The organism is Streptomyces sp. NPDC056161, from assembly GCF_042268025.1.
In the GTDB taxonomy this organism is placed as follows: Bacteria; Actinomycetota; Actinomycetes; order Streptomycetales; family Streptomycetaceae; genus Streptomyces.
In genome coordinates, this window is sequence record NZ_JBHJUV010000059.1 from 1 (window position 1) to 55,216 (window position 55,216).

Consider the following 55,216-nt stretch of genomic DNA (forward strand, 5'->3'; position numbering starts at 1 on the left):
CAAGAACCCGGCCCAGGTCCAAAGCCGCGTCGACGCCTACCAGCGCTTCACCCAGATCCTCGGAGTCACCCCCGGCGGCAACCTCTACTGCTGACACCCACCCGTGGCACGGTGCCCCGCACCCGCCCGAGATCCCCGGCGAAGAGCCGTCCGCGGGCGCACCCCCACAGCCCATCCGTCACGGCCCGATTCCCGTTCGTCACGGCCCGCATTCCGTTCGTCACGGCCGCCGCGTTCCCCGCGGCGGCCGTGACGGCCGTGGCACTCCTCGCCACTCCGTCGCCCGCCGCGGCGGTTGCGGCGGCCGGCTCCTCAAATCCGGCGGAAGCGGGCACGTACTCGCACCGCGGCCTCGGCCGGCAGCCGCCCCGCCGGGCCCGGTGCCGCCCGTTCCCGCCCCGCCCGGAGCTTCCTCCGCGCCGCGGCGGGCGCTCCCGGGCCGTACGTCGGACTTCGCCGACGACTTCCGAATTGATCACCGCGGACGCTGCGGGCGCCTGGACGCTCGGCGACCTCCCCGTCCGCCGTATCGGCCTCGGAGCGACGCGGCTGACGGGCAGCGCGGCCTTCCACCTCGGGGCGCCGAGTGACCGCGCACGCTCCATCTTGACGTCGTGAACCTGAGCCGGATGCGCCAGGACTCGATCTCCGAACACTTCGGGCCCTCGCCGACCCCTGAGTCGGCGTCCGGAGACAGGGGGCCGCGGCCCGGAGTCGGCGTCCGGGGACAGGGGCCGGGGAGAGTTTCCTGAGGTCACCGGTGGGCGGCACCTTTTCAGCCGGGCGATGCCTCCCATAATGGGGTGCGGGCACGGCCGTACGACGGCGGCCCAGGCGACTACAATCGCGTAGACGGTCCACGGACCGTGGACGAAACGGGTGAAGGACGTTCCCATGACCGACTCGAAGGACGAACGCCGGCCGGCCGGCGAGCTCGAAGCGAGCGTCATGGCCGCCCTGTGGGCCGCCGGCGGGCCGCAGACCCCCGGCCAGGTGCAGCTGAGTCTGGGCACCGAGCTGGCGCGCACCACGGTGACGACGATCCTGTCCCGGCTGCACGAGAAGGGGGTCGTGGGCCGGCACCGCCAGGGCCGCGGCTACGCCTACGTGCCGGTCCAGGACGCGCAGGGCCTCACCGCCCGCCGCATGCACACCGAGCTGGACCGCGACAGCGACCGGGAGACGGTGCTGGCCCGGTTCGTCGCCCAGCTCAGTCCCGACGACGAGCGCGTCCTGCGCGACCTGCTCGAACCCGGTGAGTGATGACCGCGCTGCTCCTGCTTCCCCTGCTGCTCCCGCTGGCCATGCCGGCGCTGGCCCGGCGCACCCTCGACCGGCTCGCGCCCGCCGCCGCGCTGTGGGTGATCACCGTCTCGGCGGTCGTCCTCGCGGGCTGCTCGCTGGCCGCGCTCGGCGCGTTCGTCGTCACCGGGCTGCTCAAGCTGCCCGCCTTCGCCGCGCTGGGCGAGCTGATCCATCCGCTGCGCACCGCCTCCGACCTCGTCGTCGTGCCCGCCGCCGCGACCTCGGTCGGCGTGCTCGCCGTGGGCGCCGGCACGCTCGTGCGCTCGGTGCTGCACCAACTGCGCGCCTTCCGGACGGCACGTGACGAGGCCGGACACGGGCCGGCGGCCGGCGATCTGTGCGTGGTGGACTCGCCGCGGCCCGACGCCTACGCGCTGCCCGGACGGCCGCACCGCATCGTCGTCACGACCGCCATGCTGCGCAGCCTGGACCCGGCCGAGCGCGAGGCGCTGTTCGCGCACGAACGGGCGCACAACGACGGCGGGCACCACTTCTTCCTCGCCGCCGCCGAACTCGCCGCGCACTGCCACCCCGCCCTGCGTCCGGTGCGCGAGACCATCCGGCTCGCGGCCGAACGGGCGGCCGACGAGGCCGCGGCCGGCGCCGTCGGGGACCGGCGGCTGACCGCGCGCGCCATCGCCCGGGCCGCCCTCGCCGGACAGAGCGCCCGCTCCGCCCGCCCGGACTTCGCCCCCGCCGCGACGAGCGGCCCCGTACCCCGACGGGTCCAGGCCCTGCTGTCCGCTCCCGCCGCCCCGCGCCGGTCCGTCTCCTGGATCGCCGTCCTGCTGGTCGCCTGGGTGGCCGTCTCCTGCGGCGCGGTGGGGACCGGAATGATCGACTTCCATCACCGGGTGGAAGTCGCGCAGGGCGAGGAGAACCGCTGACCCGGACCCCGGACCCCGGACTCCGGATCCCATCGTCGGTTCCCGGCCACCCCGCGCCGACCACCGATGCCGAAGGGCGGCGCGGGCAACTGGCGGCCGTGCGGTTTTACGTATCCCAGTTTTACGTATAACCTCTGCGCTCGACCACTTCCCCCAGATTTCCGCCTCCGCTGCCGCTGCCGCGTCCGCTTCCGACTCACCATTCACCGACCAGCCACCACGTTCCACCGAGAGGCCACGATGAGACACCTCGCCCTGGTCACCCTTGTCGTCGACGACTACGACGAGGCGATCGGCTTCTACACCCGGGCCCTCGGCTTCCGGCTCGTCGAGGACACCGCGCGGCCCGACGGCGGGCGCTGGGTCGTCGTCGCGCCGGGGCCGGACCGAGCCGGCACCGGCCTGCTGCTGGCCCGTGCCGCCGACGCGGGCCAGCGAGCCCGGATCGGGGACCAGACCGGCGGCCGGGTCGGCTTCTTCCTGCACACCGACGACTTCGCCCGCGACCATGCCCGCATGCGCGCCGCCGGCGTGACCTTCCTGGAGGAGCCGCGGCACGAGCCGTACGGCACCGTCGCCGTCTTCCAGGACCTGTACGGCAACCGCTGGGACCTGCTCCAGCCGGCCGGCTGACCGCACGCGGCCCTGATCCGCCCGGCCGGCGGCTCACCTCGCGATGCCGTGGTCCTGCCGGGTCACCCGGCCGCGCCGAGCACCAGGCCACGCACATACGCGGCCTGCCCGGCGTGCTGGAGGTCGTCGGACAGGACGCTGACCAGCCGCACCCCGAGAGTGACCGGCGGATCCCAGCGCACGTCCACGACACGTTCGAGGTCCCCCGCGGGCAGTCGGCCGAGCACCCCCAGGGTCTGCTCGTGCACGGCGTCGTAGTAGCCGGTCAGCAGGTCGGCCGAGGCGACCCGCACCTTGGCGACCTTCGCGGCGCTGTGGCCGTATCCCGTGTCGTGGCGGGGCAGGTCGAGGCCGAAACGCTTCTCCCAGCCCTGGGCCAGCCACACCTGGTCGAGGCCGAAGGCGTCGGCGACATGGTCGTCCTGGACCCGGGTGAGGTGCCAGACCAGCCAGGCGACCGAGTTGGCGTCCGGCGCCGGACGGGCGCGCAACTCGTCCGGGCCGAGCCCGTCGAGGACGGCATGGACTTCTTCCTGGATGCGGCCGTAGCCGTCGATGAGGACGTCCCGTGCATGCATAGGTACACCATGGCGTATCGCCCGCCGTCACGCGTCCGGAATCCAGCTCCCGTGGAAGCCCAGCGGCACCCGACCCGGCAGGTGGATCCGGGCCACCGGTTCGCCGGTGAAGTCCTGCGCCGCGAGGATCACCAGGTCCGCGGCCCCGCGGTCCGGATCGTGGACGTACGCGATCGCGTACCCGTCGTCCTCCGCCGCCCGCGGGCCGGCCGTGTCCCGTGGCACGAACACCGCCTCGCCCGCCGCCGCGCCCCGTGGCAGCCGGTGCATCTGGGTGGTGCCGCGCAGCAGGTCGTGCTTGATGAGCGCGTTGGAGAAGGAACGGTCGGGCGGGGGGCCGTCCGGGGTGAGGTAGGCCAGTGTCATCTCGGCGGCCGCCGCCGAGTAGCCGTAACGGTGCCGCCGGGAGACCAGTGCCTCGTTCACGCGCGGGAATTCCTGCGGGTGGTCGTCCAGCGTCCGCCGCCGCACCCGGCCCCTGTCCAGGTCGATGCTCCACCGTTCGAGCTTGGCGGTGCCGGGTCCGTAGGGCCCGCCCGAGCCGCGCCCGGCGACCAGGAACGGCGCGGGATAGGTCGTCATGTCGACGACCACGGACGACCCCTCGTCGTACGCGTTCAGCGTGTGCGAGTAGTAGACCGGGTCCACCTCGAACCAGCGGGCCGCACCCCCGGTGCGGGGCAGGACGCCCACCCGGGCGGGGTGGTCGCGGTTCCAGACGTACGGCACCGGCTCGCCGCGCTCGGCCGCCGCCGGGTCGAAGGTGATCGGGATGTCGAAGACGACGACGTGCTTCCCGGTGAGCGCGAAGTCGTGCATCATCGGCGCGTCCGGCACCGGGATCCGGGTCGTCCGCGCGACCCGGCCCGACGGGTCCACCACCAGGTGCCGGACGTGGTCCCAGGTGGGGTAGTAGGCGATGGCGTGCAGCTCACCGGCGTGTGCGTCGTACTTGGTGTGGGCCGCGAACGCGCCGTCCAGCGTGCCGCGGAAGTCATGGGTGCCCACGGTGTTCAGCTCGCCGTCGAGTTCGTACGGCAGCGGCCCGCTCTCCTGTAGGGCGAGGATCTTGCCGCGGTAGGGGATGACATGCGTGTTGCACGGGAAGTCGTCCGGCGGCACCGGGCCCGGGTAGGGCTCGCCGAGCTTCTTGGCCACCTGCGAGGAGCGCACCCAGCGGTTGCGGTACCACTCCGCGCGTCCCTCCCGCAGCCGGACGCCGTGCACCATGCCCTCACCGAGCATCCAGTGGTGGACGCGTGGGTCCTCCAGGCCCAGCACATTGGGGCCGTTGCGCAGGAAGCGGCCGTTCAGTTCGCGCGGGATCCGGCCGGTGACCGGGAGGTCGAAGGCCGTCAGCTCCTCGCTGACGGGCGTGAACGCGCCCTCCAGGAAAGGGTGGTGGCGAGTTGTCGCGTGCCGCGCCGGTGCCGCCGCCGCACGGTGGCCCGCCGCTCCGGTGAGGGCCGCCGCCGCCGCGATCCCCGCCGTGCCGCGCAGCACGCTCCGCCGTGTGTGTTCCGCCATGGTCCGTCCTCCTGGCCGTGGTCGCCGTGGGCAGTGGACAAGAGTCTGCGGTGGCGGACGGGCGGAATCAGGAGGGGTGAACCCCGTCCTGGGGTGGTGCCAGGCCCCCTGTTTCGAGCAGGGTCATCAGCGCACGGGCCGCCGGGCTCGTGGCCCGCTCGGGCGGCAGCAGGGCGATCGTCTCGTACTCCGCCCCGTCCTCGCCCTTCAGCGGGAGCGCGGCGAGCGAGGGCCGCTTGTGCCGGAAGTGGCGGGGCACGACGGCGATCCCCAGGTTCTCGTCGACCAGGTCCAGCAGGCTGTGCACGTCGTTGACCTCCAGCGCGACCGTACGGCGGACGCCGGCCGCGGCGAAGACGGCGTCGGTGGTGCGCCGCGGGCCCCAGTCCGGGTGGAAGTCGACGAAGACCTCGCCGCCGAGGTCGTCCGGCTCCAGCACCGCCCCGGCCGTGGCCAGCCGGTGGCTGGGATGGCACAGCACGGTCATGGGCTCGCTGGTCAGCGCGACCGAGCGCAACTGGTCCGTGTCGTCCTGGGTGCGGTAGGCGAAGGCCAGGTCGAGCCGTCCGGCCGCGACCTCCTCGGCCAGCGCGCCCGAGCCGGTCTGCCGCAGCAGGATCTCCACGTCCGGATGGCGTCGCCGGAAGGCGGCCAGCAGCCCGGCCACGTGCACCCCGGCGATGCACTGCTCGGTGCCCAGCGCCAGCGTCCCGCGCAGCACGCCCTGCACGGCCGCGACCGCCTCGTGCGCGGCCCGTACCTGCGCGAGGATCCGCTCCGCCTCGGCCAGCAGGGCGCGCCCCGCCTCGGTCAGCGTCACCCGGCGGGTGGTGCGCACGAACAGCGGGGCCCGCAGTTCGCGCTCCAGCGACCGGATCGACGCCGACAGGCCCGACTGGGAGACCATCAGCCGCTCCGCGGCCCGGGTGAAGTGCTGGTCCTCGGCGACCGCGACGAAATGCTGAAGGTGACGCAATTCCATGATTGAGAAGCCTAGCCGCTCAATTTCATCTCATTCTCCTGTTGGACCGCTGCCGGTCGGCGGGGGAAGAGTGGGACCGACCGTGTGCCAACCCCTCTGGAGTCGCGTTGTACACCGCACACCCCGACCGTTACGCCGACATGCCCTACCGGCGCACCGGCCGCAGCGGCCTGAAGCTCCCCGCCCTGTCCCTCGGCCTGTGGCAGAACTTCGGTCCCGACCGTCCGGCGGAGACCCAGCGCGCCATCCTGCGCCGGGCCTTCGACCTCGGTGTCACCCACTTCGACCTGGCCAACAACTACGGCCCGCCGGGAGGTGCCGCCGAGTCCGCCCTCGGCGAGGCCCTGAAGACGGACTTCGCGGCGTACCGTGACGAACTCGTCATCTCCACCAAGGCCGGCTACCTGATGTGGCCCGGTCCGTACGGCGAGCAGGGTTCGCGCAAGTACATGCTCGCCTCGCTCGACCAGAGCCTCGGGCGGATGGGCCTGGAGTACGTCGACATCTTCTACTCCCACCGCTACGACCCGGAGACTCCGCTGGAGGAGACGATGGGCGCGCTGCACTCCGCGGTGCAGCAGGGCAAGGCCCTCTACGTGGGCATCTCCAACTACCCGGCGGAGCAGACCCGGGAGGCCGCGCGCATCCTGGCCGCGCTGGGCACCCCCCTGCTCATCCACCAGCCGCGGTACTCGATGCTCGACCGCCGCCCCGAGGACGAGGGCCTGCTGGACGCCCTGGACGAGTTGCAGGTCGGCTCGATCGTCTTCTCCCCGCTGGAGCAGGGCCTGCTCACCGCCCGCTACCTGCACGGCATCCCGGAGGGCTCGCGGGCGGCGAGCGAGAGCCAGTCCCTGAACCGGGACGCGGTGACCGAGGAACTCGTCGGCAAGCTGCGCGCCCTGGACGAGATCGCCAAGGGTCGCGGCCAGACCCTGGCCCAGCTCGCCCTGGCCTGGGTGCTGCGCGGTGGCAGGGTGACGTCCGCGCTGGTCGGCGCGAGCAGCCCGCAGCAGATCGAGGACAGCGTCGCGGCCACCCGCAACCTGGACTTCGACGCGGACGAGCTGGCCCGGATCGACGCGATCATCAAGCCGTAGACAGCTCCGGACGCAGCTCCGGACAGCCCAGGACGGCTCTGGGCAGACAGCCGTGGCCAGATGACGAGGCCGGCGCGGACCCCCCGTACCGCGCCGGCCTCGTCGTCGGCTCCCGCACGCGCGGGGAGGCGGTTCGGGCGGCCCGTCAGGCCCCGGCGGGTACCCGGTCCAGGAATCCCAGGACCTGGGTGATCCGTCCTTCGGCGTCCAGGGTGATGACGTCGCAGCCCGCCACCGGGGCCGAGCCGTCCGCCTCGTTCACCAGCTCCCAGGAGAAGCGCGCCGTGTCGTGGTGTCCGTCCACGGCGCCGAGCGGACGGAAGACGAAGCCGGGGAACTGCTCGTGGGCCGCCGCGATCACGGTCGCGATCCCCTCGTGCCCCCGGACGTCGGCGAGGGGATCGGTGTAACCGCCCTCGGCGGCCCAGGCCGCCGCGACCGCCTTCGCGCGCGCCTCGGGATCGGTGGCGTTCCACGCCTCGAAGTAGCGGGCGGCGGCGGTGTGGTGACGTTCCGTGTTCACGGACATGCTGAATCAGCCTCCATCGAGGTCGTCCTCGCCGGTCAGGAACCGCATCGACGCAGTGCCGATCCGGTGCGACCACCCTGCCCGGCGGCGCGGGACGGGTCGATTACCTCGCGAGTCATGAAGGCGGGACGACGGCGAGGGCGTATTCCGGCCACGCGAGCGGGCGAATATGCCAGGAGACTGGCCGGAAAGACATGGTGACAGTGTTTCAGTAGTGAAGATACTCGAACGACAGGGGCACTTCACCGCACAGGAGCCGCACGGAGAGCGAGGGTCGACCGGCACCCGACAGCAAGGCGACGGGGGAGTGATCGTGCACGACGAATTCCTGTGCCATGTCACGGCGTACGGGACGTGCGGCGGACAGCGCATCGGTGTGCCGCTGGGAACCTACCGCGCGCCCACCCTGGCCCTCGCCCTGTGGTGGCTGCGCGACCGGGCGTCCTGGATCGCCGAACGCCTCGATCCGACCCCCGAGGACCCGAACGTCCCGCCCGGCGCCCTCATCCCCGTGGCGGAGACCATACCCGACGTGCCCGGACTGCTCCGCACCTGGTGCGCCGACGACGTCCAGCAGGAACGCGTCGCGGACGAGCTGGCCGGCGGCCGGCTGGTGCGGATCGCCGTCGCCGACGACACCACGGAGTACGAACTGCTCGCCGAGTCCGTCGACGCCCTGCGCATGCAGCGCACCGTCCCGGCGCTCGTCCTGCCCGTCGCCTGAACGCCGCTCTCCGTCCCGGCGCCGACCGCCGCCGACGGGCGAGGTCCGCTCCCCGGCACCGCGGGTGGGCGTACAGATGAGTGAATCGGTAGAATTCCGGCCAGGGCCTGGTGGCCGACCCCCGCCCCCGGCGGCGCCCGGACACGCCCTGCGGACCGGCACGGCCCACACGGCGAGGTGCGGGGCCACGCGACCCCGGACCGGCCGGCGGCGCCCTCCACGCCCTGCCGTCTCCCGGTCCGCGCCCCCGCACCGGTACCGGCCCGTGGCGAAGCGGAAGGAGACGGTGCGCGATGACGAATCCCGGTTTCCGGCCCACCCACGTCGTCCCCCCGTCCGGGCTCCGCGCCTGGGAGACACCCGACCCCGCCCGGCCCACGGTGTCCCTCGACCCGCTGCTGCCGGTACGGCTCACCGAGTGGTACGGCGACTGGGCGCACATCGTCTGCGCCAACGGCTGGATGGCCTGGGTGGACGGCCGCCGTCTCGTCGCCGTACCCCGCGACCCGCCCGGCGACGGTGGCCCGCCCGGTGACACGGCCGATCCAGGGCCGCTGCTGGACCGCGCCGAACGCGCCCTCGCCCACTACCGGGCGGCCGTCGCGGACCTCATGGCGGGTGGCCTGGACGGGCAGTCCTTCGGCGACCGTACGCGCGGGCTGCGGATCGGGGTGGTGGTCGACGGGGAGTCGATGTGGCTGTACGACGCCGACCAGGGGCGGTGGCTGTACGGCGACGGCCGGCGGCTGAGTACCTACGCCACCGACCGCGAGCACCCGGCCACCCCGCCGTCGGGCCACGCGCCGTCCGGTACGGCGGCACCGGACGGCTAACCGTGACGCCGCGCGCGGGAGGCGCCGCCGCCGGGGCCGTGACCGGCGGCTCGTCTCACCGTCCCCTCGTGCGTCGCTCCGGCCCGGCCCCGCCCCGGCGGTGCAGGGGCCGCGCCAGCAGCCCGCCGAGGAACCCGGTGACCAGCCCCCACAGCGCGGCCAGACCGACCGCCGGCCACACGTCGGGCCGCAGCAGCAGTTCCCCGGACAGCCCGCCGCCCAGATCACCGATGCCCAGCAGGGACAGCCCGTAGTGCGCCGAGATCCGGCCGACGAGACAGATCACGAGCACCGCCACGACGAGTGCGCCGGCGAAGCACAGCGCATGCCGCCAGGCCCGCACTCCGGCCGGTGACCGCGCCACCATCAGCAGCGCGGCGGCCGGAACGAGCACGACCGCCGCCACCAGCAGCCACCACGCCCGCCCGTCGTGCCCGGCGAGCGTGCTCAGGTTGAGCGTGGAGACGTCCGGGGTGCGCAGCACCTCGTCCAGGACGTGCGGCACGGGCAGCCCGAACGGGCCGTCCACCCGGCCGTGCCAGCTCGCGCCGAGACCGACGGTCAGGGCCGGCCAGGCCAGGTTCGGCAGCCCCAGCAGGAGCACCGCGAAGGTGTCCGCGACATGCCCGCGCGTGGCCGCTGTCACCAGCGCGGACACCACACCCAGGACGACGTACCCGAGCAGCAGCGCCACCACGGCCAGCACGGCCGGACGCGCCGACTCCTGGAAAAGGGTCAGCCGGCGCGGCAGCGGCACCCCGGGCGACACCAGCAGCGCCAGCACCAGCACACCGGCGAGCCACAGCAGACCGAACAGCACCGTCCGTGGCACGTCCGCGGCGAACCCGAGTGTCGGCGCCGAGTCGAACAGGCCGGTGAGACCGCCGAGCACGCCGCTGCCGACGTCCACGGCGAAGGTCTGACGGGCGGCCAGGGCCAGGCCGGCCAGCCCGAGCAGCCACAGCACCGCGATCCGCGCGGCCCACCCCGCCAGTTCCCCGCCGCCGGCCGGTGCCCGGCGGCGCAGCGGACGCAGGAACGCCCCGCCCACCATGAACACCCCGACCAGGGTGACCGACAGCGGGACCACCGTGAGGCCCGCCCGGGTCTCGGCGAACACCCCCGCGTTCCCCGACAGCTCGACACTGCCCCCGACGGCGGTCACCACGGTCGCCACGACGACCCGGGCGAACGCCCCGTCCGGAAGCCGGGCGGCCCCGGCCGCCCACAGCCCCAGCGCGGCCACCCCCAGCATGGCGACCAGTGCCGCCAGCACCGCGGCCACGGCCTGGACCCAGCCGTGGCGGCGGCCGGCCCGGTCGGCGGTGGTGACGGCGCTCACGCTGCCACGCTAAGCAGCGTCCGGACGGACCGCCCGCGCAGCGGTCCGTCCGCGGCCTTGCCCGACGCCCGCGCACCCGCCCGGACCGGGCCTTCCGGCCTGTCCGGGCCCCGGTCGGCAGCAGTTTCCCGGTGGGGCGGGTCCGTCCGCTCCGTACCGGCTACGCTCCAGATGTCCCGGAGCGCCGCCACGATGTCCGCCGTGCGCGGTCGGCGAACACGCGACGGGACTGCGGAGTCCTCCTCGGGGTACGAGCACTGGTGCAGCAGTGACCGGCCAGACCGGCCTCCGAGAGAGATACAGATGTTCGAGCACCTGGACGGGGCAGTGATACCGACTGGTTTCGATGTGCCCGTGGAACCGCTTCGGCGGGCGGCGCACTACACGGGCGAGCCCGGATGCATCGCCGCGGCACGATCGTTCGCCGCGATCTTCCTCCAACAGCTCAGGAGCGCGTGGCGCGCCACCATCGACGACCGCGCCGACGAGGAACTGCTGCTGGTGGTCAGCGAATTGGTCACCAACGCCGACCGGCACAGCGACGGCCCGTACATCCTGGAGCTGGAGGGTACCGACGCGGCCGTCACGGTGTCCGTCTACGACAGCAGCGTGGCCCTGCCCAGGCGCTACCCGCGTGATCCCGAACGCGTCGGGCGGCACGGCCTGGAGATCGTGCACGCCCTGGCCGCCGAGGTGACCACCGAGCGCGTACCCGTCGGCAAACGGGTACGCGCCCTCCTCACCCTCGCCCGCTGAGCCGGGTGCGCGCCGCTTCGGGCGCGGGCCCGGCCCCGTCCGTCAGGCGCAGCCGAGTTCACCCAGCATGCCTCGGCGCAGCCGCGCGATGACCCGTTTGATCAGGCGCGAGACATGCATCTGCGAGCAGCCGAGCCGCTCACCGATCTCCGCCTGGGTGGCCTCCTCCACGAACCGCAGATGAAGGATCTGCCGGTCGCGGTCGCTGAGATGGCCGATCAGCGGCGCCAGCGACTGGAAGTCCTCGACGAGCCGCAGCCCCTCCTCCTCGACACCGATGAAGTCGGCGAGAACGGCCTCTCCGTCCTCCGGGCCGTCACCGGTGAGCGCGGCGTCGAGCGACGCGGAGTTGTACCCGTTGGCGGCAAGCTGGCCCTCGACCACCTCGTCCTCGGGGATGTCCATCAGCGCGGCCAGCTCCGCGACCGTCGGCTCGCGGTCCAGCCGGCCGGCCAGTTCCTCGCGGGCCTTGGCCAACTCGACGCGCAGCTCCTGCAACCGCCGGGGTACGTGCACCGCCCAGGTCGTGTCGCGGAAGAACCGCTTGATCTCGCCGACGATGTACGGCACGGCGAACGAGGTGAACTCCACCTCGCGGGACAGCTCGAACCGGTCGATCGCCTTGATCAGACCGATCACCCCGGTCTGGACGACGTCCTCCATGTCGTCGCCGCGGCCCCGGAACCGGCCGGCCGCGAACCGGACCAGCGAGATGTTCATCTCGATGAGCGTGTTGCGTGCGTACTGGTGCTCCGAGGTGCCTTCCTCCAGTTCCGTCAGGCGCTGGAAGAACTGGCGGGACAACTCCCGGGCGTCACGCGGCGCGATCGACGTCGGGTCCTCGATTCCCGGCAGCGACTGCTCGCCTGCTCCGTTCTCTGCGGTCTTCTCGACGACGTCTGCTCCCGGCCGGATCCCGGCGGTGTCCATTGCCTGCTCCCCACGAAGTCACGGTTCGTTGTCCGGACCCGGGTCCGCGGTCCATGTGCCGCGTCCCCGGTCCACCTGCCCTGGCGTGCCGGTTCACGTACCCGCAAGCCGGCGCGCCATGCTTGGTTCGTGGTTCGCCTACCCGGGGTCGGCCGGTGCATGCGCCTCGTGCGGCGACTCGTGCCGGAAATCCGGTGGCGGCAACCTGGCGCACCGCCGTTCCTGTGGACCTTCGACCGACATCACAGGGCCTCAGGGCGGTTTGCCCGACCGGGTGTTCGGCCGGTGGGAGGTGTTGGTGCGGCTCGCGGACGAGCCACGCGGCGAGGGCTGATCCGTGGGGGAGCACCGGGCACACTCGTCGGGCGTCCGGGGGACCAGCGGACCGGGCCGTCAGCCGGACGGCCCGTATCCCGGGGACTGTTCCGGGCGGCGCCGGGTCGTGATCGGCTCGTGCGGATACGGCTGGTGACGCTGTTTCCGTAGGCCGAGCCGATCAACTCGCGCACGTAGCACCGCAGTCCGTGCCGGGCCGCCGGGACGACAGCGGAGGGAGACGGGCAGAGCACTGGCACTGCTCCAGCACCTGGCTGCCGGGTCCGATGCCCGCCCGCCCCGCCAGTGCGGACGTCGAGGACCGCGGACAACGGGGCCGTGCCCGCTCGTACGACTCGGCGTCCTCGTCGAACGTGTCCCGCGGCATGGCCGCCGGCTTTTTCCGGTCCGCGATTCCACCCAGGGCGCAACGCCGGTCCCTTCCCCGCGCGCCCGGGGTCCTTAGGCTGGTCGGATGAGCAGCCGACCAGCCGACGACGCCCGAGTGATCCCCCTGCGCCGGGAGACCGGCCGCGCCGAGACCTCGGCACCGGTTTCGGCACCGGTGCCCAGGGAACCCCTGTGGCGCGACCTGGTCGGTGACGTGCTGCGCAGGGAGCGCCGGGCGCAGCAGCGCACGCTCAAGGACGTCGCCGACGCGGCCAGGATCTCGCTGCCGTACCTCTCGGAGATCGAGCGTGGACGCAAGGAAGCCTCCTCCGAGGTGCTCGCGGCGGCCGCCCAGGCCCTCGGACTTGGCCTCGGCGAACTGCTGACCCGGGTGCACAGCGAACTGCTGACCCGGGTCCAGGGCGAGCGGACCGGGCAGCGCGCCGCGGGCCGGAACCCGTCGGCCGCGCCCGCCCGGGGGATGTGCCTGGCCGCCTGAGCGACCCGGCCCGCCCGCGTCATCCGGCGTCCCTCTCGCGCAGCAGGCGGAAGAACGCCCGGACGTCACCGGTCAGCAGGTCCGGCACCTCCATCGCGGCGAAGTGCCCGCCCCGGTCGAACTCCGTCCACCGCACGATGTTCTCGGTGCGTTCCGCCTTGTGCCGCAGCGGCAACTGGAGTTCCGCGGGGAACACGGCGAGAGCGGTGGGCGCCGTCGACGGCTCGGCCGGTGCGGCACGGCGGCCGGTGGCGTGCGCCCGCTCGTAGTAGATCCGGGCGGACGAACCGGCGGTTCGGGTCAGCCAGTACAGCATCACATCGGTGAGCATCAGGTCCCGGTCGACGGCGTCCTCGGGAGTCTCCGCCGAGTCCGTCCACTCCCGGAACTTCTCCACGATCCAGGCGAGCTGCCCGACCGGCGAGTCGGTCAGCCCGTAGGCCACGGTGTCCGGCCGGGTCGACTGCAGGACGCCGTACCCGGTGCCCTCCCGTGACCACTCGCCCCAACGGCGCCACGAGCGCAGGGTGCGCTCACGCTCCTCGGGGCCGAGCACCGCCAGTTCCTCGGCCGTCGGCTCGCTGGTCGCCTGGGCGCCCGGCAACAGGGTGAGGTGCACGCCGATGACCCGGTCGGGGTGGGCCCGGCCCAGCTCACGGGAGACGGCCGCACCCCAGTCGCCGCCCTGGGCCCCGAAACGGGGATAGCCGAGCCGGTCCATCAGCTCCACCCAGGCGTCCGCGATCCGACCGGGCTCCCAGCCGGGCTGCTCGGCGGGCCCGGACAGCCCGAAGCCGGGGAGGCTCGGCAGCACCAGATGGAAGGCGTCGGCCGGATCCCCGCCGTGCGCCGCCGGGTCGGTGAGCGGACCCACGACATCGAGGAACTCGACGAGTGAACCCGGCCAGCCATGCGTCATGATCAGCGGCGTGGCGTCCGGCTCCGGGGAGCGGACGTGCGCGAAGTGGATGTTCGCCCCGTCGATGGTGGTGGTGAACTGCGCCAGCTCGTTGAGCCGCGCCTCGGCCGCGCGCCAGTCGTAGCTGCCGCGCCAGTAGCCCACGAGATCCCGCAGATACCCCGCCGGCACCCCGTACGCCCAGCCCGCTCCGGGCAGTTCCTCCGGCCAGCGGGTGCGGTCGAGCCGGTCGTGCAGATCGTCGAGGTCGCTCTGCGGGATCGCGAGTCGGAAAGGACGGATGCTCTCGCCGGGCGAAGGTGTCATGAGGCGGATGCTAAGCGCTCGACACGTCTGCCGGTGGCTCACCGTTGTTCGTCCGCCGCGGCATCGTGGCTGGTCACGGGCCTTTTACAGGCGCTGGCGGAGCGTGCCGGATTTCGCCCGACCTGCTCAGCGCCGCCCCGTGGCCGTCCCCGGGGGACCGTTCCCGCCGACCGGCGATGAGTTTCCGGCCGTGCGCCGGTCGGTACTGGCGACAACGCTCCACCCTTCGGGAGGTACCGATGACCGCCGACGGATTCACCACCTGCCTCTGGCTCGACGGGCAGGCCGAGGAAGCCGCCCACTACTACGTCTCGATCTTCAAGAACTCCAGCCTCGGACGGATCGCCCGCTACAACGAGGCGGGCCCGGGCCAGGTCGGATCCGTGCTCAGCGTCGAGTTCACGGCGAACGGCCAGAAGTTCATGGCGCTGAACGGCGGCCCGCAGTTCACCTTCACCGAGGCGATCTCCTTCCAGATCCTCTGCGCGGGCCAGGAAGAGGTCGACTACCACTGGACCAGGCTGACCGAGAACGGCGGCACGCCCGGACCCTGCGGCTGGCTCAAGGACAAGTACGGCGTCTCCTGGCAGGTCCTCCCGGACGGGCTCATCGACCTGCTCGGCGACGCCGACCCGGAGAAGGCGGCCCGCACCACCCGGGCCATGTACACGATGGGCAAACTCGACATCGCCGCGCTGCGGAAGGCGCACGCGGGTGAATAGCCGCGCCCCGGCGGTCCCATGACCGCCCCTGCGACCCGTGCCCGGTCCACAACGGCCTGCGCGTTCGCCCGAGCGGGGCGCCGCGGGATGCCGGGGGAGTGGACCGGGCACGGCTCATCTCTGGCGGACCGGACCGGGGCTCAGACCCGGTCGGCCACGATCAGCAGGTACTGGAAGCTGCCGTTGCGGTACGCGGACAGGAACGAGTCCTCGACGCCCGTGACCAGATGGTCGGCCTGCTTGCGCAGCTCCCAGTAGGGGATCGTGGTCGCGGTGAGGTCCTGCACATGCACCGGCACCAGCCGGTTCGCCGCCATCGCCCGGAAGTACGCCGACCTCGGGTGGATGTCGCAGATGTAGTGCGCGTTGATCAGCGACACCTCCCGCGACGCCCGCCCGTACGTGTCGTTGTAGCAGCCGGTGACCACCACATAGCGTCCGCCGCGGCGCAGCAGCCGGGCGTGCTCGGCGAACAGCAGGTCCAGCTCGACGTACATGGTCGACTCGTTGTTCCAGGAGGCCGCGTAGCCGCCCCGCTCGAAGCCGGTGTCGAGCATGTTGCGGTGGTGGTAGCGCACCTTGTCGGCGATGCCCCGCTTGCGGGCCTGCTCGTTGGCGAAGTCCGCCTGCTTCGCGGAGATCGTGACACCGTCCGCGTGGCAGCCGTACCGCAGGTTGGCCACGACGCTGCCGCCGCCCCGCCCGCAGCCGGCGTCGAAGACACGGTCGGCGGAGGTCAGCGGGCCGAGATGGGAGGCCAGCAGCTCGGCCTGGGCATGCTCCAGGCGGTGCAGTTCGCCGGTGATCCGCTCCCGGCGCAGCTCGGGATCGGGCTCGTCGAGCACCGTCCAGTCGGCCTCACCCACGCCGTAGTGGTGGTGGTACAGGTCGTCGATCTTTCCCAGTTCGAGGTTGACCGGGTTTTCCTCGGCGTTCCAGTAATCCGCGACGCGGTTCTGGTACGTGGACTGGGTCGGCACCGGTGCGGTCGTGGTACGGGCGACGGGGGCGGTGGTCAACGGTGACTCCTTGTGGCGCATCTGGACAGTGGTTCGGAAAGCCTGCGACTGCCTGTGGCAGCGGTTACCAGTAATCGGGCAGGTGGTAGCGGTGGGAGTTGGTGGCGTGCCACTCGTGGTTGCCGGACACCCAGGCGGCGAGGCCCTCGGCGTACCGGGCGACCAGCGGCGATGTGGCGGCGAGCAGGGCGGACTCCTCCTCGAAGGCCGTCATGATCCGGTTGTGGATCTCGACGGACTCCAGATAGGCGGCCTTCAGCCCGCACCGCTCGTTCGCGGCGACGACCTGGGGCAGATTGAGGTGGGTGGGGTCGCTGGCCAGCTCCTTGGTGAAGGAGTACAGGTCATTGACGATCGTGGTGGCGTTGCAGGCCAGCGCGGTGATCCGCTGGATCTCCGGGCGGGCGTAGACCGGTTCGGGCAGCTCGTAGCCGTCCACGGCGTCGACGATCGACAGACACGGACGGAAGTTGTTGAACTGCCGCATCACCAGGTACTCCCAGACCCGTGGCGCGTACCGGGTCTCCGCCCAGGCGGCCTCGGCGAGATAGCCCAGGTGCAGCCGGGCGATGTCGTGCACGAACCGGTCGGTCTGGCTGGGGGTGGCGAGGTCCGCGAAGTCCTTGAGCGCGAAGTGGTACGAACGCAGCGGCCCGTCCGCCCGCATGCCCTCGCGCCATTCCTCCTCCAGCTCCGGGACACCGTGGAAGGGATCGAGCGCGGACTGGGCCAGGATCAGCCGGCCGCCCAGACCGGTGCGCGCTCCGCCGCGGCCCTCGTCCTCCTCGCAGTAGCAGGAGTCGACGACGTTCTCCGCGAGCAGCAGCTTGCCCGCGGAGGTCAGCCGATCCAGGTCGGCCGCCCCCGGATGCTGGAGCGCCACGGCCCGGCCGAACTGGAAGCCGGTGAAGTCGCCCTGCCAGGCGGCGGGGAACAGATCGAGTTCACGCGCCCATGCCTCCAGTCTGCGGTCGACCTCGGCGGCCTTCTCCGGGTCGGCGGGCACGGCCGGCCGGTACCGCAGCCCGGGGATCGCGCCGGTGCGGCGGGTGGACAGCGTGCGCGCGATGTTCGGCGGTCCGGGCAGCGTGAGGGAGGTGGGTGATGTGGTCATGGGAGGCTCCACGCCGTCATTCGGCACTCCGGCCGATCTGCACGTTTTCGAGGATGCCCGCCGCGTCGGGCACCAGGATGGCCAGTGAGTAGTACGCGGTCACGAGGTAGTTGGTGATCGCGGCGGTGTCGATGCCCATGAAGCGGACGTTCAGACCCGGCTGGTACTCCTCCGGGATGCCGGTCTGGTAGAGGCCGACGACACCCTGGTCGGCCTCACCGGTGCGCAACGCGATGATGCTGCTGGTGTGCTCCGGGCCGACCGGGATCTTGCCGCACGGGAAGAGGGGGACCCCGCGCCAGGCGGGGACCTCGTGCCCGTCCACGTTCGCGGTGCCCGGTACCAGGCCGCGCCGGTTGCACTGCCGGAAGAACGCCGCGATCGCCTTCGGATGGGCCAGCAGCAACTTGGTCCCGCGGCGCATCGACAGCAGCTCGTCGAGGTCGTCGGGGGTCGGCGGACCGGTGAAGGTGCTGATGCGCTGGCCGTAGTCGACGTTGTGCAGCAGGCCGAACTCCCGGTTGTTGACCAGCTCCCACTCCTGGCGCTCCCGGATCTCCTCGACGGTCAGCCGCAACTGCTGCCGGGTCTGGTCCATCGGATCGTTGTAGAGGTCGGCGACCCTGGTGTGCACCCGCAGCACGGTCTGCGTCAACGACAACTCGTACTCGCGCGGGGCGAGTTCGTAGTCGACGAAGCCACCGGGCAGCGTCGGCTCGCCCACGTGGCCTGCCTGCACGGGGACGTCCGCCTCGCCCTTGCGGTTCACGGGTTTGCGCTGCCGTTCCACGTACGCCCGCAGGTGCGCCCCGAGGGACGGCGCCCGCTCGGTGACCTCCTCCACCACGGCCCAGGGCAGCGTCAGCACCACGCCCGCGGTCTCCGCCCGCACCGAGGTCAGCCACAGCGGGTCGGGCCGGCCCACCGCCTCGTCACCCATCTGGTCGCCGTCCGAGACGACCCCGATGACCTCCTCCTCGCCGTACTTGCCGGTGGTGAAGCGGGTGAAGCGGCCGTGGACGACCAGATATGCCTCCGTGACCGGCTGCCCGGCCTCGAACAGCAGTTGCCCCGCGCGCACCGCACGGGTCTCGAACCGGGCGGCCAGCTCCCGCAGCACCTCGGTGTCGGAATAGCCGCGCAGGACCGGCAGTTCGGTCAGCGTTTCGGGGATCACCCGGATGTCGTCGGCGCCGTTCTGCTCGAAGTGCACCCGTCCGCGCCCGGTGCGCAACTGGAGCCGGCGGTTGACCCGGTAGGTGCCGCCCTTCACGTCCACCCACGGCAGCCTCTTCAACAGCCACCGCGAGGTGATGGCCTGCATCTGGGGCTCGGACTTGGTGGTCGTGGCGAGCCGGCGGGCCGCCCGGGTGCCGAGGCTGGTGAGCTCCCGCCCGGCCGAAAGGGCCTGGGCGGGCCCGTCTATCTCGGAGCCGGTGGCGCTGTCCGGTGTGGACACTTTCCCTCCCGCTGGGTGAACAGGGGTGACCGGATCGGTCGGTGGTGTGCGAGGTGGCGGTGTGCTTGGTCAAGCCAAACAGCTGGGGTGGCGGCCCGGGATGGCGCGAAAGGGGCGGGTTCGGGCCGTGGATGCGCAAACCCAGGGCTTGTGGCACACGGCGCGCGAGTGATCTCGCCGCGCGCCTCCCGGCTGCCTCCGCACTCGGTGACAAGGCCGCGTTTGATCTCCGGGGAGACCGCCGACCTCGGCAAAGGCTGCCGATGTCACGGAAGTTAGCCGGGCTCAGGAGAGGTCGTTGATCAGTACCGCCGCGCCGTCGAAGCGGCCGGCCTTGAGATCCCTGAGCGCCTGCGGGGCCCGCGACAGCGGATAGCCGTGCGTCGTCGCACGGACACCGTGCCGCGCGGCCAGGTCCAGGAACGCCCGGCCGTCCGCGCGGGTGTTGGAGGTGACGCTGCGCAGTTCCTTCTCGTAGAACAGATCGGTCTCGTAGTGCAGCGGCGGCACGTCGCTGAGGTGGATGCCCGCGACCGACAGCACACCGCCCCGGTCCAACGCCCGCAGCGCGACCGGCACCAGATCGCCGACCGGAGCGAACAGCACCGCGGCGTCCAGGGACTCGGGCGGCGCCTCGTAGGCGTCGCGCGCCGAGGCCGCGCCCAGGTCCAGGGCGAGCCGCCGGGCCTCGGCGCCACGGGTGAGGACGTGCACCCGGGCGCCCTCGGCGAGCGCCACCTGCGCGCACAGATGGGCGCTGCCCCCGAAGCCGTACAGCCCGAGCCGGCCGCCCGGCGGCAGCGAGGCCCGCCGCAGCGCACGGTAGCCGATGATCCCGGCGCACAGCAGCGGCGCCGACGCCGCGTCGTCCACGGCGCCCGGCAGCCGGTAGGCGAACGCGGCCGGCACGGTCGTGTACTCCGCGTATCCGCCGTCGGCGTCCCAGCCGGTGTACTCCGATCGCGGGCACAGGTTCTCCGCGCCCCGCCGGCAGTAGGCGCAGGTGCCGTCGGTGTGCCGCAGCCAGGCCACGCCGACCCGGTCGCCCTCGGCGAAGCCCTCGACGGCCCGGCCCGCCCCGGCGACCACGCCGACCACCTCGTGTCCGGGCGTCACGCCGGGCCGGTGGACCGGCAGGTCCCCCTCGGTGACGTGCAGATCGGTCCGGCACACCCCGCAGGCGCGTACCCGCACCAGCAGTTCGTCGTCCCCGGGGACCGGCACCGGACGCTCCACGAGCCGGAGGGGTTCCCCCTCCACCGGTCCCGGAGTGGTCACCGACCAGGCCCGCATGGTCCCTGCCGCCGTCGAGTCCGTCATGCCGTGCCCCATCCCGTCGCAGCCCGCCGTACCCGCCCGCCGCCTCCAGTCTCGACCAGCTCCGCCGCTTCGGCGCGCGGGTGGCGGCCGGGCTGGCTAGCGTGAGGGTCCGGACAGTCCGACGCACGGGAGGGCCGGACCATGGCCGCACCGCCTGAGGGAACTCCATGCTGGGCCGACGCGATGTTCGACGACGCCGAAGGAGCCAGGACCTTCTACGGCGATGTCCTCGGCTGGACCTTCGGCGAGGCGTCCGCGGAGCACGGCAACTACGCGCAGGCCTATGCGGGCGGCCGGGCGGTGGCGGCCGTCGTACCGTCCGGTTCCGGTCAGGAGGGCCCCTCCCAGTGGTGCCTGTACTTCGCCTCGCCCGACGCCGCGGCGACCGCGGCGAGGATCCGGGACAACGGCGGCGAGATCCTGATGGAGCCGATGCAGGTCGGCGAGTTCGGCACCATGTGCCTGGCCCGCGAACCGGGCGGCGCCCTGTTCGGCGTGTGGCAGCCGGGCAGCCATCAGGGCTTCGAGGCCGTCGCAACCCCCGGCGCCTACAACTGGGCCGAGGTCTTCACCAGGGAGCCCGAGCGGACGGACGCGTTCTTCACGGCGGTCTTCGGATACCGGGCCAAGCAGGTCGCGGACGACGCCGTCGACTTCCGGCTGTTCGACCTGGGCGGCGACCCCGTCCTGGGCCGGATGAAGATGACCGACGACTTCCCGCCCGAGGTGCCCTCGTACGTGAACGTGTACTTCGGGGTGGCCGACTGCGACGAGGCCGTGGCCAAGGCCACCGGGCTCGGGGGCATCCTCCACTTCGGCCCGATGACCAGCCCGTTCGGGCGGTTCGCGGCGCTCAGCGATCCGCAGGGCGCGCAGTTCTCGGTGATCGACACCACGACGACGGCGGGCGAGATGCCCCGGGCCGAGGACGTCTGACCGGGCCCGGACGGACGGCCTGCACGGCCATGGCATGATCGTGCCCATGGGTGAACGTGTGGTGGCCGCGTGCGACGGGGCTTCGAAAGGAAACCCCGGCCCGGCCGGCTGGGCCTGGGTGGTGTCCGACGCGGCGGAGGCACCGGACCGCTGGGCGGCCGGCCCGCTCGGCAGGACCACCAACAACGTCGCCGAACTGACCGCTCTGGAGCGCCTGCTGGTGGCGACGGACCCCGGGGTGCCGCTGGAGGTCCGGATGGACTCGCAGTACGCGATGAAGGCCGTCACCGCCTGGCTGCCCGGCTGGAAGCGCAACGGCTGGCGGACGTCCGCCGGCAAGCCCGTCGCCAACCAGGACCTGGTGGTCCGCATCGACGAACTGCTCGAAGGCCGCTCCGTCGAGTTCCGCTACGTCCCCGCCCATCAGGTCGACGGCGACCCGCTGAACGACTTCGCCGACCGCGCGGCCAGCCAGGCCGCCTCCGCCCAGGAGCCCGCGGGCAGTGCCCTCGGCTCGCCGGAACCACCGCCGTCGTCCGGCGCCCCGACGTCCTCCGGCTCCAAGCGGGGGCCCGCCCGCCGTGCGACCGGCGGTTCCTCGTCCCGCACCCTCAAGGCCAAGTTCCCCGGCCGCTGCGTGTGCGGCCGCGCCTACGCGGCCGGCGAGACCATCGCCAAGAACGCCCAGGGCTGGGGCCATCCGGAGTGCCGTACCGCGGACGTCTGACCGGACTCCCGGACGGCACCCGCCCGGCACCGGTGCGGTACGGCCGGCCCCGCGCGTCGCTGCCACGCCGGTCACCTGTCGTACCGCCCGCCTCCGTCGCGGCGCCGGTGCCCGTCCGCGTCCCGCCCCCTGCTCGTCGGCGTTCCACCCCGGGCCCGTCCGGGTGACGCTCCTGCCCCGTCCGCGTCGACTCCTTCTGGCCGGGCCGGCCCGGTCCGTCGTCCCCGCGCCCGTGCCCGCCCCCGTCCCTGCCCCGTCCCCGCTGGGCGGTGCCGCGGCGCAGGGCATCGGCCGCGTCTCCCCGGCCACAGGCGGACGTCCACGGCACGACTGAGGACGACGGCGGGCCGAACCGCCGTCCACTCCACCCCGCACTGCTACTCTGCGTACCCGATCGATCACGTCGAGTGACTGCATGACTATCAGGGGTGTGCCGTGAAGGTCGTCTGTGTCGGAGGCGGGCCCGCCGGCCTGTATCTCGCGATCCTGCTCAAGCGACAGGACCCGTCGCACGACGTCACCGTCCATGAACGCCGCCCCGAGGGCTCGACCTACGGCTGGGGCGTCACCTACTGGCGGGGACTGCTCGACCAGCTCGGGGCGCACGACCTGGAGTCGGCGCGCGCCGTCGAGGAGCACTCGGTCCGCTGGAGCGACGGGGTCGCCCACGTGCGCGGCCTCGCCACCCGTCACCACGGCGACCAGGGCTTCGGCATCGGCCGCCACCGGCTCCTGGAGATCCTCGCCGCCCGCGCCCGCACCCTCGGCGTACGGCTGGAGTTCGAGAGCGCGATCGGCACCGCGCCGCCCGAGGCCGACCTCGTCGTCGCCGCCGACGGCGTGCACAGCGCGTTGCGCGCCCGGCACGCGGACCACTTCGGCACCGAGTCCAGGGCCGGCCGCAACCACTACATCTGGCTCGGCACCTCCAGGGTCTTCGACGCCTTCACCTTCGCGTTCGTCGAGACCGGGCACGGCTGGATCTGGTGCTACGGCTACGGCTACAGCGGCGAACGCAGCACCTGCGTCGTCGAATGCGCCCCCGAGACCTTCACCGGGCTCGGCCTGGACCGGCTGCCCGAGGCGGACGGCCTCGCCCTGCTGGAGACGCTGTTCGCCCAGGTGCTGGACGGCCACCGGCTCATCGGCCGCGCCGTCGGCGACGGCGGCGCACAGTGGCTGAACTTCCGTACGCTCACCAACCGCACCTGGTCCCGCGGCAACCTCGTGCTGCTCGGCGACGCCGCGCACACCACGCACTACTCCGTCGGCGCCGGGACCACCCTCGCCCTGGAGGACGCGATGGGTCTCGCGGCGGCCCTGCGCGCCCACGACACCCTCCCGCGGGCACTCGACGCCTACGAACGGCAGCGGAAGGCCGACCTGCTCGCCGTGCAGAGCGCGGCCCGCTACAGCGCCCAGTGGTACGAGAACCTGCCCCGCTACATCCGGCTGCCCCCGCACCGCATGTTCGCCCTGCTCGGCCAGCGCCACTCGCCCCTGCTGCCGTACGTCCCGCCGCAGCTCTACTACGGCATCGACAAGGCGGCCGACCGGCTGGAAGCGCTGCGCAGGCTCAAGCGGTGGCTCGGACCGCGGGCCGCCAAGGCCCTGTACGCGCGCTCGTCGGACGGCCGCCAGTAGGGGCCGGCAGTTTGGTGAACGGCCATTCACCCCAGTAGGGTGAATGGCCGTTCACCAGCCTCCGACCCTGCTTCCAGGAGTACCGATGGATCAGCCCGTCCCGATATCCCAGCCGCCCGGCGTCCGCGCCGGAGCGGCGCGCGCGAGGGACCGGGCGACCGTCCCGGTGCTGGCCTTCGGCGGCATCCTGATGGCCGTCATGCAGACCGTGGTCGTGCCGTTGCTGCCCGACCTGCCCCGGCTCACCGGCGCGTCCCCCGGCACCGTCTCCTGGACGGTCACCGCCACCCTGCTGTCCGGCGCGGTGCTCACCCCGGTGCTCGGCCGGGCCGGCGACATGTACGGAAAGCGCCGGGTGCTGATCGGGGCGCTCACTCTGATGACCGCGGGCTCCGTGATGTGCGCCCTGTCCTCCGACATCTCCGTGCTCATCACCGCCCGCGCCCTGCAGGGCGCGGCCGCCTCCGTCGTCCCGGTGTCGATCAGCATCCTGCGGGACGAGCTGCCGACCGAGCGCCGGGGTTCCGCGGTCGCCCTGATGAGTTCCACGGTCGGCATCGGCGCGGCCCTCGGCCTGCCGCTGGCCGCGCTGGTCGTGCAGTACGCCGACTGGCACACCATGTTCTGGCTGACCGCCGTCCTCGGCGCGCTCGGTGTGCTGCTCGCCCGGTGGGCGATCAAGGAGTCGCCCGTGCGGGAGCCGGGCCGGTTCGACGTGCTCGGCGCGTGCGGGCTCGCCGCCGGACTGATGTGCCTGCTGCTGGGCGTGTCCCAGGGCGGGCAGTGGGGCTGGGGCAGCCCGCGGATCCTCGGGCTGTTCCTCGCGGCGGTGGCCGTCCTCGCCCTGTGGTGGTGGCACCAGCTGCGTGCCGAGCGGCCGCTGGTCGACCTGCGTCTGGTCAGCCGCCCGCGGGTCGGCCTCTCCCACGTCGCGGCCCTGCTGACCGGGTTCGCCTTCTACGCCAACACCCTCGTGACCGCCCAACTGGTCCAGGCGCCCGAGGCCACGGGGTACGGTCTCGGCCTGTCCATCGTCGCCACCGGGCTGTGCCTGCTGCCCGGCGGCATCACCATGCTGCTGTTCTCGCCCCTGTCGGCCCGCATCTCGGCGGCCCGCGGTCCGCGGATCACCCTCGCCCTCGGGGCCGCGGTCATCGCCTGCGGCTACGCCGTGCGCATCGCGGACAGCCGGGACCTCTGGATGATCATCGTGGGCGCCACGGTGGTCGCCACCGGTACCACCCTCGCCTACTCGGCCCTGCCCACCCTCATCCTGCGGGCCGTGCCGGCCGCGCAGACCGCGTCCGCCAACGGCGTCAACGTCCTGATGCGCACCATCGGCCAGGCGATCTCCAGCGCGGCCATCGCCGCGGTCCTCGTGCACCACAGCAGCCCGGTCGGCGGGGTCCCGGTGCCCACGCTGCACGGCTATCTGCTGGCCTTCGCGATGGCGGGCGCCGTCGCGCTGGTGGCCTGTGCGGCGGCCCTGGCCATTCCCGGGGGCGCAGCCCCGGACGACCCCCGGGAAGCCGACGGCACCCCCCGCGGCGCACGGGAGCGGGCGATGGAGGGAGCATGAACACCATGGCTTCCCGACCCGGCATCGATCCATCCGCCCAGACCGGCCCCGACCCGGCCGCATCGGCCGGTACCGTCGCGTCGGCCCCGGCCGGTACCGCCGCGTCCGCCCGCCGGGACGCCGACGCGACCAAGGCGGCCATCCTGCGGGCGGCCCGCCACTTCCTCGCCCGGCAGCCGCACACCGACGTCACCCTGAAGGCCGTCGCCGAACGCGCCGGCGTCAGCCCGCCGTTGATCCTCAAGTACTTCGGCAGCAAGGACGCCCTGTTCGCCCGTGTGATGTCCTTCGACGCCGACGCGGAGGCCCTGCTGGACGCGCCCCTGGAACGGCTCGGTCCGCACATGGTCCGGTACGTCCTGGAGGGCCAGCGCCGCCGCGGCGCCGACCCACTGGTGCGTATCGTCTTCGCGCCCCTGCACGGTGACCACGGCGCCGTGCTGCGGGAGAATTTCCGCGACCAGGTGACCACCCGCCTGGCCGGCCGGCTCCCCGGCCCCGACGCGGGCCTGCGCGCCGAACTCGCCGTCGCCGCGCTCGTCGGCCTCGGCGTGATGTACGGCATCGCCCGCGGTTCGCACCTGCGTGACAGCGACATCGACACCGTCGTCGAAAGCTACGGGCCCCTCGTCCAGGCGCAGTTGACCCCCGCGCCCTGACTTCCGCGAGGCCCGCGGTCCCTGCGGAGCGGGCCGTTCCGGACGGACCGGCGGCGGATGACAGACTGACGGCATGGACGAACGCGTATTCGGCAGGTCGGGACAGCGGGCTTCGGCCGTCGGTCTCGGCACCTGGCAGCTCGGCGCCGACTGGGGCGATGTGGACGACAAGGAGGCGCTCGCCGTGCTGGAGGCGGCGGCCGAGTCGGGAGTGACCTTCTTCGACACGGCCGACGTCTACGGCGACGGACGCAGTGAACAGACCATCGCCGCCTTCCTGCGCGGCAGGCCCGACCTGGACGTGCTGGTCGCCACGAAGATGGGCCGCCGGGTCGAGCAGATCCCGCAGAGCTACGTCCTCGACAACTTCCGGGCCTGGAACGACCGGTCGCGGCGCAACCTCGGCGTCGACCGGATCGACCTGGTGCAGCTGCACTGCCCGCCGACACCCGTCTACTCCTCGGACGAGGTGTTCGACGCCCTGGACACCCTGGTCGCCGAGGAACGGATCGCCGCGTACGGCGTCAGCGTGGAGACCTGCGCGGAGGCACTGACCGCCATCGCCCGGCCGGGCGTGGCGAGTGTGCAGATCATCCTCAACCCGTTCCGCATGAAGCCGCTCGATGAGGTGCTGCCCGCCGCCCGGGACGCGGGCGTCGGCGTCATCGCCCGGGTGCCGCTGGCCTCCGGTCTGCTGTCCGGCCGGTACACCAAGGACACGGTCTTCGCCGCCAACGACCACCGCACGTTCAACCGGCACGGCGAGGCGTTCGACCAGGGCGAGACCTTCTCCGGTGTCGACTACGGCACCGGCGTCGAGGCCGCCGCCGAGTTCGCCGCCCTCGCCCCCGAGGGTTGCACCCCGGCCCAGCTCGCCCTGCGCTGGGTCGTCGAGCAGCCGGGCGTGACCACCGTGATCCCCGGCGCCCGCAACCCCGGCCAGGCCCGCGCCAACGCGGCTGCCGCGGAACTCCCGCAGCCGCCCGTGCGGATCCTGGCCGCGATCCGGGACCTGTACGACCGCCGGATCAAGGCCCAGGTGGAGGACCGCTGGTAGAGGGAGCCGCCGTTTGAACGCCGGGCCGGACGGTTACCCGCATCGCATGACGCAGGCGGGCGACCGGACGGGACGCGACGAGAGCGACGAGGAGCGGGCCGACCGGATGTGGAGCGAACTCATCCAGGAGGTCCGCGTCGCCCAGACGGGCGTCCAGATCCTGTTCGGCTTCCTGCTCACCGTCGTGTTCAGCGCGAAGTACGACGACCTGGCCGACGCCGACCAGGCCATCTACACCGTGACCGTCGTGCTCGGCGCCTGCGCGACCGGTGCCCTCATCGGACCGGTCTCCCTGCACCGCATTGTCGCCGGGCGCCGCGTGAAACCCCGCGCGGTGCGCTGGGCCTCCCGGCTGACCTTCGTCGGCCTGTTCCTGCTGCTGGCCACCATGACCGCCTCGCTGCTGCTGATCCTCAGGGTGGCCGCGAACGACACGGCCGTGGTGTGGCTGGTGGCGGTGGTGGTGGCCTGGTACCTGGTCTGCTGGTACCTGCTGCCGCTGTGGGTGCGCCGCCGCCACACCACGCGCTGAGCCGGGCCTCCCGGCCGGCCGGGCCCCTGCTCGCGCACCGCCTGCCGGCCGGGGCGGAGTTCGCCGCGGGTGACGTCTCCCCGTGCGCCGGATCACGGTGCCGGGGCGTCCGTCACCGCAGCGCGAACCGCTCCGTGAAACCCATGAGGTCCCGTGGCGTCATGTTGCCGCCGCACACCACCAGTCCGAGCCGGGCGCTCCCGCCCACCCGTTCCAGCACCCGGCGGGCCGCGGGCAGCAGACAGCCGGCGGCCGGCTCCGCCCACACCTTGGCGTGCTCGGCGAGGTCGAGACAGCCCTCGACGGCCTCCCGGTCGGACACCACGAGGACCTCCTCGACCAGGGCCGAGACATGGTCGTACGTCAACTGCGACACCGACGGGGCGCTGAGCGTCGTGACGACCGAGGACAGCTCGACCGGCACCGGCCCGCCTGCGGCCAGTGCCTCCGACATCGCCTGGGCGCCCGCCGTCTCCACACCCCAGACCCGTACGTCCGGCCGACGGGCGCGCAGCGCCGCCGCCACCCCGGAGATCAGACCGCCGCCGCCGACACTGACGACGACGTCGGTCAGCTCGTCGGCGTCGTCCGCGAACTCCAGCCCGACGGTGCCCTGCGCGGCGACCACGACGGGGTCGTCGAACGGGTGGACCAGCGTCAGCCCCTCGTCCCGCAACCGGTTCACCAGCTCGAACGCGCTGTCCATGCCGTCGGTCAGCCGCACCGCCGCCCCGGCCTCCCGGGCGATCCCGATCGAGCGCGCGGGCGCCGTCCGAGGCATGACGACGGTCGCCTTCACATCGAGGGCGCCGGCCATGACCGCGAGGGCGACCCCGTGGTTGCCGCCGCTGACCGCGACCGCTCCGGCCGCGCGCTCGGCCTCGCTCAGCGCGAGCAGCTTCGCCGTGGCGCCGCGCGCCTTGAACGACCCGGTGCGCTGGAGCAGTTCGAGTTTCGCGGTGACCGGGCCGCCGAGCAGCGCGGACAGGCCGGGACTCGGCACCGTAGGGGTGCGTACGACATGCCCGGCGATGCTGCGCGCCGCGGCCTGGATGTCCGAGATGCCGATCAAGGCTCTCATCCTCTCCGGCGCGGTGTCGGGGCGGGGACCGCGCCGATCCCGACCTTGACCCGGGGACCCCGTGAAGGTCAACTCCTCCACCCGGGCGCGGGCCGGGGCGGCCGGGAAACGCGTCGGACAGCGCGGCCCCGCACCGCCCCGGAGCGACGCCCCGGGCCGGTGCGCGGCCGGGGGCGTCGCCGTCCCCTCGGCCGGATCAGGACGCCGGTCCGCCCGAGGGGACGCGGGCGCGGTACGGACCGCGCCACGGGACGTGTCAGTGCTGCTGCGGCCGCTGCGGGGTCGCCTCGCTCGGGCGCACCACGACATACCCCTCACCTTGCAGCATCAGCTGCACCGCCTCGCCGGAACCGCCGCGCAGCATCGAGCCGATGGACTGGGACCGGTGCAGCGAGGTCTGCAACCGGGTGGTCCAGCCGACCACCGCGTCCGTGTCGACGTACACGGGGTACTGCGCCGAGACCGGGATCACCAGCGGTGTTCCGTCGCAGACCAGTCCGAGCCCGCCGTGCCCGCTGAAGACGCTGTTGAACAGTCCGCCACCGGCGATGCCCGAGCCCTTGACGGTCTTGATCTCGTACGAGAGCGAGGCGTCGAAGCACAGCACGTTCCGGCCGTTGACGGTGAACTGGTCCCCGGGCTCGATCTCGACGATGAAGCAGTTCTGCGCCTCGTGCGCGAACCACGCCTCGCCCCGGCCGCGCACCGCCATCAGAGGCAGGCCCTCACCGGTGACCGCACGTTTGAGCATGCCGCCCACGCCCTGGCCCTTGCGTTCGAACTGGAGATTGCCGCGGAAAGCGATCATCGCGCCCTGACGGGCGAACATCTCGCCGTCGACCGCGTACTTGATGCATTTGGCATTTTCGATGGACATACCAGGCGCGACGGCCGGCTGCACCATGTGCTCACTGGAAAAGAGGTCACCTTTCATGCGGGCATGGTGTCCCGGAGGACGTCGTTCCGCCAAGATCGCGGAGTCCGGTTCCCCTCCGGCGGTCAGGCGCCGAAGAGCTGGGTCCAGTACGTGCCCGTCCGGCCGCCCCCGGCGAAACCCACCCCGATGTGCGTGAAGTCCGGCTTCAGGATGTTGGCGCGGTGACCCGGACTGTTCATCCAGCCCGTCACCACCTCGGCTGCGGAGCGCTGGCCGCAGGCGATGTTCTCGCCGATCGTGCGCCGCCGGGAACCCGCGGCGGCGGCCCTGTCCCAGGGTTGTGAGCCCTCGGGCGAGGTGTGCGAGTAGAAGTCCCGGGCCACCATGTCCGCGCTGTGCGCCTGCGCGGCGGCCGTCAGCAGCGGATCCGTCGCGAGCGGCGTCAGCCGCGCCCGCCGCCGCTCCCGGTTGGTCAGCTCGACCACATCGGCGCAGGTGCGTGCCAGCGCGTCGGGGGTGAGGGGGACGGCCCACAACGCCGTCCAGTAGACGTCGCCCGTGCGCGGCCCGGTGGCGTACGCCAGTCCGGTGTGCGTGAAGGCGGGATCCTGGAGGGTGCGCCGGGCCTGCTCGGTGCGCAGGCAGTACGCCACGAACTCGGCGGGCGTGCGCGGTCCTGAGACCAGGTGTTCGCCGACGGTGACGTAGGCGAATCCGGTCGCGGTGATCCGCTGGTGGAGCGCGGTGCCGTCCGGGCTCTCGGTGGCGAGACGGCTGCCGGCGGCCAGCGCGGCCACATGGGCCCGCGCGGCGGTGACCAGCCGGGCGTCGAGGACGACCGGCGGTGAACCGGCCTCGGCACGGGCCGGGTTGACGAGGGCGAGGAAGCCCTCGGGATCGGGCGCGGGGGAGTGGGCCGACCCGGGCGCGGTGGCGGTACCCGGCCCGGGGGCGGGGGAGGCGACGAGGCGGGACGGGGCGGAGGAGGCGGCGCGGGGGTCGGGGAGGGGCGCCGGCGTGGCTGTGGGCTCGTCCACGACGTCGACCCCGAAGTCCCGGGCGAGCCCGGCCAGTCCGTCCGCGTACCCCTGGCCTATGGCCCTGAGCTTCCAGGCGGCGCCCCGGCGGTACAGCTCGGCGAGCAGCAGCACGGTCTCGGGGCCGGGACGCGGCGGGGCGAACCGGGCCACCGCCCGGCCCCGCCCGTCACCGACCTGGAGCACCGGCGCGGGCAGTCGGGCGAGCGGGGTGCCGGGCTCGGCCGGGCTGACGGCCACGGTGACCCGGACCGCGCCCGCGCGCAGCCCGGCCGGTTCGACGCTCAGCGTGTCGCCGCGCAGTCGGACGCCGGGGGCGGCCGGCTGGTTGTAGAACACGAAGTCGGCGTCGCCCGCGACCTTTCCGCTCTCCCCGGTGACGATCGCGGACACGTCGAAGGGACCGGGCACCCGCAGGTTCAGCGGGCCGCCCGGCAGGGGCAGATTGCCCCCGGGAACCAGCTCGCTCATCGTGCCGCCCAGGAGAGGTGGTGGTTCGGGACCGGTGGGGTCCTCCGTACAACGCCCGGACGGCACGCGATGGTTCCCGCGGTCCGCTCAGCGGCGGATCACCGACGGGGCGATGTCCTCGGTGCGTGCGACGGCCGTCATGGCCCGCTCGCGGTCCGTCCGCTGCTTCCCGCAGAACGCCGACTCCAGCGTGCCCGCCATCGTGTTGAGCACCTTCACGTTGTTGGAGGTGTTGGCCAGCGCCGTGACGCTGCGCCGACCGTCCTCGCTGGTGAAGGCGTAGGTGTAGTAGCCCTGGACGACGCCCGTGTGGCCCTGCACCGAGACGCCGCAGGACAGGGTGCGGCGGCGCAGCCCGAGGCCGTACGCCGTCGTGCTGTCCACCTTCGTGAACCGTGCCATCTCCGCCAGCGCCGCGGCCGAGGTCAGCCTGGCGGCGGCGAGCGCGGAGAGGAAGGTGTTGAGGTCCCGGGTGCTGGAGATGACGGCACCGGCGCTCTGCGCCCAGGAGACCGTCTGCTCGGTCGAGTCGACCAGCGCCTCTTTGGGCGAGTCCGGGGTGAGGTAGCCGCGCGCGTACCGGCCCTGGATCCTGACGTCGGGGTGCACGTACGAGGTGTCGTCCAGCTTCAGCGGCCTGAAGATGCGGTTCTCGTACTCGGAGCGCACGGAGTGCCCGGTGATCTTCTCGATCAGCATCCCGGCCACCACGAAGTTGGTGTTCGAGTAGGCGTAGGCGGCGCCTGGCGCGTTGGTGCGGGCCTTCTTCAGCGAGAGGTCGACCAGCTGGCGGTAGGAGTAGACCTTGTTGCGCACCGTCTCGAAACCGGAGACGGTGTCGGCGAACATGTCGTTGGTGTAGTCGTACAGGCCGCTGCGGTGGCTCAGCACGTGCCGCACGGTGATGCGGTCGTCGGGCAGCAGACCCGGCAGATACCGGTTGACGGGGGCGTCCAGGCTGAGCTTGCGCTCGTCCACCAACTGCATCAGGACGACGGCCGAGAAGACCTTGGTGACACTGCCGACGCGGAAGCGGTCGGCGGTGCCCATGGCCCGCCGGGCGCCCTGGTCGGCGAAGCCCTGCGCCGCCGCGTACACGCTTCCGCGGTCGTCGATCCGGGCCATGGCGCCGGGCGCGCCCTGCGCCACCGCCGAGCGCAGCACGTCACGCAGTCCCGCGGTGTCCGGCGCCGGCAGCGCGGTCGGCGCCTCGTCGCCGGCCCGGCCGGGCGTGGCCCGGGCCGGCACCGCGAGCAGTGAGAGCGTGAGCGCTCCGAGCACCGCTCCCCTGCCCACCGTTCCTGAGATCATCCGGTCTTCACTCCCATGTCCATTGATTCGGGGCGAAATGGTCCGTATTGGGGCGAGGCAACCTTCTCGCACGCCGTCAGATCTCCGCGGCTGACACACACTCGGGGTGCGGCCGATCACCCGGTGGCACGGCTGCGCAGGGGGCCGCGTCAGGCGTCGGGCGCGGGCCGGAATCCGGGCCAACTGCCTCTTCGACAACTGCTGTTTCATTTATTGACAGTAGAAAATAACGGTCATAGGTTCCCGGCCATGCGCTCGACCTCACCCCCCGAGTCGTTCCCGGCGCACCTCCCGGCCGCCTCACGGATCGCCGCGACGGTCCTGTCCCACGGTCCCCTCCCCGGACCGGCCGCCGCGATCCGGTCGTTCACCACGGCACCTTCCACCCATGGACCGGGCAAGGGCTGAGCTGCCCCGACCCCGAACACACAGGAGGTACGACCCGTGCGGTCCCCCTCGTACACCGCCCCGCCCGCGCGCGGGCACAGAGTCGCCGCCGTCCCGGCCGTCGCCGCGCGCCTCGCCGGCGCCGTTTTGGAGACAACCGCCGTTCCGGAGCCCCCCGTCGTTCCGGAGGCACCCGCCCACCCGGTGGCACAGGCCGTTCCGGAGGCACCCGCCGGGACGGCCACCGCCCCGGCCACGGAGAGCGCGCCGGCCCCGGTCACCCTCGAAGGGATCGCCCGGTGACCGGGCGACTCGCCCACGTCTGCCGCGCCGTCGTCGTCGCCGTGGTGATCGCCGCCGGCCAGAACGCGATCGCCCACGCGAGCGACGCCCCCGGAACCACCGCCGGCCCGACGGCCGGCGGCGACCCGGACTCCGTCGTGACCTGGGCGGCGAGCGCCGACCGGATCGGCGACGCCGTCGCCGACCGCGGCTACCGGCTGATCGTGCACACCAGCGCCGGCGGTACCGGGACGCGGCTCCGGCTCTCCAACGCCTTCGGGGACCGCCCGGTGACGTTCGACAGCGTGCACGCCGGGATCCGGGCCGAGGGCGCCGCACTCAAGAAGGGCAGCAACAAGCGGCTGGCCTTCGACGGCTCCCGCACGGTCACCGTGCCCGCCGGCGCCGCCGTGTGGAGCGACCCGCTGCCCGGCACCCTGCCCGCCGCGACCGATCTGGTGGTGAGCCTGCACAGCCCGGACGCGGCGGGCCCGGTCACCGGCCACGGCATGGCGATGCAGACGTCGTACGTCAGCGACGGCGACCACACCACCGAGGACTCCGCCGCCAACTGGACCGCCACGACCGGCTCCTGGGCCTATCTCGACGCCGTCTCCGTACGGCCGGGGAACACCGCCACCGGGGCCGTGGCGGCGCTCGGCGACTCCATCACCGACGGCTGGGCGTCCACCGGCGACACCAACCGCCGCTGGCCCGACTACCTCGCCCGGCGTCTCGCGACAGCGGGGACCGCGGTCAAGGGCGTGGCCAACGAGGGGATCTCCGGCAACAAGGTCCTCGCGGACGGCGCCGGACAGAGCGCCCTGAACCGGCTCGACCGGGACGTCCTGTCGCTGCCCGGGGTCCGCACCGTCTTCCTCTTCGAAGGCGTCAACGACATCAAGGCGCACACCGGCGTCACGGCCGAGGACCTGATCGCCGGATACCGCGAGATCGCCGACCGGGCGCACGCCGCCGGCAAGTGCGTCGTCGGCGCGACCGTCGGCCCGTTCAAGGGCTGGCCCGAGTGGGACCCGGACGCCGAGGCCGTACGCCAGGAGGCGAACGCGTTCATCAGGACCAGCGGGCTGTTCGACGCCGTCACCGACTTCGACCGCGTCCTGCGCAGCCCGTACGACCCGGAGCGGATGCTGCCCTTCCTCGACGCCGGTGACCATCTCCACCCCAACGACAAGGGCATGCAGGCCATGGCCGACGCCGTCGACCTGGACACGCTCGACTGCTCCCGCACGCCCGGCACCCGATGACCCTCCCCACAGTGAAGGAGTCGCACCAGTGAACCGACGCCAGTTACTCACCGGCGGGACCGCGCTCGCGGCCACCGCCACGGTCCTGTCCGCCGCGCCCGCCTCCGCCGCGCCCGCCTTGGCCGCGCCCCCGGCCCTGCCCCGCAGAGCGGAGGTGGTCGCCGTCCTGCGCCGGGTCGCCGACCACTGGGTCGGCGCCCACCAGGACCCCGGCGACAACGGCTGGGCCAATGCCACCTTCTTCAGCGGTCTGCTCGCCCTGTACCGCCTCACCGGCGAGCCCCGCCACCTCGCCTACGCGAAGGCGTGGGCCGAGAAGCACGACTACGCGCTCAACGGCGGCGTCACCACCCGTCACGCCGACAACCACAACGCCGGGCAGACGTACCTCGACCTGTACGAGATCGAGCCGGAACCGCACAAGATCGCCGCCATCGAGGACTCCCTGCACCGGATGGTGTACACCGACCAGCCGGACAAGAACGACGACTGGTGGTGGGACGACGCGCTGCACATGGCGATGCCCCCGTTCGCCCGGATCGGTGCCCTGCGCGGCGACCGGCGGTACTGGGACAAGCTGTACGCCCTCTACAACCACACGAAGCGAACAGAAGGCGGGCCGGGACTCCATGACGACGCCACCGGGCTCTGGTACCGCGACAAGCGGTTCCTGCCCGGCGGGATCGTCTCGCCGAGCGGCCGGCCGGTCGTCTGGTCGCGCGGCAACGGCTGGGTGGCCGGCGGACACAGCAAGACCCTGAAGGCCCTGCCGCCGACCGAGCCGCACACCGCCGAGTACCGGGACACGCTGGTCCGCCTGGTCCGCGCGGTCGCAACGGTGCAGCGCGCGGACGGTTTCTGGAACGTGAACCTCGCCGACCCCGGCCACCTGCCGGGACCCGAGACCAGCGGTACCTCCTTCTTCCTGTACGGCACCGCGTACGCGGTGCGGGCCGGACTGGTCGGCCGGTCCGCGTACCTGCCCGTGGTCACCCGCGCGTGGCAGGGCCTGGTCGGCACCGCTGTCCATCCGGACGGTTTCCTCGGCTACGTCCAGAACGTCGGTGACCGCCCCGAGTCCAGCCAGCCCGTCACCTACGACAGCACCGCGGACTTCGGGGTGGGCGCGTTTCTGTTGGGGGGTGCGGAGTTCGCCCTGCTGTGCGGGTGACGCTCCGCTGGGTGGGCTGAGGTTACGTTGTCGTTCGACCGGGGGTGCGTGGGGGCTGGGGTGGGTTGCGCAGTTCCCCGCGCCCCTGTCGGGGTGGGTGGGTTGTTGGTTGTGTGCGGGTGTGTGGGGGTTGGCCGCGCAGTTCCCCGCGCCCCTGTGGGGGTGGGTGGGTTGTTGGTTGTGTGCGGGTGTGTGGGGGTTGGTTGCGGAGTTCCCCGCGCTCCTTTCGGGGGGCGCGGGTTTCGGGTTCAGCGGAGGGTTTGTGCCCAGTTCGCCGGTACGCGGCCCGCCGGGCCGGGGACGGGCTGGTCCGTCGGGTGTGCGGCCGGGGGAGCGAGTTCCGGCCCGGTCTCGTACAGCTCCTGTGTGTCGTAGTTCCAGAACCAGTCCTCGTCCGGCTCGAAACTGCGGATCAGCGGGTGGCCGGTGGCCTCGTAGTGGGCGGTGGCGTGCTTGGCGGGGGAGTCGTCGCAGCAGCCTATGTGCCCGCACTCCGTGCAGCGCCGCAGGTGGAACCACCAGCCGCCGGCCTCGTCGCACTCCACGCAGCCGGTGCCGCTCGGTGGGACGGCGGGATCGATCGCGATGTCGGTCATTCTGCCTCCTCAGGTGTCTCGGCGGCCAGCGGGAGCAGGACCTGGAAACGTGTGTCGCCGGGCACCGACGTGACCCGGATACTGCCGTGGTGCTTGTTGACGATGATCCGCCAGGAGATGTCCAGGCCCAGCCCGGTGCCCTCGCCGACCGGCTTCGTCGTGAAGAAGGGGTCGAAGATGCGGTCGCGGATCTCCGGTGCGACTCCAGGACCGGTGTCGCGGAACTCGACCAGGATCTGTTCGTGGACCGGCGCCGTGCGGACGGTCAGCGTGCCCTCGCCGCCCGCGCTGCCGATCGCCGCGACCGCGTTGTCGATCAGGTTGGTCCACACCTGGTTCAGCTCCGCCGGGTAGGCCGTGATCGGCGGAAGCGTACGGTCGTACTCCTTGACGACGTCGATCCGCGGGCCGATCTTGGCGGACAGCATCAGGAGCGTGCTGTCGAGGAGTTCGTGCACGTCCACCACCCGGTAGGGCGCCCGGTCCAACTGCGAGTACTGCTTGGCCGCGTCGACCAGGTGCGAGATCCGGGAGGTGGCGTCCTCGATCTCGTTCATCAGCAGCTCGGTCTCGATCGTGTAGTTGAGCCAGCCGATCGCACCGGGCAGGATCTCCTCGCCGACCGCTGCCGCCACCTCCTCCAGCCAGTCGACGTCGAGCCCGGCCTGCACGAAGATGGGCGCGACCTGCCAGCCGTTGTCGACGCCGTGCTCGTCGAGCCAGTCGGTGAGGGCGTCCTCCCGGTCGGTGGCCTCCAGCGGACTGAGCGAGGGAGCCTTGGCGACCCGTTCCGCGGTGCGTTCCTGGACCTCGATGAGCGCGGCCAACTCCTCGCGGGAGAAGGGGCCCTCGGTGATGACCGCCAGCTTGTGCCGCATCTTCGCCACCCGCTCGCGCAGGGTCGAGGTGGCCCGCACGGCGGCTGCCGCCGGGTTGTTCAGCTCATGGGTGAGACCGGCCGACAACGAGCCGAGCGCCAGCAGCCGTTCCCGCTGCCCGACGGTCGCCTGCGTGTTCTTCGAACCGAAGAACAGCCCCTCCAGCAGGTGCACCGCCATCGGGAACCACTCGCCCATGATGTCCGCGAACGTGTCGGCGGGCAGCACGAAGAACCGCGTCGGCTCGGTGACGCGCATCGAGTTGCGGTACACCTGCCGCACCCGGTCGCCCAGGTATGCCTGCATGGCGCCCGCGTACACGCCGCGCTGCGAGGTGCGGTTGGTCTCCACGTCGTCGCCCGCCACCCGGCGGGACAGGACGACGGTGCCGTCGAGCATGACGTAGAAACAGGTGGCGGGCTCGCCCTCGGTGTACACCGGGCCGGGGTCGTGCAGTTCCACCCGCCCCTCCCGGCACAGCCGGCCCAGCTGCTCAGGTTCGAGTTTCTCGAACAGGAACAGCGTGCCGATCTCCTTGGGACTGCACGGCATCAACCGACCGCTCATGACTGCTCCAGGTACCGGTGGACGAGCATTACGGCCATGGCTCCCTCGCCGACGGCCGACGCGACGCGTTTGGCGGACTCGGCGCGCGCGTCACCCGCCACGAACACGCCGGGAACGCTGGTCTCCAGGTGGTACGGCGGCCGGTCCAGCTCCCAGTGCGCGGGCGGCCTGCCGTCGGCCGTCAGATCGGGCCCGGACAGGATGAACCCGCGCTCGTCGCGCAGCACCGTGCCGTCCAGCCAGTCGGTGAGCGGGGCCGCGCCGATGAACACGAACATCCACTGGGCGTCGACCCGTTCCGTCTCCCCGGTCACCGAGTGCCGCAGCGTCAGCTGTTCCAGGTGGTCCGTGCCGTGCGCGGCCTCGACGACGGTGTGACAGCGCACGAAGATGTTGGGCGCCTCGTTGATCTGCTGGATCAGGTAGTACGACATGGACGCCGACAGGTCCGCGCCGCGCACCAGCAGCGTGACCGACTTGGCGCCCCGGGCCAGGTACATCGCGGCCTGTCCGGCCGAGTTGGCGCCGCCGACGATGTACACGTCGTGCCCCTGGCAGGCGGCGGCCTCGGTCAGCGCGGAGCCGTAGAACACGCCGCAGCCGGTCAGGCCGGTGCAGCCGTCGGCGGTCAACTGCCGGTACTGCACCCCGGTCGCCAGGATCACGCTGTGCGCCGCCACCGCGGAACCGTCCGCGAACCGCACCACCCGCGCCGCGCCGTTGACCTCCAGACCGGTCACCTCGCGGGCGGTGAGGATCTCGGCGCCGAACTTGGCGGCCTGCCGCCGGGCCCGGTCGGTGAGCTGTGCGCCGGAGACACCGTCCGGGAAGCCCAGGTAGTTCTCGATGCGGGAGCTCTGCCCGGCCTGCCCGCCGGTCGCCGACCGCTCCACGAGCACCGTCCGCAGCCCCTCCGAGGCCCCGTACACGGCCGCGCCGAGCCCGGCGGGTCCGCCGCCGATGACGACGAGGTCGTAGAAGTCGGCCGTGGGGGTCGTCGCCAGACCCACCTTCGCGGCCAGCTCCGGCGCCTCGGGTTCGACCAGCACCGTCCCGTCGGGGGTGATCACCAGCGGGAGGTTCTGCCCGTCCTGTCCGGCCGCCGCCAGCAGCCGCCCGCCCTCCGGCTCGTCGACCGAGTACCAGCGGTACGGCACCTGGTTGCGGGCCAGGAACTCCCGTACGTCCGAGGACCGTGCCGACCAGCGGTGACCGACGACCTTGGTGCTGGGCACCGGCCGGTGGTCACTGCTGCGCCAGGACTCCAGCAGGTCGTCGAGCACCGGATACAGCTTCTCCTCCGGCGGGTCCCACGGCTTGAGCAGGTAGTGGTCGAGATCGACCACGTTGATCGCGTCGATCGCCGCGTTCGTGTCCGCGTACGCGGTCAGCAGCACCCGCCGCGCGCCCGGGTACACGTCCAGGGCCTGCTCAAGGAACTCGATGCCGTTCATCTGCGGCATCCGGTAGTCGGCGAGGATCACGGCGACCAGGTCCCCGCGCAGCTTCAGCTCGCGCAGCGCGCCCAGCGCCGATTCGCCGGACTCCGCGCGCACGATCCGGTACGACTCGCCGTAACGGCGCCGCAGGTCGCGGGCGACGGCACGCGAAACACCCGGGTCGTCGTCCACGGTCAGAATTACACCTACGGTGGATTTGGTAGGAGACATAGCACGACCGTAAGAGATGGGGGAGGGCCATGGCGACGGTAATTGGGACACGGACGGCGCGGGAGTACCTGCGGGTGTCCAAGGGCAAGGGGAAGACCGCTCGCAGCATCACCGACCAGCACCGGGACAACATCGCGGCCGAGGCCGACCACGGCCCGTGGACGTGGGGCGAGCCGTACAAGGACACCGGCAGTGCCAGCAGGTACGCGACCAAGACCCGCGACGACTTCGAGAAGCTGCTGGCCGACCTGACGTCCGGCGTGTTCGGCGACCCGGGCGACGTCCTCGTGCTGTGGGAGGTCAGCCGACTCGCCCGCGAGACCGGTCAGGGCGTGGCCCTGATCGACGCGGCGGAGGCGGGCGGCTACCTCATCCACGTGACCAGCTTGGACCGCACCTTCAACCCGCGCAACTACGGCGACCGGCACAGCTTGATCAGCGGCATCAACGACGCGGAGAAGGAGGCCCGGCTGCTCAGCGTCCGTACGCTCAGGGGTGTGAACTCCGCAGTCGGCGACGGCCGCCCCCACGGCAGGATCCCCTTCGGGTACCGGCGCACCTACGAGCTGATCGACGGCCGCCCGCGCCCGGTGTCGCAGGAACCCGACCCCGACGAGGGCCCGCTGGTGATCGAGCTGTTCGAGCGCGTGGCCGGCTGGAACGGCCGCAAGCGCGAGTCCATCCGCGCCGTGGCCCTGGACTGGGAGCGGCGCGGCATCCGCAGCCGGGAGAACGGCGTGGTGCTCACCCGCCAGAACCTGGCGCAGACCCTGAAGCGCAAGGCGTACATCGGCATCCGCGTGCACCAGGGCACCGAGCGGCCCGGCAGCTGGAAGCCGCTCATCGAGCGCGAGCTGTGGGACGCCGTGCAGCGTGTCCTCGCCGACCCGGCGCGCAAGACCCACACCGGCACGCAGATCAAGCACGTACTGACCGGAGTGCTGCGCTGCGACACCTGCGGCGGCAAGGTGTCCTTGCGCCCCGGCGGCAAGGCATATGACGGCCGCCTGGTCTACCGGTGCTGGGGCCGCGACTGCTTCACCATCGACAAGGCACAGACCGACCGGTTCCTGATCGGCGACGCCGAGCACCCCGGCGTGCTGCTGGCCTATCTGCGCCGTCCGGACGTGGCCGAGGCACTGACCCCCGACGACGACTCCGAGCTGTCCGCCATGCGCGCCGAACTGCTCCGCCTCCGTGGCGAGCTGGAGGAACTGGAGGCCGCCGAGGCGCCCAAGACCGCGCGTGCCCGGATCCGGCGGACCAACGACATGGAGGAGTTGGAGGCGGACATCTCCGTCCTTGGCGTGAGGCTGTCCAAGCTCACCGCGCCGGTCCCGCTCGCCCGGCTCCTGCCCGACGACCCGGCGGCGGACCTGGTCGGCTGGTGGCAGGCCGCGCCGGTCACTGTGCAGCGCGCCGTCGCCTCAATCTTGCTGTCGCCGTCCGGGCCGCTCGGTCAGCCCCGGGTCCGGCGCGTGGCCGACAGCCCGTCTGCCGCCGTGCCGGACCGGATCCAGTGGGCGACGGGTTGAGCCACGCCAGCCCCGAGTCCAGGCCCCCGCTTCGGCGGGGCCTTCTTTGTTACTTCTGTGTGGGCATGAACTTCCGGGCACGGGGACTGACACTTTTCTGGGGCCGCCGAGGCCCTCAAGGGGCATCTGACCAGCCGAAATATTGTTTGAGGCAGCTCCTGTCCCCCCGCTCGGCGGGCCGACTATGAGCACATACGCATTTAAGGCCATGCTGCAGAGCTGACCGACGCCACATCCGGACGCTCCACGGCCTACGGAGGCTTTAACGACGCCGCGCCCTGGGCCGCCACTTGCTCAGGCTCGTGGCCTCACGGCTCAGCATCCTGCTGGACGCCGCCCGCCCGTACATCCGCCACGGTGGGCGACGTCCGCACCCGCGCGGCGGATCGCGCCGCACCCCGGCCGACCACCGCCGCTGCCTGAGACCATCGGACTCACGGGCACACTCCCGACCCGGTTCGCCGAACCAGCCGTCCCGCGCGATCCCGCGAGCTGACGCCGGCGACTTGCTCGGCGCCGGCGCCGGCCTCTCCGAGAACGCCATGGGAATACGCCTCCTCGACCAGGCGAAAGAAACCTACCCCACCATCACGAAAAGCTGGGTCGACACCGGGTTCAAAAATGCTGTCGTCGAGTACGGGGCTCGCCTCGGAATCGACGTTGAAGTTGTCAACCGCAACCCAGAAAAGCGCGGCTTCCACGTCGTGAAAAGGCGCTGGGTAGTGGAGCGGAGTATCGGCTGGATCATGATGCACCGCCGTCTTGCCCGCGACTGCGAGACGCTCACAGCCAGCTCCGAGGCGATGATCCACACCGCCTCAATCGACGACCTCACCAAGTGCATAACGGACGAAAGTACACCAACCTGGCGAGGGGTCTACTAGGGCATACAGGACAATGCGCCTAGATCAAATGCCCTCTCAGATACCTGGTGTAGAGATCTCGACGCGCGTCCTGCACGCGGTTCGCCTGTTCGCGGCGGTGCCGCGCGCGGTCGACGAGCAAAGTGGCGCCGATGCCCAGCAGGGCGCCGATGGCTGTGCTGAGCTGTTTCCCCCAGTTCATGAGCGGCACGGTAGTTCCACCGGCTAGCCTTGGAAACCGCGTCGCTGATTACTGGCGGGCTCGCCTCTATTCAGCTGTCGCGAAGAGGGGTGCAGTTGGCCCGCCGTGTTGCATTCTGGCGAGGCGAGCGTGATGCGGATCACTGCCCTTCGCCTTTCTCGCCTTCGGGTGCATCCGCGGCCGTGCGGCATGTAGTCGATCGCTTGCTCGAAGGCGATGTCATCGGTGTGACCTAGAGTCCTGGCCATGACGACTCTGATGATCGACGCTGGCCCGTTTGCACCGGACTCGCTGGTGACCCGGACGGGTGGAGTGCCCCTGGCTCCCGCAGGCACTGAATGGCCGTGCTGCGCGTCGTGTGAGGGCCCGATGCAGTTCCTCGCCCAGGTCGTCCTGAATGACCTTGATAGAGGGGCAGCGGAGAGCAACCGCCGAGTTCTCGCCTTGGTCGCCTGCCAGAACGACCCAGGTATGTGCAGCGACTGGGAGCCGACCTCGGGAGGGAACCGCGCCCTACTCTTCCCACTGGATGGCCTTGAGTCGCTGCCCCGACCCGAAGGTGCCGAGGAAGCTCTGCTCGTGCTCGGCGATGTCCGGGCCATCGATCTGGAGCAAGAGTCCGAGGATGGCTACGACCTGGCCCGTGAAGCCTGGGCGGCGAGGAGCGCACGCCCCGAATCGTCCGTGCTTGGGCAGCTTGGAGGGCAGCCCGCCTGGATTCAGGGCGATGAGACCCCCTCCTGCCCTTCGTGTGCTGGCACGATGCCGTTCGTCGTGCAGCTTGAGGAAGGGCCAGATCACAGCACCGCCATGAATTTCGGCGGCGCGGGCTGTGCATACGCGTTCGCCTGTCAGCCGTGCGACCGTGCCTTGCTCCTGTGGCAGCGCTGAGTCGCGCTCGGAGCACTGATTCGACCGCGCTCAGCTGCATGTGCCGATCACCTGCGTCCGTGGGGCGGGAAGACGGGCGATCCGAGTGCCTGCCGCGGAGGCTTCCCGCAGCCGGATGATTTCCTCGTGCTGGGCGGCGAGCCGGGCCAGGGCCTGCTCGCGGAAGTCGGTCAGCTCGGTGTTGGCCTGTTCTGCCTTCGCGAGTCGCTCCTTGAGCTTCGCGTTCTCGATCTTGAGGCGGGCGATCTGGGCTTCGCGCGGGTCGGATGTCTCCCCGGCCTGCTGGAGCGCCAGAAGGCGGCGTTCGAACTCGGCGCGGAGGTGGCCGTAGGGGCGGGTGCCGTAGAAAGCGGTGCGGTCGACCCTCGCCTCCTGGGCGAGGGTCTTGACGTCACACTTCCTGCCGGGCGGGACCTCGCCGCGCAGGAGCACGGCCCATCGCGGCCCGGATTGTTCGCATCTGGGTGCGCCACTGAGTACGAAGCTATGTGCACTACTGCTCAGGCCACGTCGGTGTTCCGTTCGATGGCCTGGAGACGGTTCTTGAGCCGGAAGCTGTTGCCGTTGATCGGGACGACCTCACAGTGGTGCAGGAGGCGGTCGAGCATCGCGGTAGCAAGGACACCTGTTGCTGCCGACGATCTGGCACTCCTCCAGGGTGCCCACCCCCTGCTCCGTGAGCGGGAGTATGCCTCCCGCTCACGGAGCAGCTTCTTGCGTCCCTGCGGTGTCCGGACCTTGTTGGTCCCGAAGGCCATTGCATCCCCGCAGTCGGGCGGCGCGGTGATCGCTAAAACTCAAGGGGTTCGTACGGGGACGTCATTTGTGTCAGGTGTCGGGGCCGAGGGTGGTCAGGTCGATGGTGGTGGTGATGGTGTTGTAGGCGTTGGTGGTGAGGTTGATGTGGTCGCCGGTGTCGTAGTCGGTGGGGGCTGTGCCGGCGTTGAGTATCAGTGGTGTGGGGTCTGCTGTGCTGGTGGGGTCCGGGACGGCTACGGCTGATTCGGCGTCTGTGTAGGTGACGGTTGGGGTGCTGTAGTCGACCTGGTCGGTGATCCAGCTGTTGGTGGCGACGCGGTTGGCGTCTGCTTCGGTGGTGCAGGGGGCGTAGCCCTGGCAGGGGGTGAGTGTGGTGAGGATGACCTTGATGCCCCAGCCGCGGAGTTGTGTCAGCAGCAGGTCGTATGCCTGTTCCAGGCTGATGTCCTCGGCGCCGGAGGTGATGTCTTTCAGTCCTTCGTCGACGATGACCGTGGTGATGCCCGGCAGTGCGAGTACGTCTCGGTCCAGGCGTGTGAGGACGGCGGGTCCGCCTGGGCTCTGCTCGGTGGCGATGCGGTTGCTTTCGATGCCAGAGGCCACGACGCCGTAGTCGGGGATGTTCTGGGTGTTGGTCTGGAGGCTGGTGGCGAGGTTGTCGGAGATGCGGGGTGCGGCGGGGTTGGCCTTGGATACGGAGGCGGCGGGGTCGACGAGGTTGTCGCCGAGGACGGCTACGGTGGGTTGGCTGCCGTTGGTGGTGACGTCGATGTTGGTGAGGATGTCGGTGAACCATCCCCAGTAGACACCAGCGCCGGTGAAGGCGGTGGTGGCGGTGTCGGTGGTGTGGTCGCCGGAGCCGACTGCACTGACGTACTGGGTGGTTGCGCCGGCCCAGCCGTGCTGGACGAGATAGGGCACGTCATTGGCCAGGTGGAGACTGATCATGATGCGTTTGCCGGGTGTGGCGGTGTGGCTGACGGGGTCGCTGTAGACCTCGCCGCCGATGGGGATGGTGACTGTCTTGCTGCCGCCGTTGAAGGTGAGGTCGGTGGGGGTGGCGGTGGGGGCGGCTCCGGATGCCTGGGTGGCGATGGTGGTGTGGTCGATGGTCAGCGGGGTGCGGCCGAGGGCGTTGGAGAGCCGGATGCGGACGCTGGAACCCGCGACGCTGGGGTCGGCGGTGATGCGGAAGGTCTGGTCCTTGTAGTCGGTGCCCTCGTAGTTGAACGCGCCTTCGTTGGGGGCGCTCCACGCGCCGGTCCAGGCGGCGCCGCCTGGTGCGCTCGTGGTGTCGCGGACGGCCATGCCGAAGATGTGCAGGCCGGGGACGTACTTGCGGGCGGTGTCAGCGAGGTCGGGCAGGGTGACGGAGCTGAGCTGTGCGCCCGGTTTGAGGGGGACGGCGAAGGCGTAGATGTTGGTGCTGCGGGTCTCCTGTGTGCCGTTGGTGTGGTTGCGGTGGGGGAGGGTGACCGTGGCGAGGGCGTTGGAGCCGGAGACCCAGTCGGGGACGGTGAGGTGGTAGGCGCCGGTGCTGCCGTCGGCGTAGGTGACGGACCCGTAGGGGCCGCCCGCCCGGCAGTCTTCGTACTGCCCGTTGCCGAGGGTGCATTCTGTGCCGCTGACGGAGGTGCCGTCGGGGATGACGGGACTGGAGTAGTCGTCGTCGGCGCGCTGGGAGCTGACGGCGCCGTAGGTGGCGAAGCCGAGGAAGACCAGGGCTCGGCCGCTGCCGTTCAGCTGGATGGTCTGGTTGGCGGCCAGGACGTTGTCACCGGAGGCGGAGGCGAAGGTGGGCAGGGTGAACGTGGCCCCGTCCACGGTGAGCTTTCCGCCGGGCTGCCAGCCGGCGGCCTTGAGGTCCTGTAGTGACATGGTCGCGCCGACTCCGTCGGCGTCGGCGGCTGCCTGGTTGCTGTTGTCGGTGACGGCGGTGTTGTTGAAGGCGGTCTGGAGGCTGGAGTAGGTCTTCTGGGTGTGGCCGAGGGCGGTGAACTGGTACTGCTGCTGGGTCGATACGTTTCCGGCCGAGTCGACGGCATAGGCGTAGAGGGTGTGTGTACCCGGGGCAGTGGGGGTGACGGAGATGGTCGCGGTGTTGCCGGAAGCCGTTGCGACCTCGGAACTCGGGGTGTTGGAGGTGGGCGGGCTGTCGTCCAGGTTGTAGAGGAACTTGGTGGCGCTGCTGGTGGTGAGGGTGAAGTGGCCGGTGGTGCCCGCGGCTGTGATGCCGGGGGCGTCCTCGGGGTAGAGGCCGTCCTTGTCGGTGACGGTCGGCGCGTCCGGGGCGGTGAGGTCGACGGTGAAGTGACAGCTGGACGAGGCGGCGCTGGTGTCCTCGCCGTCGCTGGAGGTGACGCTCCAGCCGACCGTGTCACCGGTCGCCAGTCCGCTCATGAACGTGGACGACAGCTGCTTGGGGGCGTTCGCGCCGCTGGCGACCGTGGCAGTGGTCGTGGTGGTGGCGGGTTTGCCGCTGATCCAGTACTTGTAGGTCGCCGCCAGGGCGTCCTTGTCGCCGTCGCTGACCACGGCGTTGAGCGTGGGCGGCGTGGTGACCAGCGTCTTGCCGATGACCGGATACGGGGCGGTGGTGCCGCAGCCGACCGAGTGCGTGCCGAACTTGGCCGCCAGGGTGCCGGGCTTGCTGGGGATGTGGTTGTACTCGATGGACATCGAAGGGTTGTTCGCGAACCGTTTGAAGTAGGCGCCGTCGCCGCTGCCCTCCTGGCTGCCCACCAGGGCGAAGGTCCAGCTCGAATCCTTCGCGGCGGCCTTCTTGGCGATCGTCGAGGTGACGGAGAACCCGCCCGAGGGCTGGCTGCTGCATGCGGGTCCGAAGCTCTTGGCCGTCACGTAGCTTGAGAGTGCGGGCTTGTTGTTCCAGGTGGTGCCGGAGCCGATGGACCCGGTGAGGTACAGCTTGACGTCGGAGGAGAGGCTGCAGCTGGCGGAGTAGTTCTCCTTGACGTCGACGGTGGCGGAGACGATGTGGGCGCCCCGGACGTTGGAGGGGATGCCGAGCTGGAAGTAGGAGCGTTCGACGCCGATACAGCCCGACCAGCTGTTGTAGCCGACGCCGGGGTCTCCGTACTGGGTGGAGTCGTAGTTCTTCGCCGTCGGGCAGCCTTGCTGGGTCTCGACGTAGTGCTGCTTGCTGCCGGTGGCGTAGTGCGGGTTCCAGGTGGGGTCGATGAAGACCGGATACCGGGTGGCGGTACCGGTGAGCAGTTCCTGGTCCGGCGTCAGGGAGAGGGTGGAGCCGCTGACGTCGTCGGTGACGTGGGCGACCTGAGCGCCGATACCCGGGCCGGTCGCGTCGGTGTCCGTGGTGCTCGCCGTGTCAGCGGGTGCCGGATTTGCCGTGCTACGGGATTCGGCGAGCCGTTGTGCCGACGTACTGCTGGTGGAGGAGTCCCACATCAGGGGCTGGGGTGCACTGAACATCACCTGGCCCGTCGGCGTGGCGGCCTGCAGGTTGTCGTGTTCGTCGTCGCTGACTGTCACTCCGGTGGTGTGAGTGGTCAGCTTCAGGGTGGCCAGCGCGGGATTGGCGGCCGCTTCGGCGGTCTTGACGACGATGAGTTCGGAGAAGCCCCCGAGGGTGTTGGCGGTCAGCCGCAGGTCCACGTCTTTGAGCACGTCGGGGTAGGTGATGGTGGCACCTGAGACGGTCGGCGTGGGCAGCTGCTGGGTCCAGGAGAAGGCGAGTTCGGTCTTGCCGCTCGTCATGGACACCAAGGGTGTGGTGCCGCCGCCGGAGAAGGCCAGGGGTTCGGCTGATGCTGTGGGGCTGTAGCTGCCGTCCGGGTTCTGCTGGAGGGTGGCGTCGACGGGTGCCCATGCGCCGTCCTTGCGGACGCGTTCGGGCAGCAGGCTGGTGGTCCAGGTGACGGTGTCGGACGGATTGGCCTGGGCGGTGGCGGTCTCTGTTGTCAGCGCGTCGACCTGGACCGGGCTGCCGGTGGTGGCCGCGTTGCTCTGAGCTGCTGCCAGGGCTGACTGCTGGTCCTTGGTCAGCCCTGAGTCGTCCGCGGGGCGGGTGGTGCCCAGGGGGCCGTCCGGTGGGGTCTGCGGCAGGGGCGGGGCGGGTGTGGAGACCGGCGGCATACCGGCGCCGTCGTCGGCCACGGCGGGCAGGGCGGGCGCCAGCGACAGAGTCAGTGCACCCACAGCCGCGGCAATCAGTAGCAGGCCGGGATTTCGCGGTTTCTTTTTGAACGGTCTGCTCGCGTAGCGCGAGCGGAAAGGGCCGGACATTTACCCCCCATGATGAGTCCGATAGAAAAGCCGATGGGCGCGAGGAGGGTATCCGTAATTTAGTCAAAGGGACAAGTGATGGCCGAAAACTGTCTGCTGTGGGCATCCGTAGCGAGTGCGTGGCATCTGCAACTTGATATATGGAGTGAGGTGTTGAGGGACCTTTGGGGTGTTGGTCCGTTTCATTGATCTATGTATGCCGCACTTGGCGTTCCTTGACTTCAACTGGAGATGTTCATGGCAACTTCTATAGTTGATCATTACTGTGAAGGGTCTGTGAAGTTGATTTTCGTCCTGATTGAATTCCCCTTCGGCAGTCACGCTGAATTGGGGGGTCTGGGGTGCGTCGGAATTCGCTGTGGCGGATTTGCGGGAGATCCATGCGTATACGCAGGGCGCCCGCTCTGTGGATCGTCGCCGTTACCGCGCTGGGCTTGCTGACCGCATTCCTTTCTCCGCAGGCAGCCCTTGCCGACGGGAGCGGGCACGACTATCTGGTCAAGGCCGGGAAAGAACGGTCGGTGCCTGTGTCGGCGGTCAAGGGCAAGGCCGCCAAGGTGCCGGACATGGCGCGCTGGAGTACTTCCCAGGCCCACAGGTCGTGGCCCGCGGCCGGTTCGTCGGAGGCGTCGGTGCCCGCACAGGGCGCCGCGGCACGGCATGCCGGAGACCTGCCGGTCGCGGTTTCGGCGGCGAAGACGAAGAAGGGGCACCGGGTCAGTGCAGGCACCAAGGTCCGCGTGAGCCTGCCCGGTCAGACGGCCGCCCAGAAGCTCGGCGTGCACGGCGTGGTCTTCACCGTCCGGCCGGACCAGGCCACCTTGGGCGGCAGCGCCCAAGTCGCCCTGGACTACTCGGCGTTCAAGGATGCCTACGGCGGTGACTGGGCCGGACGGCTCCGCCTGGTCGGTCTGCCGGCCTGTGCGCTGACCACCCCGCAGTCCGCCGCGTGCCGCAAGCAGACTCCGCTGACCTCGACCAACGACGCCAAGTCCCGGACGGTCTCGGCCGACGTCGCGCTGCCCCCCGCCTCCGCCACCGCGCAGCCGGTGGTGCTGGCGGCGGAGGCGAGTGCGTCGGGTGGCGGTGGCAGCTACGCGGCCACGTCTCTGGCTCCGTCCGGGCAGTGGTCGGCGGGCAGTTCCAGCGGCGCGTTCAGCTACTCGTATCCCGTCTCGGTGCCGGATGTTCCCGGCGGTCTGGTTCCGAGTGTGTCGCTGGACTACAGCTCGCAGAGTGTGGACGGGCGGACGTCCTCGACGAACGCCCAGTCGTCCTGGATCGGTGACGGCTGGGACTACTCGCCGGGTTTCGTCGAGCGCAGCTACGCCTCCTGCTCGGACGATACGGCGAGCGGTTCGCCGAAGACCTCCGACGAGTGCTGGTCGGACGCCGTGGACGGTCTCACGCTGTCGCTGAACGGCTCGTCGAACACCCTCGTCCACGACGACGCCACGAACACCTGGCATCCGCAGGGTGACAACGGCGAGAAGATCGAGATCAAGACTGACACGGTCAACGGGGACAATGACAACGAGTACTTCATCGTCACCACCGCCGACGGGACGAAGTACTACTTCGGGTTGAACCGGCTGCCCGGGTGGGCGTCGGGCAACGCGACCACCGACTCGGTGTTCACGACACCCGTGTACGGCAACGACGCGAACGAGCCCTGCCACGCGTCCGCCTTCGCGGATTCCTGGTGCCGGCAGGCGTACCGGTGGAACCTCGACTATGTCGTCGACCCGCACGGCAACGCGATCAGCTACTGGTACACGCCCGAGACCGGTTTCTACGGCAGGGACAATTCCACTGACCCCACCGCATACACCCGTGGCGGCTATCTCGCCAAGATCCAGTACGGGCAGGTGGCGGGGAGGGTGTACGACACCACCGCACCGGCTGCCGCCCAGGTCTTCTTCGACACCTCCGAGCGCTGCCTGCCCGACTCCGGCTCCGGCTTCGACTGCGCCCCGTCGAAGATGACGGCGGCCAACGCCGCGCACTGGCCGGACGTTCCCGTCGACCAGACCTGCGCGTCCTCGGGCACCTGCAACAACCACGGTCCGGCGTTCTTCACCACCCAGCGCCTGACGGGCATCCGCACCCAGACCCTGGTCGGCACCGGCTACCAGGACGTGGACGCCTGGACGCTCAGCCAGACGTTCCCGTCGACCGGGGACACCACCACCCCGTCGCTGTGGCTGAGCCAGATCGTGCGCACCGGCAAGGACGGGGGCAGCCTTGCCCTTCCGCCGGTGAAGTTCGTCGGGCAGGCGCTGGCCAACCGGGTCGACGGCCTGGACGGCTACCAGCCGATCACCCGCTACCGGATGACCACCGTCACCACCGAGTCCGGTGAGGTGATCACGGTCAACTACAGCGAGCCGGAGTGCCATCGAGCGGGCACGACGAAGTTGCCGTCCAGCGAGGACGGCAACACCTACCGCTGCTACCCGCAGTACTGGACGCCACCTGGCCAGACCACGCCGCAGCTGGACTGGTTCAACAAGTTCGTCGTCAACTCCGTGACGGCGCAGGATCCCAAGGGCGGCGGGCTGCCCGTGCAGACGTCCTACAGATACGTCGGTGACCCGGCCTGGCACTTCAACGACGACCCGCAGACCCAGGCCAAGTACCGCACCTGGAACCTGTGGCGCGGCTACGGCACGGTCGAAGCCCGCACCGGCACCTCCCCTGAGAAGATCACCCTGTCGCGGCAGACGTACTTCCGCGGGATGGACGGCGACAAGACGTCCACCGGCACCCGCACCGTCACCCTCGACGACAGCGCCGGAGACGACGCGCAGAAGGACTCCGACTGGCTGGCCGGCCAGACCTTCGAGGCACAGTCCTACAACGGCGACGGCGGCGCACTGCTGTCGGACACCGTCAGCGACCCGTGGAGTTCGGCGGCGACGGCCACCCAGTCCCGTACGAAGGCGGGCCTGGATCCACTGGTCTCGCGTCGCACCAACGTCAAGCGGACCCGTGCGACGTCCACCAAGGCGGCCGGCACCAGCCAGACCACCGAGGTCGACTACACGATCGACGCTGACAGCGGTCTGCCCACGGCCATGGACGACAAGGGCGACGTAGCGACGTCCACGGACGACAAGTGCACCCGTACCTGGTACGCGGCTGACGCCGCCGGCCATCTCCTGCCGACCCCGCGCCGGGTGCAGGAACTCTCGGTCGCCTGCTCGGTGACACCCACTTACCCGAATGACCTGCTCAGCGACGATCTGACCTTCTTCGACAATTCCACCGACAACACCGCGACGCCCACCAAGGGCGATGTGACGATGGTGCAGAAAGCCGACTCGGCCGCCGCCGACGGCACCATCCACCACATCACGGCGCTCAAGAACACATATGACACCTACGGCCGCGAAATCAGCGAGACCGACGCGGACGAACGGGTCACGGCCACGGCGTACACCCCGGCGAGCGGTGCGTCCCCGACGTCCATCAAGGTCACCCAGCCGAAAGTCACCGGTCAGACGGCCGGTTTCGCCACCACGACCACCCTGGACCCGGCCCGCGGACTGGACCTGAAGACCACGGACGCGGCCGGCTACTCCACCACCAGCACCTACGACCCGCTGGGCCGCCTGACCGCCGTATGGGATCCGGGCTTCCCCACCAGCAACAACCCGAACACCAAGTACAGCTACAACCTCACCCCCGATGCCCCGTCCACGGTGACCACGCAGACCCTCACGGACGACAACGCCTACCGCACCTCCGTCTCGATCTACGACTCGATGCTGCGTCCCCGTGAGACGCAGACGGCAACGGTCGACGGTGGCCGTACGATCACCGACACCGTCTACGACAGCCACGGCTGGCCGGTCAGCGCCTCCGACGTCTACTACAACACCGGCGCCCCCTCCGGCACGCTGGTCGACGCCGCCGACAACCAGACACCCTCACAGACCGCGACCCTCTACGACGGCGCGGGCCGGGCAACGGCCTCGATCGCCTACCACTTCGCCTCGGAGACCTGGCGCACCACCACCGCCTACCCCGGCTCCGACCGCGTCGACGTCACCCCGCCCGCCGGAGCCACACCCACCACCACCTACTCCGACGCGCGCGGCCAGACGGTCAGACTGCTGCGCTACCACGGCACCACGCCCACCGGGGCGGCCGACACCGCCACCTACAGCTACGACGCGGCCGGCCACCAGACCGGCCAGGACGACGGCCAGGGCCACGCCTGGAGCAGCACCTATGACCTGCTCGGCCGCCAGGTCTCCCAGACCGACCCCGACACCGGCCACTCCACCTCGCACTACGACAACGCCGGCCAGTTGCAGAGCACGACCGACGCCCGCGACAAGACCATCAGCTTCGAGTACGACGAGATGGGCCGCAAGAAGGCCGAGTACGACACGACAGGTGACGTGGCCCCTTCCGCCGCCAATGAGCTGGCGGCGTGGACGTACGACACCCTGAAGAAGGGCAAGCCCACCTCCTCCACCCGCTACACGGGCGGGACCGGCGGCGCGGCCTACACCAGCAAGGTCCTCGGCTACGACAGCCACGGCTGGGTCCAGGCCACCCAACTGGTGATCCCCGCCGCTGAGGGCACGCTGGCCGGCACCTACCTTCACCAGAACAGATACAACCTCACCGGCACCCTCCAGTCGTACACCGACCAGGACCCGACCACCGTCAAGCTCCCGGAAGAGACGGTCTCCTACACCTACGACGCCTACGACCGCCCCATCGGCGTGGGCGGCGACACCAACGGCTGGGCCTACGTCAGCGGTCTGACCTACACGGAGTTCGACGAGCCGCAGCAGTTCACCTACGGCACTTCCGGAAACTTCGCCCAGCAGACCCTCAGCTACGACGACCAGACCCACCGCCTGACCGGCTCCACCACCGTCACCCAGTCCGGCAGGGCGATAGCGGACAAGACCGGATACAGCTACCAGCCGTCCGGCAACGTCACGAAGATCTCCGACAAGCTGGAGACCGGCCAGAGCGACACCCAGTGTTTCGACTACGACTGGGCCCAGCGCCTGAAGGCGGCCTGGACGGCGACCGACGACTGCGCGGCCACGCCCGCGCCGGGCTCCTCCACCACCGTGGGCGGGCCCTCCCCGTACTGGCAGTCCTGGACCTACGACAACACCGGAGCCCGCGCGACACAGACCGACCACGACCCCTCCGGCAACACCTCCCACGACGCGACATCCACGTACACACCCGCCACGGCGGACCAGGGGCACGCCCACGCCGTGGGCGAGGTGGACACGACGGTACCGGGCGACCCGGCCTCCGACACCAGCAACTTCTACACCTACGACCAGGCCGGCAACGCCCACACACGCACCACCCGCGCGGGTACCGACACCTTCACCTACGACTCCGAAGGCAGACTCTCCCAGCTGTCCTCGACCGGCACGGCCGCCGACACGACATACCTCTACGGCACCGACGGCGCCCTGCTCATCCGCCACAGCCCCGACGCCACCACCCTCTACACCGGCGACGAGGAGATCACCGCCACAAAGGGCGCCACCAGCGCCGACGGCCTGCGCTACATCTCCATCGCCGGCCAGACCGTGGCCACCCACACCTCCGACGGCAAGTTCACCTACCTGATCCCCGACCGGCAGGGCACCGGCACCCTGGAGATCGACTCCCAGACCCAGCAGGTCACCCGCCGCCAGTACAAACCCTTCGGCGAGACACGCGACCAGAGCGGTACCTGGATCGGCCAACACGGCTACGTCGGCGGCACCCAGGACGACAACACGGGCCTGACCAACCTCGGCGCCCGCGAGTACGACCCCACCATCGGCCGCTTCCTCAGCCCCGACCCCCTCATGGACCCCGGCTCACCCCAGTCGTGGAACGCCTACGACTACGCCGACGACACCCCCGTCACCACCTCCGACCCCACCGGCGCCTGCGCCGACATCGACTGCCCCACCCGCAACTGCCCCAACTGCATCAACGGCACCCCGATCGACCCGGACTCCATGCAGCGGGCCATGCACGACCACCCCGGCTCGGGCAGCACCCCCAACAACACCAAGGCATACGCCAAGCGCTACAAAGCCGAAGTCAGCAACACCACGTCCCACGCCCAGGCCGAGGAACGCGCCCTTCAACGACAGAAAGCCACCGCCGACGCAGCAGCAGCCGCCGCCAGAAAACAGGCGTCCGGCTTCAAACACCGGCTGCTCAGCCTCGTCGCGGACGTCATCGGAGTCACCGACGCCTACAACTGCTTCACCAAGGGCGACGTCATGGGCTGCATCAACACCGCCCTGACCGCCGTCCCGTGGGGCAAGATCTTCAAGGCCGTCAAGGTAGGCGTCGAAGCCTTCAAGGTCTGGCGCGCCCTCGACCGCGCGTTCACGGCCGTCAAGGACGCCGAAGAAGCCGCCAAGGTCGCCGACGACGCCCTCGCGACCGAACGCGCCATCGTGGAGGCAACGAAGACGGAAGGCGCCGGCGCGGAAGCCATCGGCTGCGCGGTCCACAGCTTCGTACCCTCCACCGCGGTCCGCCTGGCAGACGGCTCCTCAAAACCGATCAGCAAGATCACGCCCGGGGACACGGTCCTGGCCACCGACCCCCAGACCGGCGTCACCGCCCCGGAGAAGGTCCAGCGGGTCATCGTCACCCGGACGGACAAGGACTTCACCACCCTCACCCTGGACACGGCCCCCACCCGCGGCCCACCCCACAAGACACACACCCACACAGCAGCCAAACAGACCCTCACCACCACCTGGCACCACCCCTTCTGGGACGTCACCCACCACCGCTGGACCGACGCCCACGACCTCACCCCCGGCACTCGCCTCCGCACCACCGACGGCACAACCGCCACGGTCACCGAGGTCCACAACTTCCACCAGCACCAGACGACCTACGACCTCACCGTCGGGACCCTGCACACGTACTATGTGCTCGCGGGGGCTACGCCGGTACTCGTACATAACTGTGGCGAGCAGATATATGAGGCGGGTGGAAAGCACGGTTCTGAGGCGCGAGGCAGTTCCCGTGGTGAAAATAGCGCTGAGCCTCGGGATGGACAGGGAGCGCTGGATAACTCGGTTCAGATTAAGCCCACTTCTCCACGCCGAGTTGGGGTTGACCCTTCCAACGGAGACACTGTGATTCTGGACCGAACTGGCGAAGTCCCCTGCGGCTGTACTACGCCTGGTGGAACTAACGAGATTTACCACGGGCACGTTCGAACCAATTTGGGCACAGATCCAGGTATGGCAAAAGCGCAGGCCGTCCTACGGAGGGGCATCAAGGCAGGACTGATTAAGGTGCCGTGATGAATCACGAACAACGGGAACTAGAAGATTGGCGGGCAGCCATGGTGTCTGACCTTGAGGGTTCGGACACCAGGCTAGCCACCAGGGCCCTGCTGGCGTTGACGTATGACGATCCAGACCGTAGGGCGGTTGAAGTCATATTGCTCCGTCAGATTTCTCCTGAAGTTGACGATCAAGTTAGGGCTCTGGCTGTAACTTGCATGGGTCACATCGGAAGAATTCATCAAGCGGTGAGTGTCGATGTAGTCAATTGCCTCGAAGGATTGCTCAACGATCCAATATTGGGCGGTCGTGCAGAGGATGCACTCGACGACATCAGATCTTTCGTGCGTGGCAAGTTGGATCTTTAGCGGTCTAAGGTCTTTTTTCGAAGACGAGTTCTGATGTCGGCAGGTGTTGACTGGTCTCGAATGTCGCAACGCTAGTGCCGAAACGCCGATGGAGCCCCTCCGGAATGAAATTCCGGAG

General features: G+C 70.9%; 43 protein-coding genes and 4 pseudogenes. 25 read left to right on the forward strand and 22 right to left on the reverse strand.

Annotated elements, in window-relative coordinates:
- The 5 genes and pseudogenes from ACFC09_RS37550 to ACFC09_RS37570 all read left to right on the forward strand — a co-directional run.
- A pseudogene (locus tag ACFC09_RS37550) lies at positions 1-94 on the forward strand (chitinase); the annotation flags it as partial.
- A gap of 377 nt (positions 95-471) precedes the next feature.
- Positions 472-606 (forward strand): annotated as a pseudogene (locus ACFC09_RS37555) (aldo/keto reductase); the annotation flags it as partial.
- Positions 607-894: 288 nt separating this feature from the next.
- Positions 895-1,263 carry a BlaI/MecI/CopY family transcriptional regulator gene (locus ACFC09_RS37560; RefSeq protein ID WP_376536051.1) on the forward strand — a complete coding sequence of 123 codons (369 nt, stop codon included), beginning with the start codon at positions 895-897 and terminating at the stop codon, positions 1,261-1,263.
- Entirely contained in the window at positions 1,263-2,192 is a 930-nt protein-coding gene (locus tag ACFC09_RS37565) for a M48 family metalloprotease (protein WP_376536053.1), read from the forward strand. The genes ACFC09_RS37560 and ACFC09_RS37565 overlap by 1 nt, the downstream gene beginning before the upstream one ends.
- 240 nt (positions 2,193-2,432) lie before the next feature.
- Positions 2,433-2,825 (forward strand): VOC family protein, encoded by a 393-nt coding sequence (locus ACFC09_RS37570; protein WP_376536055.1) that lies wholly within the window; start codon positions 2,433-2,435, stop codon positions 2,823-2,825.
- 62 nt (positions 2,826-2,887) lie between these two features.
- On the opposite strand, the gene ACFC09_RS37575 is transcribed toward ACFC09_RS37570, so the two are convergent.
- The 3 genes from ACFC09_RS37575 to ACFC09_RS37585 all read right to left on the reverse strand — a co-directional run bounded on the left by ACFC09_RS37575 (position 2,888) and on the right by ACFC09_RS37585 (position 5,912).
- Positions 2,888-3,403 (reverse strand): DUF664 domain-containing protein, encoded by a 516-nt coding sequence (locus ACFC09_RS37575; RefSeq protein WP_376536057.1) that lies wholly within the window; start codon positions 3,401-3,403, stop codon positions 2,888-2,890.
- Positions 3,404-3,430: 27 nt separating this feature from the next.
- Positions 3,431-4,930, reverse strand: a complete 1,500-nt coding sequence (locus tag ACFC09_RS37580) for a carotenoid oxygenase family protein (protein ID WP_376536059.1) — start codon at positions 4,928-4,930, stop codon at positions 3,431-3,433.
- A 67-nt stretch (positions 4,931-4,997) separates the two neighbouring features.
- A complete protein-coding gene (locus ACFC09_RS37585) occupies positions 4,998-5,912 on the reverse strand; it encodes a LysR substrate-binding domain-containing protein (protein WP_376536061.1) in 915 nt (304 codons plus the stop codon).
- A gap of 107 nt (positions 5,913-6,019) precedes the next feature.
- Here ACFC09_RS37585 and mgrA point away from each other — a divergent pair, with 107 nt between their 5' ends.
- Positions 6,020-7,012: an L-glyceraldehyde 3-phosphate reductase gene (mgrA, locus tag ACFC09_RS37590; RefSeq protein WP_376536063.1), complete on the forward strand. Its 993-nt coding sequence runs from the start codon at positions 6,020-6,022 to the stop codon at positions 7,010-7,012.
- A 145-nt stretch (positions 7,013-7,157) separates the two neighbouring features.
- Here mgrA and ACFC09_RS37595 read toward each other — a convergent pair whose 3' ends face one another.
- Positions 7,158-7,541, reverse strand: coding sequence for a nuclear transport factor 2 family protein (locus tag ACFC09_RS37595; RefSeq protein ID WP_376536065.1), 384 nt, complete (start codon positions 7,539-7,541; stop codon positions 7,158-7,160).
- 313 nt (positions 7,542-7,854) lie between these two features.
- Between ACFC09_RS37595 and ACFC09_RS37600 the strand changes: the two genes are divergently transcribed.
- Positions 7,855-8,265 carry a hypothetical protein gene (locus ACFC09_RS37600; protein ID WP_376536067.1) on the forward strand — a complete coding sequence of 137 codons (411 nt, stop codon included), beginning with the start codon at positions 7,855-7,857 and terminating at the stop codon, positions 8,263-8,265.
- Between the two features lie 293 nt (positions 8,266-8,558).
- A complete protein-coding gene (locus tag ACFC09_RS37605) occupies positions 8,559-9,098 on the forward strand; it encodes a hypothetical protein (protein ID WP_376536069.1) in 540 nt (179 codons plus the stop codon).
- Positions 9,099-9,153: 55 nt separating this feature from the next.
- Here ACFC09_RS37605 and ACFC09_RS37610 read toward each other — a convergent pair whose 3' ends face one another.
- Positions 9,154-10,440: a streptophobe family protein gene (locus ACFC09_RS37610; RefSeq protein ID WP_376536071.1), complete on the reverse strand. Its 1,287-nt coding sequence runs from the start codon at positions 10,438-10,440 to the stop codon at positions 9,154-9,156.
- A 303-nt stretch (positions 10,441-10,743) separates the two neighbouring features.
- Here ACFC09_RS37610 and ACFC09_RS37615 point away from each other — a divergent pair, with 303 nt between their 5' ends.
- Positions 10,744-11,196, forward strand: coding sequence for an ATP-binding protein (locus tag ACFC09_RS37615; RefSeq protein ID WP_376536073.1), 453 nt, complete (start codon positions 10,744-10,746; stop codon positions 11,194-11,196).
- Positions 11,197-11,238: 42 nt separating this feature from the next.
- Here the strand turns inward: ACFC09_RS37615 and ACFC09_RS37620 are convergent, their stop codons facing one another.
- Entirely contained in the window at positions 11,239-12,126 is an 888-nt protein-coding gene (locus tag ACFC09_RS37620; RefSeq protein WP_376536075.1) for an RNA polymerase sigma factor SigF, read from the reverse strand.
- Positions 12,127-12,916: 790 nt separating this feature from the next.
- Here ACFC09_RS37620 and ACFC09_RS37625 point away from each other — a divergent pair.
- Entirely contained in the window at positions 12,917-13,330 is a 414-nt protein-coding gene (locus tag ACFC09_RS37625; RefSeq protein WP_376536077.1) for a helix-turn-helix domain-containing protein, read from the forward strand.
- A gap of 19 nt (positions 13,331-13,349) precedes the next feature.
- Here the strand turns inward: ACFC09_RS37625 and ACFC09_RS37630 are convergent, their stop codons facing one another.
- The gene (locus ACFC09_RS37630) at positions 13,350-14,555 is read right to left on the reverse strand and encodes an epoxide hydrolase family protein (RefSeq protein ID WP_376536079.1); all 1,206 of its coding nucleotides are present in this window, start codon (positions 14,553-14,555) and stop codon (positions 13,350-13,352) included.
- Positions 14,556-14,794: 239 nt separating this feature from the next.
- On the opposite strand from ACFC09_RS37630, the gene ACFC09_RS37635 reads away from it, so the two are divergent.
- A complete protein-coding gene (locus ACFC09_RS37635) occupies positions 14,795-15,277 on the forward strand; it encodes a VOC family protein (protein WP_376536081.1) in 483 nt (160 codons plus the stop codon).
- A 140-nt stretch (positions 15,278-15,417) separates the two neighbouring features.
- Here the strand turns inward: ACFC09_RS37635 and ACFC09_RS37640 are convergent, their stop codons facing one another.
- The 4 genes from ACFC09_RS37640 to ACFC09_RS37655 form a co-directional block, all read right to left on the reverse strand.
- Entirely contained in the window at positions 15,418-16,296 is an 879-nt protein-coding gene (locus ACFC09_RS37640; RefSeq protein ID WP_376536083.1) for a geranyl diphosphate 2-C-methyltransferase, read from the reverse strand.
- 64 nt (positions 16,297-16,360) lie between these two features.
- Positions 16,361-17,410 (reverse strand): family 2 encapsulin nanocompartment cargo protein terpene cyclase, encoded by a 1,050-nt coding sequence (locus ACFC09_RS37645; protein WP_376536085.1) that lies wholly within the window; start codon positions 17,408-17,410, stop codon positions 16,361-16,363.
- Between the two features lie 16 nt (positions 17,411-17,426).
- Complete coding sequence (locus ACFC09_RS37650) at positions 17,427-18,869, reverse strand: family 2B encapsulin nanocompartment shell protein (protein ID WP_376536087.1); 1,443 nt, start codon at positions 18,867-18,869, stop codon at positions 17,427-17,429.
- Positions 18,870-19,154: 285 nt separating this feature from the next.
- The gene (locus ACFC09_RS37655; protein WP_376536134.1) at positions 19,155-20,162 is read right to left on the reverse strand and encodes a zinc-binding alcohol dehydrogenase family protein; all 1,008 of its coding nucleotides are present in this window, start codon (positions 20,160-20,162) and stop codon (positions 19,155-19,157) included.
- Positions 20,163-20,330: 168 nt separating this feature from the next.
- On the opposite strand from ACFC09_RS37655, the gene ACFC09_RS37660 reads away from it, so the two are divergent.
- From ACFC09_RS37660 to ACFC09_RS37690, 7 genes are all read left to right on the forward strand, one after another.
- Entirely contained in the window at positions 20,331-21,125 is a 795-nt protein-coding gene (locus ACFC09_RS37660) for a VOC family protein (RefSeq protein WP_376536089.1), read from the forward strand.
- A gap of 34 nt (positions 21,126-21,159) precedes the next feature.
- Positions 21,160-21,852: a ribonuclease H gene (locus ACFC09_RS37665; protein ID WP_376536091.1), complete on the forward strand. Its 693-nt coding sequence runs from the start codon at positions 21,160-21,162 to the stop codon at positions 21,850-21,852.
- Between the two features lie 435 nt (positions 21,853-22,287).
- Positions 22,288-23,496 (forward strand): FAD-dependent monooxygenase, encoded by a 1,209-nt coding sequence (locus ACFC09_RS37670; protein WP_376536093.1) that lies wholly within the window; start codon positions 22,288-22,290, stop codon positions 23,494-23,496.
- An 85-nt stretch (positions 23,497-23,581) separates the two neighbouring features.
- A complete protein-coding gene (locus ACFC09_RS37675; protein WP_376536095.1) occupies positions 23,582-25,075 on the forward strand; it encodes an MFS transporter in 1,494 nt (497 codons plus the stop codon).
- Between the two features lie 5 nt (positions 25,076-25,080).
- Positions 25,081-25,734, forward strand: coding sequence for a TetR family transcriptional regulator (locus ACFC09_RS37680; RefSeq protein WP_376536136.1), 654 nt, complete (start codon positions 25,081-25,083; stop codon positions 25,732-25,734).
- Positions 25,735-25,807: 73 nt separating this feature from the next.
- Positions 25,808-26,791, forward strand: a complete 984-nt coding sequence (locus tag ACFC09_RS37685) for an aldo/keto reductase (protein WP_376536098.1) — start codon at positions 25,808-25,810, stop codon at positions 26,789-26,791.
- Between the two features lie 46 nt (positions 26,792-26,837).
- Positions 26,838-27,323: a DUF6328 family protein gene (locus ACFC09_RS37690; protein WP_376536100.1), complete on the forward strand. Its 486-nt coding sequence runs from the start codon at positions 26,838-26,840 to the stop codon at positions 27,321-27,323.
- A gap of 112 nt (positions 27,324-27,435) precedes the next feature.
- On the opposite strand, the gene ACFC09_RS37695 is transcribed toward ACFC09_RS37690, so the two are convergent.
- The 4 genes from ACFC09_RS37695 to ACFC09_RS37710 all read right to left on the reverse strand — a co-directional run bounded on the left by ACFC09_RS37695 (position 27,436) and on the right by ACFC09_RS37710 (position 32,100).
- A complete protein-coding gene (locus tag ACFC09_RS37695) occupies positions 27,436-28,395 on the reverse strand; it encodes a threonine/serine dehydratase (protein WP_376536102.1) in 960 nt (319 codons plus the stop codon).
- 265 nt (positions 28,396-28,660) lie between these two features.
- The gene (locus ACFC09_RS37700) at positions 28,661-29,338 is read right to left on the reverse strand and encodes an AIM24 family protein (RefSeq protein ID WP_376536104.1); all 678 of its coding nucleotides are present in this window, start codon (positions 29,336-29,338) and stop codon (positions 28,661-28,663) included.
- Between the two features lie 65 nt (positions 29,339-29,403).
- Positions 29,404-30,789 carry a CAP domain-containing protein gene (locus ACFC09_RS37705; RefSeq protein WP_376536106.1) on the reverse strand — a complete coding sequence of 462 codons (1,386 nt, stop codon included), beginning with the start codon at positions 30,787-30,789 and terminating at the stop codon, positions 29,404-29,406.
- Positions 30,790-30,876: 87 nt separating this feature from the next.
- Entirely contained in the window at positions 30,877-32,100 is a 1,224-nt protein-coding gene (locus ACFC09_RS37710; protein ID WP_376536108.1) for a serine hydrolase domain-containing protein, read from the reverse strand.
- 444 nt (positions 32,101-32,544) lie between these two features.
- Here ACFC09_RS37710 and ACFC09_RS37715 point away from each other — a divergent pair, with 444 nt between their 5' ends.
- The 3 genes from ACFC09_RS37715 to ACFC09_RS37725 are packed head-to-tail and all read left to right on the forward strand — an operon-like array spanning position 32,545 to position 35,208.
- A complete protein-coding gene (locus ACFC09_RS37715; RefSeq protein ID WP_376536110.1) occupies positions 32,545-32,790 on the forward strand; it encodes a hypothetical protein in 246 nt (81 codons plus the stop codon).
- Entirely contained in the window at positions 32,787-34,037 is a 1,251-nt protein-coding gene (locus ACFC09_RS37720) for an SGNH/GDSL hydrolase family protein (protein ID WP_376536112.1), read from the forward strand. The genes ACFC09_RS37715 and ACFC09_RS37720 overlap by 4 nt, the downstream gene beginning before the upstream one ends.
- 28 nt (positions 34,038-34,065) lie before the next feature.
- Positions 34,066-35,208: a glycoside hydrolase family 88 protein gene (locus tag ACFC09_RS37725; RefSeq protein ID WP_376536114.1), complete on the forward strand. Its 1,143-nt coding sequence runs from the start codon at positions 34,066-34,068 to the stop codon at positions 35,206-35,208.
- Positions 35,209-35,456: 248 nt separating this feature from the next.
- Here the strand turns inward: ACFC09_RS37725 and ACFC09_RS37730 are convergent, their stop codons facing one another.
- The 3 genes from ACFC09_RS37730 to ACFC09_RS37740 are packed head-to-tail and all read right to left on the reverse strand — an operon-like array spanning position 35,457 to position 38,919.
- On the reverse strand, positions 35,457-35,804 hold the full coding sequence (locus ACFC09_RS37730; RefSeq protein WP_376536116.1) for a UBP-type zinc finger domain-containing protein: 348 nt from the start codon (positions 35,802-35,804) through the stop codon (positions 35,457-35,459).
- The gene (locus ACFC09_RS37735) at positions 35,801-37,249 is read right to left on the reverse strand and encodes an ATP-binding protein (RefSeq protein ID WP_376536118.1); all 1,449 of its coding nucleotides are present in this window, start codon (positions 37,247-37,249) and stop codon (positions 35,801-35,803) included. The genes ACFC09_RS37730 and ACFC09_RS37735 overlap by 4 nt, the downstream gene beginning before the upstream one ends.
- Positions 37,246-38,919 carry an FAD-dependent oxidoreductase gene (locus tag ACFC09_RS37740; RefSeq protein ID WP_376536120.1) on the reverse strand — a complete coding sequence of 558 codons (1,674 nt, stop codon included), beginning with the start codon at positions 38,917-38,919 and terminating at the stop codon, positions 37,246-37,248. Before ACFC09_RS37740 ends, ACFC09_RS37735 begins: the two co-directional genes overlap by 4 nt.
- Before the next feature lie 29 nt (positions 38,920-38,948).
- On the opposite strand from ACFC09_RS37740, the gene ACFC09_RS37745 reads away from it, so the two are divergent.
- Entirely contained in the window at positions 38,949-40,454 is a 1,506-nt protein-coding gene (locus ACFC09_RS37745; protein ID WP_376536122.1) for a recombinase family protein, read from the forward strand.
- 518 nt (positions 40,455-40,972) lie between these two features.
- Positions 40,973-41,338: pseudogene (locus tag ACFC09_RS37750) on the forward strand (transposase); the annotation flags it as partial.
- A gap of 19 nt (positions 41,339-41,357) precedes the next feature.
- Here the strand turns inward: ACFC09_RS37750 and ACFC09_RS37755 are convergent.
- The 4 genes and pseudogenes from ACFC09_RS37755 to ACFC09_RS37770 all read right to left on the reverse strand — a co-directional run bounded on the left by ACFC09_RS37755 (position 41,358) and on the right by ACFC09_RS37770 (position 47,345).
- Positions 41,358-41,519 carry a hypothetical protein gene (locus ACFC09_RS37755; RefSeq protein ID WP_376536124.1) on the reverse strand — a complete coding sequence of 54 codons (162 nt, stop codon included), beginning with the start codon at positions 41,517-41,519 and terminating at the stop codon, positions 41,358-41,360.
- Positions 41,520-42,440: 921 nt separating this feature from the next.
- Positions 42,441-42,842, reverse strand: a complete 402-nt coding sequence (locus ACFC09_RS37760) for a hypothetical protein (protein ID WP_376536126.1) — start codon at positions 42,840-42,842, stop codon at positions 42,441-42,443.
- 68 nt (positions 42,843-42,910) lie between these two features.
- Positions 42,911-43,033 (reverse strand): annotated as a pseudogene (locus tag ACFC09_RS37765) (ATP-binding protein); the annotation flags it as partial.
- A gap of 205 nt (positions 43,034-43,238) precedes the next feature.
- The gene (locus ACFC09_RS37770) at positions 43,239-47,345 is read right to left on the reverse strand and encodes a hypothetical protein (protein ID WP_376536128.1); all 4,107 of its coding nucleotides are present in this window, start codon (positions 47,343-47,345) and stop codon (positions 43,239-43,241) included.
- A gap of 467 nt (positions 47,346-47,812) precedes the next feature.
- On the opposite strand from ACFC09_RS37770, the gene ACFC09_RS37775 reads away from it, so the two are divergent.
- On the forward strand, positions 47,813-54,748 hold the full coding sequence (locus ACFC09_RS37775; RefSeq protein ID WP_376536130.1) for an RHS repeat-associated core domain-containing protein: 6,936 nt from the start codon (positions 47,813-47,815) through the stop codon (positions 54,746-54,748).
- Complete coding sequence (locus tag ACFC09_RS37780; RefSeq protein WP_376536132.1) at positions 54,748-55,098, forward strand: hypothetical protein; 351 nt, start codon at positions 54,748-54,750, stop codon at positions 55,096-55,098. The genes ACFC09_RS37775 and ACFC09_RS37780 overlap by 1 nt, the downstream gene beginning before the upstream one ends.
- Positions 55,099-55,216 lie beyond the last annotated feature (118 nt).

Coding starts and splice junctions, on each gene's coding strand:
- ACFC09_RS37560 (WP_376536051.1), top strand. CDS start 895: ATGACCGACTCGAAGGACGAACGCCGGCCGGCCGGCGAGCTCGAAGCG.
- ACFC09_RS37565 (WP_376536053.1), top strand. CDS start 1,263: ATGACCGCGCTGCTCCTGCTTCCCCTGCTGCTCCCGCTGGCCATGCCG.
- ACFC09_RS37570 (WP_376536055.1), top strand. CDS start 2,433: ATGAGACACCTCGCCCTGGTCACCCTTGTCGTCGACGACTACGACGAG.
- ACFC09_RS37575 (WP_376536057.1), bottom strand. CDS start 3,403: ATGCATGCACGGGACGTCCTCATCGACGGCTACGGCCGCATCCAGGAA.
- ACFC09_RS37580 (WP_376536059.1), bottom strand. CDS start 4,930: ATGGCGGAACACACACGGCGGAGCGTGCTGCGCGGCACGGCGGGGATC.
- ACFC09_RS37585 (WP_376536061.1), bottom strand. CDS start 5,912: ATGGAATTGCGTCACCTTCAGCATTTCGTCGCGGTCGCCGAGGACCAG.
- ACFC09_RS37595 (WP_376536065.1), bottom strand. CDS start 7,541: ATGTCCGTGAACACGGAACGTCACCACACCGCCGCCGCCCGCTACTTC.
- ACFC09_RS37605 (WP_376536069.1), top strand. CDS start 8,559: ATGACGAATCCCGGTTTCCGGCCCACCCACGTCGTCCCCCCGTCCGGG.
- ACFC09_RS37615 (WP_376536073.1), top strand. CDS start 10,744: ATGTTCGAGCACCTGGACGGGGCAGTGATACCGACTGGTTTCGATGTG.
- ACFC09_RS37620 (WP_376536075.1), bottom strand. CDS start 12,126: ATGGACACCGCCGGGATCCGGCCGGGAGCAGACGTCGTCGAGAAGACC.
- ACFC09_RS37625 (WP_376536077.1), top strand. CDS start 12,917: ATGAGCAGCCGACCAGCCGACGACGCCCGAGTGATCCCCCTGCGCCGG.
- ACFC09_RS37630 (WP_376536079.1), bottom strand. CDS start 14,555: ATGACACCTTCGCCCGGCGAGAGCATCCGTCCTTTCCGACTCGCGATC.
- ACFC09_RS37635 (WP_376536081.1), top strand. CDS start 14,795: ATGACCGCCGACGGATTCACCACCTGCCTCTGGCTCGACGGGCAGGCC.
- ACFC09_RS37645 (WP_376536085.1), bottom strand. CDS start 17,410: ATGACCACATCACCCACCTCCCTCACGCTGCCCGGACCGCCGAACATC.
- ACFC09_RS37655 (WP_376536134.1), bottom strand. CDS start 20,162: ATGCGGGCCTGGTCGGTGACCACTCCGGGACCGGTGGAGGGGGAACCC.
- ACFC09_RS37660 (WP_376536089.1), top strand. CDS start 20,331: ATGGCCGCACCGCCTGAGGGAACTCCATGCTGGGCCGACGCGATGTTC.
- ACFC09_RS37665 (WP_376536091.1), top strand. CDS start 21,160: ATGATCGTGCCCATGGGTGAACGTGTGGTGGCCGCGTGCGACGGGGCT.
- ACFC09_RS37675 (WP_376536095.1), top strand. CDS start 23,582: ATGGATCAGCCCGTCCCGATATCCCAGCCGCCCGGCGTCCGCGCCGGA.
- ACFC09_RS37680 (WP_376536136.1), top strand. CDS start 25,081: ATGGCTTCCCGACCCGGCATCGATCCATCCGCCCAGACCGGCCCCGAC.
- ACFC09_RS37685 (WP_376536098.1), top strand. CDS start 25,808: ATGGACGAACGCGTATTCGGCAGGTCGGGACAGCGGGCTTCGGCCGTC.
- ACFC09_RS37690 (WP_376536100.1), top strand. CDS start 26,838: ATGACGCAGGCGGGCGACCGGACGGGACGCGACGAGAGCGACGAGGAG.
- ACFC09_RS37700 (WP_376536104.1), bottom strand. CDS start 29,338: ATGAAAGGTGACCTCTTTTCCAGTGAGCACATGGTGCAGCCGGCCGTC.
- ACFC09_RS37705 (WP_376536106.1), bottom strand. CDS start 30,789: ATGAGCGAGCTGGTTCCCGGGGGCAATCTGCCCCTGCCGGGCGGCCCG.
- ACFC09_RS37710 (WP_376536108.1), bottom strand. CDS start 32,100: ATGATCTCAGGAACGGTGGGCAGGGGAGCGGTGCTCGGAGCGCTCACG.
- ACFC09_RS37730 (WP_376536116.1), bottom strand. CDS start 35,804: ATGACCGACATCGCGATCGATCCCGCCGTCCCACCGAGCGGCACCGGC.
- ACFC09_RS37735 (WP_376536118.1), bottom strand. CDS start 37,249: ATGAGCGGTCGGTTGATGCCGTGCAGTCCCAAGGAGATCGGCACGCTG.
- ACFC09_RS37740 (WP_376536120.1), bottom strand. CDS start 38,919: ATGTCTCCTACCAAATCCACCGTAGGTGTAATTCTGACCGTGGACGAC.
- ACFC09_RS37745 (WP_376536122.1), top strand. CDS start 38,949: ATGGCGACGGTAATTGGGACACGGACGGCGCGGGAGTACCTGCGGGTG.
- ACFC09_RS37755 (WP_376536124.1), bottom strand. CDS start 41,519: ATGAACTGGGGGAAACAGCTCAGCACAGCCATCGGCGCCCTGCTGGGC.
- ACFC09_RS37775 (WP_376536130.1), top strand. CDS start 47,813: ATGCGTATACGCAGGGCGCCCGCTCTGTGGATCGTCGCCGTTACCGCG.
- ACFC09_RS37780 (WP_376536132.1), top strand. CDS start 54,748: ATGAATCACGAACAACGGGAACTAGAAGATTGGCGGGCAGCCATGGTG.